Source organism: Serratia sp. BFP-2025 (genome assembly GCF_050880365.1).
In the GTDB taxonomy this organism is placed as follows: Bacteria; Pseudomonadota; Gammaproteobacteria; order Enterobacterales; family Enterobacteriaceae; genus Serratia; species Serratia surfactantfaciens.
Genome location: NZ_JBPAFV010000001.1, coordinates 1,326,540 through 1,383,333, shown reverse-complemented (window position 1 = coordinate 1,383,333; position 56,794 = coordinate 1,326,540). Strand labels below are relative to the sequence as shown.

The window sequence follows — 56,794 nt, the reverse complement described above, 5'->3', positions numbered from 1 at the left end:
CCAACCAAGTGGCGGGTGTTTGGGCCGTCCACCCGACCGTAGTCGGCGGCCAGATACAATTCATGCCCGCGAGAAAACACGTTCCAGGCGATTTCATTGCGCCACAGCAGGCCCTTTTCGCCGGACAGCATCTGTTCGCCGTCAAAGCCACGCACCGTGTAGCGCCCGGCAACGGCCTTTGGCATCGTTGGCGGCCGCAAGCGCCCACTGAAAGCGTTCGGCCGACTCGCCGACGAGCACCAACCGGTTGATGGTAAAACAGGGTTTTTCGTGAGGAGGATAATCGGGCAGCACCCGCTCAGGGGCAGCCACGCGCGCATCGGCCTGAGGGGTGTTTTGGTTCTGCAGGGCGCGTTCTCGCTCTTGCTGACGCAGCTGCTCACGGGCATCAATAGCCGCCGCGCCCTGGCTGAAAGCCTCAGCCGCAGAGGCGGAAAAAAACGGCACGGTGCCGAGCAACAATCCCGACAGACCATAGCGAATAAAACAAGGCACAGCACGAACGTAATTTGAGCGCATCCTTGGCTCCCCATCATTATTATTTCAATAAATTTATGAGTGAATATTATAAATAATTTAAATAATTGTAATGACACTGCTTTAGTGACGAATTATGAGCCGATAAGGGCAAAAATCAATCGATTTTTCCCGAAAGAGAGATCATGCGGAAAATAAACAGTTCAGCGACAATTAAGTGAAAGGAAAGCCGATAATGGATAATGGATAAAGGAGGATGGCGCGTAGCCGCCATCCTTTAGCGATAATAGCGTGAGCACCGAGGAATAGGCGCAGGCCATCAGTTCAGCAGGCTGCTGCCGAAAGCCCCCTGCCAATCCTGCTCGAACTTCTCGACCGCGGCCTGTACGGCCGGCGCATTCAGGAACTGCTCCGCCACGTCCACCGGCAGCGTGATGGCCTGGCAGCCCGCCAGCAGACATTCCAACGCCTGGCGCGGCGTCTTGAAGCTGGCGGCCAGCACCTGCGCCGACGGCGCGTGCAGGCTCAACAGCTGCTGCAGCTCGTGCACCATTTCGATACCGTCGCCGCCCTGCGCATCCACGCGGTTGACATAAGGCGCCACATATTCCGCCCCGGCCAATGCCGCCAACAGCCCCTGCCCGGCGCCGTATACCGCAGTGCCCAGCGTCGGGATGGACATCGTTTTGAGTTTCTTGATCGCCGCCAATCCTTCGGCGGTCGCCGGGATCTTCACCACCAGCCCCGGCACACGCTGGCTGAGCAGCGCCGCCTCAGCCACCATGCGCTCTGCATCGGTCGCCATCACCTGCGCAAACAGCTTGCCGGTGCCGCCGAGGGCGTCGCGCAGCGCGGGCAGCACTTCCCAGATCGGCTTGCCTTCTTTCGCCACGATGCTCGGGTTGGTGGTGACGCCGTGCAACGGCAGAATGCGCGCCAGGCGTTTTACCGCAGTCACATCGGCGGTATCGAGATAAAGCTCCATCACGGACTCCTGTGTCTTGTTCTGTGGGCGGATTCAAACTCTGATCATCATAGGGTAAAAACCCCGCCAACCTTTGACCAAAATCAATTCAACTTTCATTCGAAACACCTTTAATGGCGAAAGATTCAGCAACGCCAAACGGGTGACTCATGTTCTTTAATCTGCAGCGCTATTCGACCCATGACGGCCCCGGCATTCGCAGCGTGGTCTTTTTAAAAGGCTGCCCGCTGAGCTGCCGCTGGTGTCAGAACCCGGAAAGCCGCTCGCGCCATGCGGATCTGCTGTTTGACCAGCGCCTGTGCCTGAGCGGCTGTACGCTGTGCACCGAGCGCTGCCCGCAAGGCCTGCAGCCCACTTCGGACGGCGCGCTGACGCTGCAACGCGAGCGCATCAACGCCGACGATTATGCGGCCCTCGCCGCCGTCTGCCCGACCGGCGCACTCAGCCTGTGCGGCAGCGCGATCAATCCCGACGATATCATGGCCGAGGTGATGCGGGATAAGCCTTTCTATCTGCGTACCGGTGGCGGTTTAACGCTGTCCGGCGGCGAACCCTTTATGCAACCGGAGGTGGCGGCAGAGCTGCTGCGGCGCGGCCGCGAGGCCGGCATTCACACCGCCGTCGAGTCCTGTCTGCACGTGCCGTGGCGTTACATCACCCCTTCGCTGCCGTGGCTGGACCTGCTGTTGGCCGATCTCAAGCACACCGACGAAGCGCGCTTCAGAACCTGGACCGGCGGCTCCGCCCGCCGGGTACTGAACAACTTCCGCCGTCTGGCGGCGCATGGCGTGCAGATGACCGTGCGCGTGCCGCTGATCCCCGATTTCAACGCCGATCGCCGCTCAGTCCGCGCGCTCGTCGACTTCGCCGCCGACGAGATCGGCGTATCGGAGATCCACTTTCTGCCGTACCACACGCTGGGCATCAACAAGTATCACCTGCTCGGAGAGCCCTACCGCGCCGCCCGCACGCCGCTGGACGCGCCGGATTTGCTGGCCTTCGCCGAAGCCTATGCCGGCGCCAAAGGCCTGACCGCCATTTTGCGAGGATAACGCCATGACCACGTTGGATTTGACCACCCTAAGCGCCCGCATCCAGGCGCACAAGAACGCGCTGATTCACATCGTCAAACCGCCGGTGTGCACCGAGCGTGCGCAGCACTATACCGAAGCCTTTCAACAGCATCAGGATCGGCCACTGCCGGTGCGTCGCGCGCTGGCGCTGGCCAACCATCTGGCGAAGCGCACCATCTGGATCGCTAACGACGAGCTGATCGTCGGCAACCAGGCCAGCGAGCTGCGCGCCGCGCCGATCTTTCCCGAATACACCGTCGGCTGGATAGAAAACGAGATCGACCAGCTGGCCGACCGGCCGGGCGCCGGTTTTTCGGTCAGCGAAGAGAACAAGGCGATTTTGCATCGCCTGTGCCCCTGGTGGCGCGGCCAAACGGTGCAGGATCGCTGCTACGGTATGTTCACCGACGAGCAAAAGGCGCTGCTGGCCACCGGCATCATCAAGGCCGAAGGCAACATGACCTCCGGTGACGCTCACCTGGCGGTTAACTTCCCGCTGCTGCTGGAGAAAGGTCTCGACGGCCTGCGTGAAAAAGTGAACGCGCGCCGCAGCCGTCTGCACCTGACCGAGTGGGAAGATCTGCACAAAGCGCAGTTTCTCAACGCCATCGACATCGTGCTGGCGGCGCTGAGCGAGCACATCCTGCGCTTCGCCCGCCTCGCGCGCGACATGGCGCAAAACGAACCGCGCGACTGGCGGCGCACCGAACTGCTGGCCCTCGCGGATAACTGTGAACAGATCGCCCATCGCCCGCCGCAAACCTTCTGGCAGGCGCTGCAGCTGTGCTATTTCATCCAGCTGACGTTGCAGATCGAATCCAATGGCCATTCGGTTTCCTTCGGCCGCCTCGATCAATACCTCTATCCCTGGTATCGGCGTGACGTGGAGCTGGAGCAAAAGCTGGCGCGGGAAGACGCCATCGAGCTGTTGCACAGCTGCTGGCTGAAGCTGCTGGAGGTCAACAAGATCCGCTCCGGCTCGCATTCCAAGGCTTCCGCCGGCAGCCCGCTGTACCAGAACGTCACCATCGGCGGACAGAAGCTGATCGACGGGCGGCCGTGCGATGCGGTCAACCCGCTGTCCTATGCCATTCTCGAGTCCTGCGGCCGCCTGCGTTCCACCCAGCCCAACCTCAGCGTGCGTTACCATGCCGGGATGAGCGCCGACTTCCTCGACGCCTGCGTGCAGGTGATCCGCTGCGGTTTCGGCATGCCGGCGTTCAACAACGACGAAATCGTCATTCCCGAATTCATCAGGCTGGGGGTTGAGCCGCAAGACGCTTACGACTACGCCGCCATCGGCTGCATCGAGACCGCCGTCGGCGGCAAATGGGGCTATCGCTGCACCGGCATGAGCTTCATCAACTTCGCCCGCGTGCTGCTGGCGGCGCTGGAACAGGGCCGCGACGCGACCTCCGGGCAGATCTTCCTGCCGCAGGCACAGGCGCTATCCAAAGGAAACTTCGCCGATTTCGAGCAGGTCTTAGCCGCCTGGGACCGGCAAATCCGCTACTACACGCGCAAGTCGATCGAGATCGAATGCGTGGTGGACAGCGTGCTGGAAGAGAATGCCCACGATATCCTCTGTTCCGCGCTGGTGGATGACTGCATCGAACGCGGTAAAAGCATCAAGCAAGGTGGCGCCAAATACGATTGGGTTTCCGGCCTGCAGGTCGGCATCGCCAACCTGGGCAATAGCCTGGCGGCGGTGCGCAAACTGGTGTTTGACCAGGGGGCGATCGGCCAGCAACAGCTGGCGGCGGCGCTGGCCGACGACTTCGCCGGGCTGGATGGCGAACAGCTGCGCCAGCGGCTGCTCAACGCCGCGCCTAAATACGGCAACGACGTGGACGAGGTCGATCGGCTGCTGGTGCGCGCCTACCAAACCTATATCGAAGAACTGAAGCAGTATCGCAACACCCGCTTCGGCCGCGGGCCGATCGGCGGTGGTTACTACGCCGGCACTTCGTCGATCTCGGCCAACGTGCCCTTCGGCGCCGCCACTGCGGCCACGCCCGATGGACGCAAGGCGCACACGCCACTGGCGGAAGGCGCCAGCCCAGCGTCAGGTACCGATCACCTGGGGCCGACGGCGGTGTTCAATTCGCTCGCCAAGTTGCCGACCGAGGCGATCCTCGGCGGCGTGCTGCTCAATCAAAAGCTGAACCCGGCGACGCTGGACAACCCGCGCGATCGGGAAAAGCTGATGCTGATGTTGCGCACCTTCTTCGAGAACTACCGAGGCTGGCATGTGCAGTACAATATCGTGTCGCGCGAAACACTGCTGGCGGCGAAGCAACACCCTGACCAATATCGTGATTTAGTGGTTCGCGTAGCTGGCTATTCCGCCTTCTTTACCGCATTATCCCCTGAGGCGCAGGATGATATTATTGCGCGCACAGAACATACTCTTTAAACCTTTGACTCTTAGCGGCCGCGCCTTGGTGGCCGCATCATCAGGCCGATATGAATTTACGACAACAGACCATATTGCAGTTGGTTAACGATCGCCGGCGGATCAGCGTCAATGAACTGGCGCGCGCCTCGGGCGTCTCGGAAGTCACTATCCGGCAGGATCTCAACCTGCTGGAAAAGCGCAGTTATCTGAAGCGGGTGCACGGCTCTGCCGTGGCGTTAGAGAGCGACGACGTCGACGCCCGCATGATGTCCAATTTCACCCTCAAGCAGCGGTTGGCGCAGTACGCCGCCGCGCAGGTCAATGACGGCGAGACGATCTTTATCGAGAGCGGCAGCACCAATGCCCTGCTGGCCCGCTACATCGCCGAACGCAAGCGCATTACGCTTATCACCGTCAGCCATTACATCGCCAACCTGCTCAAAGAAACCGACTGCGACGTCATCGTGCTGGGCGGCATGTACCAGAAGAAAAGCGAGACCGTGGTCGGCCCGCTAACGCGGCTGTGCATTCAACAGGTGCATTTCAACAAGGCATTTATCGGCATTGACGGATTTCAGGCCGAAACCGGCTTTACCGGCCGCGACATGATGCGCGCCGATGTGGTCAGCGCAGTGCTGGCCAAGGGCGTGGAGAATATCGTGCTGACGGACTCCAGCAAATTCGGCCAGATCCAACCCAACCCGCTGGCGCAGCCGGGGCAGATCAGCCGGGTGATCACCGATTCACGTTTGGCGCTGGAGTATCAACATCAGCTGAAACGCCAGGGCGTGCAGCTTGAGTTGGTCAACGAGTAACGCGGCCGCCACCGCACCTATCGCGCCGCGCGGGCCACACCGCGCGCCTTTCCCCTTGCACAGCGGGTTTTTAAGACTATTTACCTGTTTATCCTTCCCGAGAAACCTATACTCAGCTTCGGTAACTTTTGGGCCGTAACCTGCTAATTATTCGGCCGTTAACAAAAGATGCCATTTTTTATATCGATACTGTATGGGAACCAACGGCAGGCCTGATCTATGGTTAACGCCTATACTTATAGGGCACTTCCATATAGCCAATGCTAAGGAGAAGTCATTATGATGATTATCAATAAACGTTTCGCCACTGCCGCTCTGGCTCTGACTCTGGCGTTTTCACTCAGCGCATGTTCCAACATGTCCAAACGCGATCGCAACACCGCTATCGGTGCCGGCGCCGGTGCAGTCGGCGGTGCGGTGCTGACCAACGGCAGCGCGTTGGGCACGCTGGGTGGGGCTGCGGTAGGGGGTATCATCGGTCACCAGGTTGGCAAATAAACCTGACCGATAGTCTTCCGCCGACAGGCTGGCAAAAGCGCATCTGCGCTTTGACGTATTAACCAGAATAACGATGATTTCAGGTCTGTTTTACTTTAAGTCTATGGTTCTTTTGCCGTTAACGGGCTAACCCCCGGCAGCAACAACCTCAAGCCATGCCGCGGCATTGCACTGCGGCATGGCGATTCGCCTCAGCCGCCCGCCAGCTTCACCTTCATGCCTTTGGCCTCCAGCAACTGTTTAAGCAGGTCGCGCTTATCGCCCTGGATCTCGATGACGCCTTCTTTCACCGAACCGCCGCAGCCGCATTTCTTTTTCAATTCCGCCGCCAGCTTGTCGAGCGCGGCATCATCCAGATCGACGCCGGCGATCAGGCACACGCCCTTCCCCTTGCGGCCGCTGGTCTGACGCTGGATGCGCACGATGCCGTCGCCCTTGGCGCGTTGCGGTTTAACCTCTTCCTGCTTGATGCGACCGGTGTCCGTGGAATACACCAGACGGCTGTTATCGTCATTCATCATCGCTTCCTCAGGCCAAAGAGGCGCGGATCGCGCGCAGCGTCGCGGCCGGATCGGCAGATTGGGTGATCGGACGTCCAATCACCATGTAGTCCACGCCGGTGGCCTGCGCCTGCACCGGCGTCATGATGCGGCGCTGATCGCCCGCCGCGCTGCCTTCAGGGCGGATCCCCGGCGTAACCAATTGGAAAGCCTGCCCACAAGCGGCCTTCAGACGCTGCGCTTCGTGCGCCGAACACACCACGCCGTCCAGCCCGCAGTCGTGGGTCAAGCGCGCCAGGCGCTCGGCGTGCTCCGCCGGGCTGGCCTCGATGCCGATGCCGCGCAGGTCTTCCGCTTCCATGCTGGTCAGCACCGTAACGGCGATCAGCAGCGGCGCATCCGCGCCGTAAGGCACCAGTGCTTCTTTAGCGGCGGTCATCATGCGCGCGCCGCCGCTGGCGTGCACATTAACCATCCAAACGCCCAGCTCGGCCGCTGCGGCAACCGCATGTGCAGTGGTATTGGGAATATCGTGGAATTTCAGGTCGAGAAACACGTCGAAGCCGCGCCCATGCAGATCGCGCACCAGCTGCGGCCCAAACAACGTGAACATTTCTTTGCCCACTTTCAAGCGGCAGTCTTGCGGATCGATACGGTCGGCGAACGCCAGCGCAGCGTTCTTATCGGCGTAATCTAACGCCACAACGATTGGAGATGATTTTAAGTCATTGTTATTAGTGTTATTTTCAGACTTCATTTCTTCTACCTTCTGTAAAATGGACATAATCAGGGACTCACCCGCGAAACTGACCGCCGCATTCTACATGCCGGGGACCAGAAATCCCAGCCGCTGCGCGCACCTACGCTCTGTCATGTTACCTCCCGTCTTTGTCATGGCGCGTCAACGAACGCCCGTCAGCAATAAACTACGCAGCGTAAAACGCCGTAAAGATGCGTAAATTGTTAATCAGATATTTTGAAAGACTTGCTCAGCATTATCAGATTTTCAATCGGCACGGATGCTTTATTATTCACCACATCGGAAGCGAACGGCTTCCTTCCTAAATAAACAGACTGGAGTCACCTATGAAAACCATCAAATATTTTGCAGCCGCTGCCGCTATTGCACTGACCTCTTTCGCCACCTTCGCCGCTGAACCGATCAGCAGCCAGCAGGCCGATAACCTGACCGCCACCGGCGTCGTTTCCGCAGGTCACGCAACGACCCTCAGCAGCCTGGAGAAAAAACTGGCCGCTAAAGCCGATGCCCAGGGCGCCAGCAGCTACCGTATCATCTCCGCCGGTGGTAACAACATGTTGAGCGGCACCGCGATCATCTACAAATAATGTTTCCGGTACAGGGCCCGAACGTTCGGGCCCTGCCTCTGTTTACCGCCTGAAAAAAACCGCATTTCCCCCGCCCCATTTTGTTACAGAAATATTAAATTTTTATTACACACTAGACACCCGATCGTCAGTGGCTTAGCTTGAAGGCATCTTCCTGCAGAAAGGCTTTCAAAATGAGCGAGATATCGACACTTACCATTAAAATTCCTCTGGAACTGAAGGAAAAAATCCGCGCCGCCGCCGCTGAAAACGAATTTTCGTTGAGCGTAGAAGTGTGCCAACGCCTGGAAAGCAGCTTCAGCGCGCCCGCCGCCAAGGCTGAAAAACCCACCAAGAAAGCGGATGAGCTGCACCACGGCGAGATCGACAATCAAAGCACCGAAGAAGAGATTGAACAGCCGCTGAGCCAGAAAGAGCTGAAGAAACTGCGTCAGCTGTTGAAAACCGGCGCCAAAGGCGGCAAGAAAAAGTAAGTGATGAACATAAAAAAACGGGGCGATTTATCGCCCCGTTTTGTTTTGTCTCGTCGCCGCGTTATTGCCCGTCCAGACCGCGGATCGGTTTAACCGACGACCAGGCGCGGCACGACGGGCAATGCCAATAGAGCGAGTGCGCGGTGAAGCCACATTTGTGGCAGCGGTAACGCGGTTTGGTGCGAATTTGCTCGCCGACCATATCGCGCAACAACAGCAGACTCTCTTTCGCCCGGCCGTCTTCTGCGTCCGCCAGGTGGTAATCCATCAGCCGATAGAACACCCGCATGGTGGGATGGCGCTGCAGCTGACGGTTGATATAGACCTGCACCACGTCGCGCCCTTCGTGCTGCTCGATGATTTCGGCCAGCATCAGATCGGCGGTGGCGCCGGTGTTCTCTTCCACACAGCGTTTCAGGAAATCCGCCCAGTTGTGCTGCTGTTCCGGCAGATGCCGGTAGCACTCCTGCAGCATCGGCAGCGTCTCGCTGACCAGCTCTTTATCCTGGCTCAATACGCGCTGCAGCGATTCCGCCGCTTTGGCGTAGTCGTTTTGCGCCATGTAGATGCGCCCGAACATGATGGACACGCGCGCACACTGTTTGTCGGCGGCGTCCGCACGCTTGAGCAGGCTCATCGCCCGATCGAGATCGTCGCTGCCCATCGCCTGCAGCGCCAACTCGCAATAGAAGTGCGCAATTTCGACGCGCTGTTTCTCTTTGCCCAGCTTGACCAGCTTTTCCGCCACGTCGATCGCTTTTTGCCAATCGCTGGTGGCCTGATGGATCACCAGCAGCTGCTGCAGCGCCGAGACGCGAAAATCCGCTTCGTCGGTCAACTGGCTGAACATATCCTCCGCACGATCGTACAGCCCGGCCGCCATATAATCGCGGCCCAGCTGCTGTACCGCCAACAGACGTTGTTCGAAGGTCAGGGAGGCGCTTTCCATCAATGCCTGATGGATACGGATAGCGCGGTCAACTTCGCCGCGCGAACGGAACAGGTTGCCCAGCGTCAGGTGAGCCTCAACGGTGTTGCTATCCTCTTTCAACATATCGAGGAACAGATCGACCGCCTTGTCCTGCTGGTTGGAAAGCAGAAAGTTCACCCCTGCCACGTATTCACGCGACAGGCGGTTGGCTTCTTGCTGTTTGTCCTGCTGAGCGCTTCTGCGCCCCATGTACCAACCGTACGCGGCAGCCACGGGCAGCAACAGAAACAGCAGTTCTAACATAGAGGATTATTCCTTGCTGACAACGGGCTGAGCCGCCGGTTCAGCGGGCTGCTCGAGCTGCAGCTCCAGCCTTTTGATCTTGCGCTCGGCGCGGCCCAGCGCAATGCGCGTGCGCAGATAAAACAGGCCGCAAATGATCCAGCCGAGCACGAAACCGGCGCCAAACAGCGTGGCCAACAGGGTCGATACGCGATAGTCGCCCTGCGCGACCAGATAGTTAAAATTGACCACCTGATCGTTATGCGCACCCAGAGTGACGGAAATCACGAAGATCACCAGAACCAACAAAAAAATCAGCAAATATTTCACATTCTTTCCCGCGATGCCGAGTGAATCGGATGAACGATGCCAAAACGTGGCGTCCCTAACCCTTAAGTTAGCATTTCCCGTTGCGGCAGGGAAACCCTGCGGCACGATAAAACCACATATCTGCTGGCATATTCGGCAGTCAACGGCTTTAGCGATCAAATTGATGAGAAAGCTTCTCAAAACGTCGAATTTATAAGGATATGGGGGCGGCGGCGCAGATTGCAATGGCGGGAAAATGTAAGCGGTTAATGCGGCGCCGATCGGGCGCCGCGTTGCATGTGACATGGTCACATAACCATCACGGCTCCGGCTTGCGCGCCGCGATTTCCTGCTGCTCTTGTGGCGGCGGCGTCAGCGGGCCGAACCAGCGCTGCGCCAGCCAGCAGGTGACCACCACCAGCAGCCAACTGATCAGCGTAGCCATCGCCAGATCGCGCGGCCAATGCATTCCCAGCAGCAGACGGCTGCCCATCACCCCCGTTGCCCACACCATCAGCAGCGCGACGGTTTTATAATGGCGACGCGGCCACAGCAGCCCTACGCCCAACAGCGCCCAGGTGGCGGCGAACATGGTGTGCCCCGACGGAAACGCGAAGCCGGTTTCAAACTGCCAGTGCTTGCGCAGCCAGTTCGGCACCACAGTTTGATCCTGCAGCTGCTCGCGCACCAGCGCGCTGCGCTCTTTGCGGTGCAGCGAATAGAAATATTTGCCGTCCACGCCGTGGGTTTGCTCCAGCCATACTACAAACGGCCGCGGTTCTTGCACCCGATCCTTGATTAACGACTTCACCCCCTGCCCGATCACCAGCGCGGCGAAAAGCAGGATCGCCAAACCGATGGCCGCCTTCAGCCGAAAGCGCAGACACCACAAAAACCAGCCGCAGAGGATAACACTGGTCAGAATGCCCCACGGCGAGGTTACGGTTTCGGTCACCCAGTACAGCGCTTTGAGCAGCGGCTCATTGCCGCCGGGTTGCCAGTGCCAGCCGGATACCCAGACCGCCAGCGGCATCAACAACAACAGCAGCGCGCCGCCCGCCGTGCGTTTTGCTATCTCATACATTGCCATTTTCCTCTGCGTGAATCAGGCAGCAGTGTAACAAGAGTGCAATATTGATAACACGCTAAAAATTAAACAGATAGGCAACCTATCGCAATAATAGGTGGCCAGAAAACGCCATCTGCTGGTTTGCTGAGCACCGCCCGGCAAGAAGTTGTGGCAAAATAGCCGATAATTAACGAAATAGAGATCGGCGTAGCACGTTTTAGTCTTGGTCAATGCACTGAACCGGACTTAGGATGCGCGACAATGATTGAATCGTACGCTTTTGTGGAGAGTGACATGCAGCTTAAACGGGTGGCAGAGGCAAAACTGCCGACACCTTGGGGCGATTTCCTGATGGTAGGATTCGAAGAACTGGCGACCGGGCATGACCATCTGGCGCTGGTATTCGGTGACATTTCCGGCGAAGCGCCGGTGCTCGCGCGCGTGCATTCCGAATGTCTGACCGGCGACGCTTTATTCAGCCTGCGCTGTGACTGCGGTTTTCAACTGGAAGCCGCGCTGGAGCAGATCGCTGAAGAAGGCCGCGGCATCCTGCTTTATCATCGCCAGGAGGGCCGCAACATCGGCCTGTTGAACAAGATCCGCGCCTACGCCCTACAGGATAAGGGCGCAGACACCGTGGAAGCCAACCACCAGCTCGGCTTCGCCGCCGACGAACGCGACTTCACCCTGTGCGCCGACATGTTCAAACTGCTGGGCGTCGACGCGGTGCGTTTGCTGACCAACAACCCGAAAAAGGTCGAGATCCTGACCGAAGCCGGTATCAACATCAGCGAACGCGTGCCGCTGATCGTCGGCCGCAACCCGAAGAACGAACACTATCTGGCGACCAAAGCCGCCAAAATGGGCCATTTGCTCGACCAGAAGTGATCGCCGCCACGGCGGAAACAATCAGGGCGCCTTGCGGCGCCCTTTTTATTGCTCGATTTACAGCATTTTCCTGATCACATAGTGCAGGATACCGTCGTTTTCGTAGTAGGTCAGCTCATTGCCGGTATCGATGCGGCAACGGGTGTCAATCACCTCCTTGCGCCCGTCGGCATAGGTGATGTGCACCGGCACCGTCTGGCCCGGCTGCAGCTGCTGTAGGCCGCCGACGCTGATCTGCTCGTCCCCGGTCAGCCCCAGCGTTTTGCGCGTCACCCCCTGTGGGAACTCCAGCGGCAAAATGCCCATGCCGATCAGGTTGGAGCGGTGAATGCGTTCGAAGGATTCGGCGATCACCACCCGCACGCCCAGCAGGCGCGGCCCTTTCGCCGCCCAGTCACGGCTGGAGCCGGAACCGTACTCTTTACCGGCAATCACCGCCAGTGGCACCTTCTCTTGCTGATACTGCATCGCGGCGTCGTAGATAGACAGCTGCTGCTGCGACGGAATATGACGGGTATAACCGCCCTCCACGCCCGGCACCATTTCGTTGCGGATACGGATATTGGCGAAAGTGCCGCGCATCATCACTTCATGGTTGCCGCGGCGCGAACCGTAGGAGTTGAAATCCTGCGGCGCCACGCCGTGCTCGCTCAGATAACGCCCCGCCGGGCTGTCGCGCTTGATATTCCCCGCCGGCGAAATGTGGTCGGTGGTCACCGAGTCGGCCAGTATCGCCAGAATGCGCGCATCCTTGATGTCTTGCACCGGATCCGGCTTCACCTTCATGGTGCTGAAGAACGGCGGATGGCGGATATAGGTCGAGTCTCCCTGCCACTGATAGGTCGCCGAACCGGTCACCTGGATCGCCTGCCAGTTGGCGTCGCCGTCGAACACTTCGCCGTATTCCTTGTGGAACATCTCGGTGCGCACCTCTTCCACCGCCTGAGCGATGTCCTGGCTGCTCGGCCAGATGTCCTTCAGGTAAACAGGTTGACCGTCGTTGCCCTCGCCGAGCGGCTCTTTGCTCAGATCAATCTTCATGCTGCCCGCCAGCGCATAGGCCACCACCAGCGGCGGCGAGGCCAGCCAGTTGGTTTTCACCAGCGGGTGGATACGCCCTTCGAAGTTACGGTTGCCTGACAGCACCGCGCCCACGGTCAGATCGCCCTCTTTGATCGCCTGTTCGATCGGATCCGGCAGCGGACCCGAGTTACCGATACAGGTGGTACAGCCATACCCCACCAGGTTGAAACCCAACTCTTCCAGATAGGTGGTGAGTTTGGCGCTGTCGAAATAGTCGGTCACCACTTTGGAGCCCGGCGCCAGCGAGGTTTTTACCCAGGGCTTGCTGCGCAGCCCCTTCTTGACGGCGTTTTTCGCCAGCAGGCCGGCCGCCATCATCACGCTCGGGTTGGAGGTGTTGGTGCAAGAGGTGATCGCCGCGATCACCACCGCGCCGTCGCGCAGTTCGTGCTGCTGCCCGTCCAGCGTAAAGGTTTTGCTGTCGGCCTTGGCCTTGTGCCCGCCGATATCCAGTTCGGTAGCGGCCTTGAACGCCTGCGGCACATTCGGCAGCGCGACGCGATCCTGCGGGCGTTTCGGCCCGGCGAGGCTGGCTTCCACCGTCGACATGTCCAGCGCCAGCGAGCTGGTGAAGACCGGTTCATCACCCGGATGGCGCCACATGCCCTGCGCCTTGGCGTAAGCCTCTACCAGCGCGATTTGTTCGGCGCTGCGGCCGCTGAGTTTCATATAGCCGAGCGTAACGTCATCCACCGGGAAGAAGCCGCAGGTGGCGCCGAATTCCGGCGACATGTTGGCGATGGTCGCACGGTCCGCCAGCGGCAGATCGGCCAGGCCGTCGCCGTAGAACTCGACGAACTTGCCGACCACGCCGTGCTTGCGCAACATTTGGGTGACGGTCAGCACCAGGTCAGTGGCGGTAATCCCCTCTCTGAGCTTACCGGTCAGCTTGAAGCCGACCACGTCGGGGATCAGCATCGACACCGGCTGGCCCAGCATCGCCGCTTCCGCTTCGATGCCGCCGACGCCCCAACCGAGGATGCCCAGGCCGTTGATCATGGTGGTGTGGGAGTCGGTGCCCACCAGCGTATCCGGATAGGCCACGCGGCGGCCGCTTTCGTCGCTGTGCCAGACCGTTTGGCCAAGGTATTCGAGGTTAACCTGGTGACAGATGCCGGTGCCCGGCGGCACCACGCGGAAGCGGTTGAAGGCTTTCTGCCCCCAACGCAAGAAGGTGTAGCGCTCGTGGTTACGCTGCATCTCGATACGCACGTTGTCTTCAAAGGCGTTGTCATCGCCGAATTCATCGACGGTGACCGAGTGGTCAATCACCAGATCCACCGGCGACAGCGGGTTCACCTGGTCGACGTTGCCGCCCAGCCGCCGCACCGCTTCGCGCATCGCCGCCAGATCGACCACCGCCGGGACGCCGGTAAAATCCTGCATCAGCACGCGCGCCGGACGGTAGGCGATCTCACGGTCAGCATGGCCGGTTTGCAGCCAGGCGACGATGGCCTTGAGGTCGTCAACCTGCACGGTGTCACCATCCACATGGCGCAGCAGGTTCTCCAACAGCACTTTCATCGATTTTGGCAACCGGTCGATATCACCCAGCTGCTTCGCTGCCAGCGGCAGACTGTAATAGTAATACTCGCTATTCAGCGCAACCAGCTTATCCATACTTGTTTCACGAAGATCGGACGACATAGCTCCTCCATTTCTTATTGTGAGTAAAACAGGGTAATTACTGAGGTCTTGTTTAAAGATACCACAAAGATAAGTTAACGATTTGATAACAACACGTTTTGCACACAACGATAGGCGGGAACAATCAACGGGAAGAAAGGTTCAACACGGCCAAGGGGTTAGACTGCGCGCCAACAAAAACGCCGCAACGATGCGGCGCTTTAGCACGAAAAGGCAGGTTTACAATGGTGCAGCGGGGAAATCCATGCCCACCACCGCCAGCTGATTCTTACGGCCCTTCTTCACCTGGATGCCCATCCCTTTGTGCAGCAGATGCATCTGGCCAGGTTGAACCAGGGCTTTGGCGGTGTGAAGGCGGGTGTCGCCCGGCAGATAAAAATCGACGTCAAAGAAAAAATCATTACCGTATCGGGTGTTGGTTTGCCGACAGGACTCGAGGCGCGAGGCGATAATCTCGCCTTGCCAGCTGTCCTTGCTGAGATAGTTTTTAACCGCGGACATCTCGCTCGAGTTACCGCCGTTATTTTTAAAAATACAGTAAAAGAAAATACCCATCACGACAGGGGTGGCGATCCCCGCATACAGGAAGTACTTCGACATATCAGCCAGAGACATAAGTGTGCTGCTCCATTTTATGTAATTATAAACAACGAGTTATTCGTTACATTCAGCGTTCTGTTGCTGATATTGGTCACCTCGATATTCACCACCACACCGTTCGTTTCCGTTTTAAACGCCGTCTTTGAAAACTCTTTCAGCTTATAAGAATTTGACAAACCTGTCAGGCTGTTGGACACGCCAACGATGCTGCTGGTTATCGCCGATGCCGATACGCTGTTGCCGGTGATACTTTCGCTGAAGGCGGTCACGGTCAGGCTGTGCAACTTGGGATTGAACACGGACTCCGGCGCTTCCAGGGTGATCTTTTCACCGCTGACAATCTTGATTTGATGCGGGCTGTAAATCGTAATGGTTCCCGCGTTGACGTTTTGCGTCCAGTCGCCGCTATTGATGTTGGTGGTAACGCCGTCTTTGATCGATTCATTGACGCCGCCTTTGATCTCGCGTGTGACGCCGCCGGTGACGTCCTCTTTATGGCCGCCGGCACCGATCTTAACCTCCCGCCCTTTATCCAGAGTCTCGGTCAGTTTGCCGGTGACATGGTGGCTTTCATTCCCGTCGATATCGCTGGTGCGGTCGCCTTTGATCGTAACCTTGTCGCCGCCGTCTTTAATGTCGAACGTCCGCCCCGCCTTGATCTCCGCTGCGACGCCGCCATTAAAATAGCCGGTTTCTTTTTGATCCACCGTGGTGGTGCGCTGGCCTTTGTAGTGGAAGGTGGCGTTGCCCGTCACTTCGTCTTGCTGTTGCTTGAGGATAGTTGTCGTCCGGTTGCCGTCGATATTGACCTGCTGGTCATTTTCCACCGAAACCTTCATATCCTTTTCGGAATGCAGCTCCACAGCCTCGCTGCCCGCCTTATCTTCGAAAAACAGATAGCTGGCATTGTCCCGGCTGCCGTCCTTACTGCGGGTCATAAAGCCCATTTGCGTCGCCGCCGCCGGCAACACCCACGGCGGCATGCTCGCTTCATTGTAGACGCGCCCGGTGACAATCGGCCGGTCCGGATCGCCGTTGATAAAGTCCACCACCACTTCATCACCAACGCGCGGTATTTGTACCGAACCGAACCCTTGCCCCGCCCAAGCGCTCGAGACCCTTACCCAGCACGAACTGGTGTCATCCCCTTTGGCGCGGCGATCCCAGTGAAACTTCACTTTTATCCGGCCGTATTTGTCCGTCCAGATATTTTCGCCGGCGGGCCCTACCACCCTGGCCGTTTGCGGGCCATAGGTGCGCGGCCACGGCGTCACCGTCAGCGGGCGAAAAACGGTGGCGGCCGGGATAACCGTAAAGTCGATGCGATGTACCGTTTCGCCTTCTTCGCCGCTGGCGTAGCGGTTCTCGGAGAACGTGTAATCGGCGGCCGTCGTCAGGTATTCGCCGTTATCGCTGAAAAATGGGGCGTTGACCAGGGTAAAGGTGTAGCCCGGCGCCACTCCGATCGCCGTTGCGGTGCCGTGTATCTGTTGATGTTCCACCTGCCAGCGCTCCTGGCGCACGCGTGCGTAGAACTCCCCGTCAGCGTGTTCGACATAGCGGCCCGGCCAATCGTAGACGTCGATGCTGCCCGGCATCGGCGAGGCCGGGTTTTGGCGTGCCTGGAACAGCCAGGCGTTCGGCTTGCGGAAATCATAGTCGTCCAGGCCGTAAATGCCCGGCGTCACGCTGTCTTCCGGTGCCCATTGCCCGATGCCCTGTTCGAGGGTGCTGCCGCCAGACGGAGTCTGATGGTAGGGAATCGTCTCGTAGCCGCTAAACGGCTGATACTGCCCTGCCGCATCCGTCAGCACCAACGTGTGACGGCCCGCCTCATGGCGAAAGTGGTAAACGATCCCCTCCAGCTCCATGAGGCGGCTGATGAAGTCGAGACTGCTCTCCTGATACTGAACGCAGTAATCCCACACCCGATAGTGACCGGTGAGTTTATCCTCTACGTTCACCTGATATTCGCTGAGCAAAGCACGCACCGTTTGCGGCACCGTCTGGCCCTGGAAGATGCGCAGATTGCGATCGCGCTTCATCGGCCATAGATCCGATTCCACCGTCAGCGTATACACGGCATAACGCGTGCCACTTAATTCGACGGCGCTGACGGCCACGCGAGTCACCTTGCCATTGATATGGCGATCCGCTGACAGCAGCCCCGTCGGCAGAGTTACCGTGACCGGTTGCCCCAACAGTTCGCTGCGATTAATACGGGCATCGCGGCCCAGCAAGGTCAGCGTCAGCGCAAACGGCTCGGACAAGGCTTCACGGCCCGCCAGCTTCCAAAAAAGCAGGCCCTCAACGGGCAATTGGACAGAGATACGGCTGGTCATGAGATAAGCGGCTCCGGTGACAATTGGTTAGCATCACTTTAACTTCCGAGAGAAAAAAAACTCTTTGCCAGAACAAAAACGCCTCATTTTCGGAGGATTCCTAACCAGCAAGACACAGGCCGCCTCAACGCAGAATGAGGGGTATTCAGAAACTTAATGGAAATGGCAGAGGGAGTTTGGTCTGGCGCAAGAGCACCGCAGCGCGTTCCCCTGGCCAAGATTGGATTAGCGCAATTTGCGAATGGGGCGGTTTATGCCGCAGGCGCTTGCTCATAAAAAACCCGGAAAGGCGCTGGCCTGTCCGGGTGTGGTTTGATGTCGTCAACGCGGGGGATTATTTGATCGGCAGCTTGATGTCCTTGAACATGGCTTCGATCTCTTCGTTGGAGCGCAGCGCCACCGCGCTGTCGACCACGTCGCGCGTCAGGTGCGGCGCGAAGCGCTGAATGAAGTCGTACATGTAGCTGCGCAGGAAGGTGCTGCGGCGGAAGCCAATCTTGGTAGTGCTGTAAGTGAAGATATCGCGCGCATCCACCGTCACCAGGTCCGGATCCTGCACCGGATCCACCGCCATGCTGGCGATAACCCCTACCCCCAATCCCAGGCGCACGTAGGTTTTGATCACGTCGGCGTCGGTGGCGGTAAAGACGATGCGCGGCGTCAGGCCGGCGCGGTTGAAGGCGGTATCCAGCTCCGAACGGCCGGTGAAACCGAAGGTGTAAGTGACGATCGGATAAGCCGCCAACTCTTCAATGCTGATGCTGCTTTTGCCCGCCAAAGGATGATCGGGTTTCACCACTACCGCACGGTTCCAGTGATAGCACGGCAACATAATGAGATCGTCGTACAGGTGCAGCGCTTCGGTGGCGATGGCGAAATCGGCGGTGCCCTTGGAGACCGCTTCGGCGATCTGCGTCGGCGAGCCCTGATGCATGTGCAGCGAGACGCGCGGGTAACGCTCGATAAAGCCCTTGATCACGTTAGGCAAAGCATAGCGTGCCTGAGTATGCGTGGTGGCGACGTACAGCGAGCCTTTGTCCGGGTAGGTGTGTTCACCGGCCACGGCTTTAATGGCGTCCACCTTGGACAGCACTTCACGCGCGATGCGAATGATTTCCTGGCCTGCCGGGGTGACCTGGGTCAGGTGTTTGCCGCTGCGGGCGAAAATCTGGATGCCCAGCTCGTCTTCGAGCATGCGCACTTGTTTACTGATGCCGGGTTGCGAGGTATAGAGCCCTTCTGCCGTTGAGGAGACATTCAGGTTGTGGTTAACCACTTCCACAATGTAACGAAGCTGCTGCAATTTCATATCTTATACCATCCTAGGTTAAACACTGCGGCTTACCCGCAGCCAGGTATATCGGTGTCGCCCCGGTATGCTGAAACTCACAAGCCATAAACACCGTGTTTTACCCTGATGGTGAAGAAAACGCCGTTGTTAATAAGCTTTAATAATAAAAAAACTTTTTATATAACCACTATACCACGTTGCAGCTTCAAGTATAGATCCGCGTCACACTATGATAACGATTATTTTGCATTGGTATCAACGTGAAACGGCGGCGGTGGAGGGATAAAAGCAGCAAAGCATAGATCCGTTCTCCTCTTTTCACCAATAAAAAAACCAGCCGCCAGGGCTGGTTTTTCTTCTTGCAGGCGGAATGCGGCCTTACTTCTTGCCTTCAACCCACTTGCCGTCCACGTAAAACGCGGACCAGCCGGTCGCCTTGCCGTCTTTCTCGGAAGAGACATACTGCTGCTTGGTTTTGCGGCTGAAACGCACCAGCGTTTTATTGCCTTCGGCATCCGCCACCGGCGCATCGGCCAGGTAGCGCAGCTTCTCCGGCAGGCGATCCTTGAAGCGAGCCAGCTCTTCCACCAGCGGCGCGCGGGTTTCACGCGATTTAGGGAAGGTGTTGGCCGCCAGGAACACGCCGGCCGCGCCGTCACGCAGCACGAAATAGGCGTCGGACTTCTCGCACGGCAGCTCCGGCAACGGCACCGGATCTTCCTTCGGCGGCGCAACATCGCCGTTACGCAGGATCTTGCGGGTGTTTTTGCAGTTCTCGTTGGTGCAGCCCATGTACTTGCCGAAACGCCCCATTTTCAGGTGCATTTCGGAACCGCACTTGTCGCACTCAACGACCGGACCGTCGTAACCTTTGAGGCGGAACTCGCCCTCTTCGATCTCATAGCCGTCGCACGCCGGGTTGTTACCGCACACGTGCAGCTTACGCTGGTTATCGATCAGATAGCTGTCCATCGCGGTACCGCATTTCTTGCAGCGGCGACGGGCGCGCAGCGCGTTGGTTTCCGCGTCGTCGCCTTCAAGGATGTTGAGCACTTCCGCTTCCGGCACCAGGTTGATGGTGGTTTTGCAGCGCTCTTTCGGCGGCAGCGCATAGCCGGAACAGCCGAGGAACACGCCGGTGCTGGCGGTGCGAATGCCCATCTTGCGGCCGCAGGTCGGGCAGTCGATGCTGGTCATTACCATCTGGTTAGGCCGCATGCCGCCTTCTTCCGGATCCTTCTCCGCCGTTTCCAGCTGTTCGCTGAAGTCGACGAAGAACTCGTCCAGCACCGCTTTCCACTCGGCCTGGTTGTTGGCGACCTCATCGAGGCCGTCTTCCATGCGGGCGGTGAAGTCATAGTTCATCAGCTCGCGGAAGTTCTCTTCCAGACGATCGGTGACGATCTCACCCATTTTTTCGGCATAGAAGCGGCGGCTTTCCACCCGCACATAACCACGATCCTGAATGGTCGAGATGATGGAGGCGTAGGTGGACGGGCGGCCGATACCGCGTTTTTCCAGCTCTTTCACCAGCGAAGCTTCGCTGTAACGCGCCGGTGGCTTGGTGAAGTGCTGGCTCGGGATCAGTTTCTGCAGATCCAGTTCGCTGCCGATTTCGACGTAAGGCAGCGTGCGATCTTCATCGCCCTTGCGCAGCGCCGGCATCACCTTGGTCCAACCGTCAAAGCGCAGCGTGCGGCCCTTGGCGCGCAGCTGATAATCGCCGGCTTTCACCGTCAGCGTGGTGGAATCGTATTGCGCCGGCGTCATCTGACAGGCGACGAACTGGCGCCAAATCAGCTGATACAGCTTCTGCGCGTCCGCTTCCATGTCTTTCAGCTGCTCGGCGAGCACGTTCACGTCCGAAGGACGGATCGCTTCGTGCGCTTCCTGAGAATTCTCTTTGCTGCTGTACTGGTTTGGCGCCTTCGGCAGGTATTTGTCGCCGAAGTTGTCGCCGATATAGCCACGCACCATGTTGAGCGCGTCCTGGCTCAGGTTGGTGGAGTCGGTACGCATATAGGTGATGTGGCCGGCTTCATACAGCCGTTGCGCCATCATCATGGTTTTCTTCACGCCGAAGCTCAGGCGGGTACTGGCGGCCTGTTGCAGCGTGGAGGTAATGAAAGGCGCGCCCGGCTTGCTGCTGGTCGGTTTATCTTCGCGATCCAGCACCGTGTAGCGGGCTTTTTCCAGCAGTTTGACCGCGGCGTGAGTCTGCTCGCGGTTGACCGGTTTGAACGGTTTGTCGTGCGCGTGGGTCACTTCCATCTGCAGCGCGGTTTCACCCTTCGCCAGCAGATCGGCATGCAGCTCCCAGTACTCTTCCGGCACGAAAGCCTTGATGTCGCGCTCACGCTCAACCACCAGGCGCACCGCCACCGACTGCACGCGGCCGGCGGACAGGCCGCGGGCGATTTTTTTCCACAGCAGCGGCGAGACCATATAGCCCACCACGCGGTCCATAAACCGGCGCGCCTGCTGCGCGTTGACGCGATCAATGTTCAGCTCGCCCGGCTGTTTGAACGCCTGTTGGATCGCGTTTTTGGTGATTTCGTTAAACACCACGCGGCTAAAACGTTTGTCATCCCCACCGATCACTTCCCGCAGGTGCCAGGCGATGGCTTCCCCTTCGCGGTCAAGGTCGGTTGCGAGATAAATGTGGTCGGCGTTTTCCGCCAACGATTTTAACTCGGCGACCACTTTTTCTTTACCCGGCAGGATTTCGTAATGCGCTTTCCAACCGTGGTAAGGGTCGACGCCCATGCGATTTACCAGCGCCGCCTTCTCATCTTTTTTAACTTTTTTCTTGGCTTTGTCTTCGGTTGAGTCAGCGCTCTTTTTGCTGGCTGAGCCACTGGTCGGCAAATCACGGATATGACCGACGCTGGACTTCACCACGTAGTCATTTCCTAAATATTTATTAATAGTTTTGGCTTTTGCCGGGGACTCAACTATTACGAGAGCTTTACCCATATTTACCTTTACCTAAATTTATTTCTTCTAAAAAGAAGTCTTTTATCTCGCCGTGCCGCGGCAATTCGTGTCTCTTTTTTATATTGCGGCAGTCTGGCAAGAGATCAACAGATTTTTTTCTTTTGGCTGCCCAACTGCTCAACCTGAACGCAAGTTGTTGATCCTGCCTGCTATTCACTCATGCCCCAGAAGTATGGCTGTGCGAGTTTTATTCATAGCGTAAACAAAACCTTCCACCCGACGCCGCAAAATCCCACACTGTACCTGATAAAAAGCGTCACGCAACCTAATTAGCACGGAAAGACCGATTTCGCCAACCGGCGGCCACCCATGGCCATCCAGACGGCAAATAAACCTTAGTCGGTTTGCGGATAAAAGCGAACCGGCGTTAGAATATGCGCAGCGTTTTTTGTTTGGAGTCTAATAAATGTACACAAATACTGCACCTATCGGCCGCGAGGCCCTGCTGGCGGAAGCAAATAACATCATCCGCCAACACGAAGATTATCTGCACGGCATGATCGCCACCGACGTTGAACAAAAAAACGGCGTTTTAGTTTTCCGCGGCGAATACTTTTTAGATGCCGACGGGCTGCCCACCGCCAAAACCACCGCCATATTTAATATGTTTAAACATTTGGCGCATCTGCTTTCGGAAAAATACCATCTGGTCGATTGAGAAATGAAAACGGGGGCGCCAGGCCCCCGTTGATCCATACACTCACGCCGTTACAGCAGCGGTTTTTCCCCACGCTGCCACCAACGCAACAGCAAGCGATCGACGCTCTCCGCCGCGCTGCCGGTGAAACGATCCATCAGACGTTTGCGGCGCGCATAGCGCACGGCGACCACCTCGTGATTATCCAGTTCGGCGATCAGCAAATCGTCGCTGGTGCCGATGGCGTCGATCAATCCCTTCTCTTTAGCCTGCGAACCGAACCAGTGCTCACCGGTGGCGACGCTATCGATGTCCAGCGACGGGCGCTGCTCATGCACGAAGCGCTTGAACAGCTCATGCGTTTCGTTCAGATCTTCGCGGAACTTCTCGCGCCCCTGCTCGGTGTTTTCACCGAACAGCGTCAGCGTGCGTTTGAACTGCCCGGCGGTGTGCAGCTCCACATCGATGTCGTTCTTCTTCAACAGGCGATGGAAGTTAGGGATCTGCGCCACCACGCCGATGGAACCGATGATGGCGAACGGCGCTGCCACGATGCGATCCGCGACACAGGCCATCATGTAGCCGCCGCTGGCCGCCACTTTATCCACCGCCACCGTCAGGCGAATGCCGCCCTTGCGCAGGCGCTCCAGCTGCGAGGCCGCCAGACCGTAGCCGTGCACCACCCCGCCCGGGCTTTCCAGACGCAGCAGCACCTCATCCTGCGCCGTGGCTACCGCCAGCACCGCCGAAATCTCTTCCCGCAGCGACGTCACCTCGTGCGCGTCCATGCTGCCCTTGAAGTCCAGCACATACAGGCACGGCTTGCTCACTTCAACCGCGCCGGACTTGGCGCGCTGCTTTTTCAGCTTGTCGTCGGCCTTGGTCTGCTTCTTGAACTGTTTCAGCCACACCTTCTGCTCGGCGGCATCCATGCGCGCCAGACGCATATCGCGTTGCATCTCGCGATACTGTTCGCCGAGATCGGTCAGCTGCAGCTCCCCTTTTTGGCGGCTCTTGCGTTGCCCCAAACTGACCGCCAGTATGGCCAACGCGGCGATGGCCAGCACCACCGTGGCGACCTTGGCCAGAAACAGGCCATAAACAGATATAAACTCCACAGATTCCGCCTTTATTTACAGGTTGTTAGTATGCTTCTTTCCATTTTAGCCAACCACGGCGGCTGCTGTCGCGGCTAAATGAAAATTCGTTGCGTCCTGCACGTCACTATGGGGACGATTGGCCACCGAACCAAGCCACCGCCGCACCGCTTTTGTTACAAAAGAATGCCATTTCAGCCAGCTACGCATTGAAAATGCGCACGGATTAAGGCATATAACACCCATTATTCATCAATACGATGAGACAGATTCGCTGCGCGGCCCGCAGGCGGTCGAGCCTTCGCTCCCGCCCCGGCCGCGCGTTTCACCCTTGCTCCCCATTATCAGCGGGAGAACAGCCACCCAGGCGAGGATTTATCGTGCATTACCAACCCAAACAAGATCTGCTCGAACAACGTATCATTTTGGTTACCGGCGCCGGCGACGGCATCGGCCGCGAAGCGGCGCTGACCTACGCACGTTTTGGCGCCCAGCTGGTTCTGCTGGGGCGCACCGAAAGCAAACTGCAGGCGGTTCAACAAGAGATCGCGGCCCAGGGCGGCGCCCCGGCGCTGGTAGTGACGCTGGACTTGCTGCACGCCACGCCGGAGCAATGCCGGCAAATCGCCGACGATCTGGCGCGCCAGCTCCCACGGCTGGACGGCGTGCTGCACAACGCCGGCCTGCTCGGCGACATCGCACCGATGGCCGATCTGTCGATGACCATGTGGCAAGAGGTGATGCAGGTTAACGTCAACGCCACCTTTATGCTGACTCAGGCGCTGCTGCCGCTGCTGCTGAAATCCCACGCCGGTTCACTGGTGTTCACCAGCTCCAGCGTCGGGCGCACCGGCCGCGCCGACTGGGGCGCCTATGCGGTATCGAAGTTCGCCACCGAAGGTATGATGCAGGTGTTGGCCGATGAATACAAAAATCGCAATCTGCGGGTAAACTGCATCAATCCGGGGGGAACTCGCACCAAAATGCGCGCATCCGCCTTCCCGCACGAAGACAAGAACAAGCTGAAAACCCCGGCCGACATCATGCCGCTGTATCTGTATCTGATGGGCGAAGACAGCCGCCGCAAAACCGGCATGAGCTTCGACGCTCAGCCGAATCGTAAACCCGGCGCGGCCGAATAATAAGGAGGGTTTTCATGGCGGAAGATCGTCATCAACAGCGCCAGCAACGCCTGAAAGAACAGGTCGATGCGCGCATCGCCGCCGCGCAGGAAACGCGCGGCCTGCTGCTGGTGTTTACCGGCAACGGTAAGGGCAAGAGCACCGCCGCTTTCGGCACCGTCACCCGCGCGGTGGGTCACGGCATGCGCGCCGGTGTGATTCAGTTCATCAAGGGCGAATGGCCCAATGGCGAAAAGAATCTGCTGCAGCAACACGGCGTTGAGTTTCAGGTGATGGCCACCGGCTTCACCTGGGAAACGCAGAACAAGGCCGACGATACTGCCGCCTGCCAGGCGGTGTGGCAACACGGCAAGCGCATGCTGGCCGACAGCAGCCTGGATCTGGTGTTGCTGGACGAAGTGACCTACATGCTGACCTACGGCTATCTGGAACTGGAGGAGCTGAAGGCAGCGCTGCTGGGGCGTCCTGCGCACCAAACGGTGATCCTGACCGGGCGCGGATGCCATCGCGATCTGCTGGAACTGGCGGATACGGTCACGGAGATGCGGCCGGTGAAACACGCGTTCGACGCGGGTGTGAAGGCGCAACAGGGGATCGATTGGTAACACAAAGTTCTGGCCCCGAACGGGGCCAGAATGAGGGATTAACTGCGTTTGCTCGGCTTGCTCGGTTTACCCGGCTTGCTGCCCGGCGCACTGCGGCGGCCGCTGCCGGCTACCTGCGAGTGACGCTTGACCGCGCGACGGATCTGGTTAGCCTTCACGCGGCGGCGCTCGCGCTCGACCGGCATCTTGCTGACCGTTTCCGGTTTCAATTCAACCAGCTCACGCAGGTAGTTGATCGCCGCCAGGTCCAGCTCAGCCCAACCGCCGCGCGGCAGGCCTTTCGGCAGGTCGATGTCGCCGTAGCGCACGCGGATCAGACGGCTGACCTGCACGCCCACAGCTTCCCACAGGCGGCGCACTTCACGGTTACGGCCTTCGGTCAGGGTCACGTTGTACCACTGGTTGAGACCTTCACCACCCTGGAAGCTGATGGTGCGGAAGGCGGCCGGGCCGTCTTCCAGCTGCACGCCCTTGCTCAGCTGTTTCACTTTCGCATCGTCGACCTGGCCGAACACGCGCACTGCGTACTCGCGTTCCACTTCGCGGCTCGGGTGCATCAGACGGTTGGCCAGTTCACCATCGGTGGTGAACAACAGCAGACCGGAGGTGTTGACGTCCAGACGCCCTACCGCTACCCAGCGCGAACCGCGCAGCTTCGGCAGGCGATCGAACACCGTCGGGCGGCCTTCAGGATCGCTGCGGGTACACAGCTCGCCTTCCGGTTTGTAGTAAGCCAGCACGCGGCAAACCACCTCTTCGGATTCTTTGATCGACAGGACATGACCGTCCAGACGAATTTTCATCGCCGGCGTCACTTCAACGCGATCGCCCAGCTTGGCGACCTTGCCGTCGACGCTGACGCGCCCGGCTTCAATCATGGTTTCGATTTCACGACGCGAGCCATGCCCGGCGCGCGCTAAAACTTTCTGTAACTTTTCGCTCATTGAGCAACCTCTAATGTCGCCTTCACAGGCGTCGGGGGGATAACCGCCGCGGCTGACCGCCACAGCGGTAATAATACGTTTATCAGGATCGAACCGCGTATTATACAGGCTTTCTAAGGTGTTGAAACCCACTTTATCGGCGGGGGCACCCTCAGGCGGCGTTCAATACACCAAAAAATCCTCCACCGCCCACAGCACCGCGTCAGGCCGTTCCAGAATGCCGAGATGGGTGCGCGCTTCGCCTAAACGCACCACGGAGAAAAACGGCTGCTCGGCGGCAAACATCTGCTGCCGCCGCAGGTAGTCATCGCGGCGATCCAACGAGTAAATATGGCGGCACGGCGGCGGCGCGCTCATCCCCGCCAGGCGTTGCAGCGGCGAACCGAATTGCCGATAGGCCTGTTCGATGGCCACGCCGGCGGCGCCCCAAAGCCGGTAATCCTCCTGCGCCATCTCGACCTCCAGGTGGCGTTTGACCTCAACATGGTTGATTCCCCCCTGCCAGAAGTCAAACAAGGCGTCTCGCGCCGCCTGCCATTGTTGCGGCTGCTGCATGCGGCTTACCGCCGTAAAGAAAGCCGGCTCCGGCGGCGTCATGATCCAGTCGAGAAACACCATGCCGCGCACGCGCTGCGGCAACGCCTCGGCCAACGCCACCGCCAGCCAGCTGGCGTGCGCCACCGACAGAGTGACCACGTTGTCCAAATGCAGCGCCGTCAACAACTGACGCGCATCTTCCAGCAGATCGTCCGCCGTCAACGACATCTCCGCCGCTTTTGACGACAGGCCGTGGCCGCGCCAGTCGATGCTGATCACCCGGTAACGCTCGGCCGCCAGAGCGATAAACGGCTCGAACACGGTTTTCGGTTCACACCAGCCGGGCAGCAACACCAGCGTTAACGGCCCTGAGCCGATATCCTGATAGTCGAGCGTCACGTTGGCGCTGTGAAATACGGTCATGTTACCTCCTGCGCGTCTCTCCCCGACCCGTTCGGGGACTCTCGGGATAATAAGGTGACAGCGCAGCAGGCATTGATCTATTGAAGTTCGTGCGGAAAAGAACTCGAGCGCACCTTATGAAAAAATGCGCACCAATTGGAATAAGAAATTAATGACGCACGCAGGGATAGGCGGCTGTCAGCGCCAGCATAATCACCGACGGCGCGGAATAATGCAGCTGCTCAGGATGTTCGTTTAAATATTGCATTACCGCGTCGGCAGCTACGCCAATGCTCATCCCGGCCGCCGGGCAGATATTGCGATTGCCCTGCATGGAATAGGTATCGAATACGCCGGCGACGTATCCCATAAACATGCCGCCATTCAACGCTTCGGCCACGGTGGCTTCGCCGCTTTTATTTTTTACGTAACCGCCGGATTCCGACAGCAAGGCGCTGCCTGAATAAAAACCCGCATTTGCCATTGAGGAAAATAATAAGGCCGCTAAAAAAGAAACCTGTTTAATCATTGTTGCGCATCCTGCCCATTATCAATTCTGAAGTATTCAAGAATAGCGGCTTTCACGCGAAGTCGCGTCGTTTCGGCCGATTTTCAGATAATGGGCAAGGTGGCAACAATTTACATCAGCGGAAAGGCGCCGCGTCGCCCGCCCCTTCGCGCACCACTTCTGGCGAGGATTCGGTCAGATCGATAACCGTAGTCGGCTGTTGGCCGAGGAAGCCGCCGTGGATCACCAGATCGACCACCTTGCCCAAGTGATCGTTGATCTCTTCCGGATCCGACTCGGCAAAATCATTGCCCGGCAGCATCAGGGTGGTGGACATCATCGGCTCGTTCAACGCCTCCAGCAGCGCCAGTGCGATCGGGTTCGACGGCACACGCAGACCGATGGTTTTGCGTTTTTCATTCATCAGGCGGCGCGGCACTTCTTTGGTCGCTTTCAGAATGAAGGTGTAGTTGCCTGGCGTATTGTTTTTGATCAGGCGGAACGCCGTATTGTCAACGTGCGCATAGGTCGACAACTCGGACAGATCGCGGCACATCAAGGTAAAGTTGTGGTTGCCGTCCAATTGGCGGATGCGGCAAATGCGCTCCATCGCCGCCTTTTCTTCCAGCATGCAGCCCAGCGCATAGCCGGAATCGGTGGGATAGACGATCACCCCACCCTTGCGCAGCGCCTCTACCGCCTGGTTGATCAAGCGCGGCTGCGGGTTGTCTGGGTGAATATAAAAAAGCTGACTCATGACTTGCTCCTAAAATGATGCCCGCGCGCGTCGCCACGCGCGTAAAATCAGACCGCCTCGCCCGACTGCGGCCAATCGCGCCACACCGGCTCGACGCCACCCGGCAACCATAGCTTGCGCCCCAGCTCGATCCACGAACAAGGCTGATGAAAATCAGAACCTTGCGAGGCCAACAGGCGGTAATCCTGCGCGTATTTGGCCAGCTGCGTGCGCTCGTGCGGCGCCTGCTGACACTGCGCCACTTCCATGGCGTCACCGCCGTGTTCGGCGAAATGCGCCAACAGACGCTTCAACCACTTCGCGGTCAGATCGTAACGGCCCGGATGCGCCATCACCGCCTGGCCGCCCGATTGATGAATCGCATCAATGGCTTGTTCTATTGTACACCACTGCGGCGGCACATAGCCGGTTTTGCCCTTGGCCAGGTATTTCTTGAACACCTGCGCCATATTGTCCGCCACGCCGATCTCCACCAGGTAACGGGCGAAATGGCCACGGGTTACCGCGCCGTCGCCCGCCAGCCGCTGGGCGCCGGCATAGGCGTCGGGAATGCGCGCTTTACCCAGCCGCACACCGATCTCTTGCGCCCGTTGGTTGCGGCGTTCGGTTTGTGCCGCCAACAGCGACACCAGCGCCGGGTGCGCGACGTCCATACCCAGCCCAACGATATGGATCTCATGATTTTCCCACAGCGTCGAGATCTCCACCCCGTTGACCAAGCGTAACGGCAACGCCTGTGCCGCAATGGCGGCGGCGGCCTCGGCCAGCCCGGCGGTGGTATCGTGATCGGTGATCGCCAGCACGCCCACGCGCATCTCAACCGCGCGCTGCACCAGCTGCGTCGGCGTCAGGTAGCCATCGGAGGCGGTCGTGTGGCTGTGGAGATCGTACAGAGTAAAAGCGGTGGATTGAGGGTTACTGTCTGTCAAAACGGCTATCCGGCAATGGCTTGGCTTTCTATCATACCCGCGATCGGCGGCCGGACGGAAATCTATTCTTCCCCCAGCCGCAGGCGTCAGGCGGAGGATGAATAGAATTCACGCTGACCGCTAAAACATTGTGCAAAAAGAGGGTTGACTTTGCCTCGCCGAACCAGTTAACTAGTACACAAGTTCACGGCAACGGCCGTGTCGGATGAGAGTTAACAGAGAGAGTCTGCAAATGAACAAATACATTTCTCTTCACGGTTGGTGGCGTACCTCCCTCTTGCGGGCGGTGTAATCGCGCATAGCTGTCATCTGACAATGCAGATTTCCTGAGCCCGCACCTGATGCGGGCTTTTTTATGGACAGAATTCACTGGAACCACCGATGATGAACACCAAACCACAACTGACACTGCTGAAGGCGCAAGCCAGCTACCGGGGCGACCCCACCACCATTTTCCACCAGCTGTGCGGCGCGCGGCCGGCCACCCTGCTACTGGAGTCGGCGGAAATCAACAGCAAACAGAATCTGCAGAGCCTGTTGGTGATCGACAGCGCGCTGCGCATCACCGCGCTGGGCCACACCGTCAGCGTGCAGGCGCTGACCGCCAACGGCGCGGCGCTGCTGCCGCTGCTGGACGAAGCGCTGCCGCCCGAGGTGCGCAATCAGGCACGCCCTAACGGCCGCGAGCTGACCTTCCCGACGATCGACGCGGTGCAGGACGAAGACGCCCGCCTGCGTTCACTGTCGGTGTTCGACGCGCTGCGCACGCTGCTGACGCTGGTCGACTCTCCGGCGGACGAGCGCGAAGCCGTGATGCTGGGCGGCCTGTTCGCCTATGACCTGGTCGCCGGTTTCGAAAACCTGCCGGCGCTGCGCCAGGATCAGCGTTGCCCGGACTTCTGCTTCTATCTGGCGGAAACTCTGCTGGTGCTGGATCACCAGCGCGGCTCGGCCCGCCTGCAGGCCAGCGTTTTCAGCGAACAAGCGAGCGAGACACAGCGCCTGCAGCAGCGTCTGGAACAGCTGCAGGCCGAGTTGCAACAAACCCCGCAGCCGATCCCGCACCAAAAGCTGGAGAACATGCAGCTGAGCTGTAACCAGAGCGACGAAGAGTACGGCGCGGTGGTCAGCGAGCTGCAGGAAGCGATCCGTCACGGCGAGATTTTCCAGGTGGTGCCGTCGCGCCGCTTCTCCCTGCCGTGCCCGGCGCCGCTGGCGGCCTACCAGACCTTAAAAGACAACAACCCCAGCCCGTACATGTTCTTCATGCAGGATGATGACTTCACCCTGTTCGGCGCTTCGCCGGAGAGCGCGCTGAAATACGATGCGGGCAATCGCCAAATTGAAATCTACCCGATCGCCGGCACCCGCCCGCGCGGTCGCCGTGCCGACGGTTCGTTGGATCTGGATCTCGACAGCCGCATCGAGCTGGAAATGCGCACCGACCACAAAGAGCTGGCCGAGCACCTGATGCTGGTCGATCTGGCGCGCAACGATCTGGCGCGCATCTGCCAGGCCGGCAGCCGCTACGTGGCCGACCTGACCAAAGTAGACCGCTATTCGTTCGTCATGCATCTGGTTTCCCGCGTGGTGGGCACCCTGCGCGCCGATCTCGACGTGCTGCACGCCTACCAGGCCTGCATGAACATGGGCACCCTCAGCGGCGCGCCGAAAGTACGGGCGATGCAGCTGATCGCCGCCTCCGAAGGCACGCGCCGCGGCAGCTACGGTGGCGCGGTGGGCTACTTCACCGCCACCGGCGATCTGGATACCTGCATCGTCATTCGCTCCGCCTACGTTGAAGACGGCATCGCCACCGTGCAGGCCGGCGCCGGCGTAGTGCTGGATTCCATCCCGCAGGCGGAAGCCGACGAAACCCGTAATAAAGCCCGTGCCGTGCTGCGCGCCATCGCCACTGCGCACCATGCCAAGGAGGTGTTCTGATGGCCGATATCCTGCTGCTCGACAACGTCGATTCCTTTACCTACAACCTGGTCGATCAGCTGCGCGCCAGTGGCCACCAGGTAGTGATTTACCGTAATCAGATCGCCGCCGAGGTGATCATCGAGCGTCTGCAACAGATGGAACAGCCAGTGCTGATGCTGTCGCCCGGCCCCGGCGCCCCTTCCGAAGCGGGCTGCATGCCGGAACTGCTGCAGCGTCTGCGCGGCCAACTGCCGATCATCGGCATCTGTCTCGGCCACCAGGCGATCGTCGAAGCCTACGGCGGCCAGGTCGGCCAGGCGGGTGAAATTCTGCACGGCAAAGCCTCGGCGATCGTTCACGACGGTGAAGGCATGTTCGCCGGCATGGTCAATCCGCTGCCGGTGGCGCGCTACCACTCGCTGGTCGGCAGCAACATCCCGGCCGACCTCACCGTCAACGCCCGTTTCGGCGAGATGGTGATGGCGGTGCGCGACGACCGCCGCCGCGTGTGCGGCTTCCAGTTCCACCCGGAATCGATTCTGACCACCCACGGCGCGCGCCTGCTTGAGCAGACCCTGGCCTGGGCGCTGGCGAAGTAATATAAGGAACACGACGATGCAACCTATTCTTGAGAAACTGTACCGCGCCGAGTCGATGAGCCAGCAGGAAAGCCAACAGCTGTTCAGTGCCATCGTGCGCGGCGAACTGGAGCCGAGCCAACTGGCGGCGGCGTTGATCAGCATGAAGGTCCGCGGCGAACGCCCGGAAGAGATCGCCGGCGCCGCCAAAGCGCTGCTGGACGACGCTCAGCCGTTCCCGCGCCCTGACTATCTGTTCGCCGATATCGTCGGCACCGGCGGCGACGGCACCAACAGCATCAATATTTCCACCGCCAGCGCCTTCGTCGCGGCGGCGTGCGGCGCGAAGATCGCCAAGCACGGCAACCGCAGCGTCTCCAGCCGCTCCGGCTCCTCGGATCTGCTGGCAGCGTTCGGCATCCGCCTGGATCTGCCGGCGGAAGAAGCGCGCAAGGCGCTGGACGATCTCGGCGTGTGCTTCCTGTTCGCGCCGCAGTACCACACCGGCTTTCGTCACGCCATGCCGGTGCGCCAGCAGCTGAAGACCCGCACGCTGTTCAACGTGCTGGGCCCGCTGATCAACCCGGCGCGTCCGCCGCTGGCGCTGATCGGCGTTTACAGCCCGGAACTGGTGCTGCCGATCGCCGAAACCCTGCGCGTGCTGGGCTATCAGCGCGCGGCGGTGGTCCACGGCGGCGGCATGGACGAGGTGGCGATCCACGCCCCGACGCACGTGGCGGAATTGAACAACGGCGAAATCAGCAGCTACCAGCTCACGCCGCAGTCCTTCGGATTGGAAACCTATCCGCTGGAAGCCTTGCTGGGCGGCACGCCGGAAGAAAACCGTGACATTTTGGCGCGGCTGTTACAAGGTAAAGGCGAGCCGGCGCACGCCGCGGCGGTCGCGGCCAACGTCGCGTTGCTTCTGAAGTTATTCGGACATGAAGACCTGCGCCAAAATGCGCGGCAGGCACTGGATATGATCAACAGCGGGCAGGCCTATGAGCGTGTCATCGCACTGGCGGCAAGAGGATAAATGATGCAGGAAACCGTGCTACACAAGATTGTCCGCGACAAAGCGCAATGGATCGCGGCGCGACAACAGCAACAGCCCCTGGCCGGCTTTCAGAATGACATCGTACCGAGCGAACGCAGCTTCTACCACGCGCTGCAGGGCACCCGGACGGCTTTCATTCTCGAATGCAAGAAGGCCTCGCCTTCCAAGGGACTGATTCGCGAGAACTTTGATCCGGTGGAGATCGCCTCAGTCTATAAAGATTTCGCCTCGGCGATCTCGGTGTTGACCGACGAGAAATACTTCCAGGGCAGCTTCGACTTCCTGCCGCTGGTCAGTCAAACCGTCAGCCAGCCGGTGTTGTGCAAAGACTTTATCATCGATCCGTATCAGATTTACCTGGCGCGCTACTATCAGGCCGACGCCATCCTGCTGATGCTGTCGGTGTTGACCGACGAACAGTACCGCCAACTGGCGGCGGTGGCCCACAGCCTCAATATGGGCGTGCTGACCGAAGTGATCAGTGAAGAAGAGCTGCAGCGTGCGATCGCGCTGGAAGCGCGGGTGGTTGGCATCAATAACCGCGATCTGCGCGATCTGAGCATCGACCTGAACCGCACCCGTCAGTTGGCGCCGCGCGTGCCGCACGGCGTGACGGTGATCAGCGAATCGGGCATCAACAACTACGGGCAGATTCGCGAGCTGAGCCACTACGCCAACGGCTTCCTGATCGGCAGCGCGTTGATGTCGGAACCCGATCTGCGCGCCGCCGTGCGCCGCGTGATCCTCGGTGACAACAAAGTGTGCGGACTGACTCGCCCGCAGGACGCCGCCGCCGCTTATCAGGCCGGCGCCATCTACGGCGGGCTGATTTTCGTCGGCCGTTCACCGCGCTATGTGGATATCACCCGCGCCCGTGAAGTGATCTCCGGCGCGCCGCTGAAGTACGTCGGCGTATTCTGCGACGCCCAGCTCGATACCGTGGCGTTGACCGTTGAGCGTCTCGGCTTGCAGGCGGTTCAGCTGCACGGTGCGGAAGACCAGGCCTATATCAGCGCCCTGCGCGCCCGTTTGCCGGCCGATTGCCGCATCTGGAAAGCGCTGAGCGTGAAAGATCGGGTGCCGGCGCGCGATCTGCAGCATGTCGATCGCTATCTGCTGGACAACGGCGCAGGCGGCACCGGCCAACGCTTCGACTGGTCGGTATTGCAAGGCGAAGACCTGACTAACGTCATGCTGGCGGGCGGCCTGCGCGCAGACAACTGCGTTGAAGCGGCCAAGCTCGGCTGCGCCGGTCTGGACTTCAACTCCGGCGTGGAAAGCGAACCGGGCATCAAAGATCCCGCGCGCCTGGCATCGGTTTTCCAAACCCTGCGCGCCTACTGAATATGGCTCTACATTAATAACGGATAATAACGGGAACTCTCATGACGCTGCTTAACCCCTACTTCGGCGAATTTGGTGGCCAATACGTGCCGCAAATTCTGATGCCGGCCTTGAAACAACTGGAAGAAGCCTTTGTCAGCGCTCAGCGCGATCCGGCGTTTCAGGCAGAATTTATCGATCTGTTGAAGAACTACGCGGGCCGCCCAACGGCGTTGACGCTGTGCAAAAACCTCACCGCCGGCAGCAACACCAAGCTCTATCTGAAGCGTGAAGATCTGCTGCACGGCGGCGCGCACAAAACCAACCAGGTGCTGGGCCAGGCCCTGCTGGCCAAACGCATGGGCAAAACCGAGATCATCGCGGAAACCGGCGCCGGTCAACACGGGGTCGCCTCCGCGCTGGCCTGCGCGTTGCTCGGCCTGAAATGCCGCATCTATATGGGTGCCAAAGACGTCGAGCGCCAGTCGCCGAACGTGTTCCGCATGCGGCTGATGGGTGCGGAAGTGATCCCGGTGCACAGCGGCTCCGCCACGCTGAAAGACGCCTGCAACGAAGCGTTGCGCGACTGGTCCGGCAGCTATGAAACCGCGCACTATATGCTCGGCACCGCCGCCGGCCCGCACCCGTATCCCACCATCGTGCGTGAATTCCAGCGCATGATCGGCGAAGAGACCAAAGCGCAGGTGCTGGAGCGCGAAGGCCGTCTGCCGGATGCGGTCATCGCCTGCGTCGGCGGCGGCTCCAACGCCATCGGCATGTTCGCCGATTTTATCGATGACGCCGAAGTGGGCCTGATCGGCGTGGAACCCGCCGGTCTGGGCATCGAAACCGGTCAGCACGGCGCGCCGCTCAAGCATGGCCACGTCGGCATCTACTTCGGCATGAAAGCGCCGATGATGCAAACCGACGAAGGCCAGATTGAAGAGTCCTATTCGATCTCCGCCGGGCTGGACTTCCCGTCCGTCGGGCCACAGCACGCCTACCTGAACAGCATCGGCCGCGCAGAATACGTGTCAATCACCGACGACGAAGCGCTGGAAGCGTTCAAGGCGCTGTCGCGCCATGAAGGCATCATCCCGGCGCTGGAATCTTCGCACGCCCTGGCGCACGCGCTGAAAATGATCCGTGAAACGCCGCAGAAAGAGCAGATCCTGGTGGTCAACCTGTCCGGCCGCGGCGACAAAGACATATTTACCGTTCACGACATTTTGAAAGCACGGGGAGAAATCTGATGGAACGTTATCAGCAACTGTTCACGCGTCTGGAAAGCAGCAAGGAAGGCGCATTCGTCCCGTTCGTCACGCTGGGCGATCCCAACCCGGCGCTGTCACTGCAGATTATCGACACCCTGATTGAAGCCGGCGCAGACGCGCTGGAGCTGGGCATCCCCTTCTCCGATCCCCTGGCGGACGGGCCGACGATCCAGAACGCGACGCTGCGCGCCTTCGCCGCCGGCGTCACCCCGACCCAGTGCTTCGAGATGCTGGCGGCCATCCGCCAAAAGCACCCGACCATTCCTATCGGCCTGCTGATGTATGCCAATCTGGTGTTCCATAAAGGCATCGATGCGTTTTACCAACGCTGCGCCGAAGTGGGCGTGGATTCGGTGCTGGTCGCCGATGTGCCGTTTGAAGAGTCTGCGCCGTTCCGCGCCGCCGCCGCGCGCCACGGTATTGCGCCGATCTTCATCTGCCCACCGAACGCCGATGACGAACTGCTGCGTGAAATCGCTTCGCACGGCCGCGGCTATACCTACCTGCTGTCGCGCGCCGGCGTAACCGGCACCGAAAGTCGAGCGCAGCTGCCGCTGCATCATCTGGTGAACAAGCTGCGCGAGTACCACGCCGCGCCGCCGCTGCAGGGCTTTGGCATCTCCGAACCGGAGCAGGTAAAGGCCGCGCTGCAGGCCGGCGCCGCCGGCGCGATCTCCGGCTCGGCCATCGTCAAAATCATCGAACAGCACCATGCCAACCCGGCGGAGATGCTGGCTAAACTGGCGACCTTCGTCAGCGCGATGAAGCACGCCACCCGGGCATGATCGTCTTTGGCGAGCGCCCTGCCGGCGCTCGCTTTAACAGCTTGTTTCCCTTCAAAGTTTGTTCCATTTATTTATCGCAAAAATTTGAACAAACCGCCGTCTTGTCTCACAATGAACTTTGTTCGCTATGCATTTCTTCGTTTGATTTGGGGAATGCGCTCGCTGCGGCTAAAAACCGTAGCGAATTTCAACCATAACATTGCATGGAGAGTAATTTATGAAGCTGTTTAAAACCCTTTCAGCCTTGTGCATGGCAGCCGTTGTGGCGGTCGCGGTGAGCGCTTGCGCGCCGACGGCAAAATCAGAGGGAACGGGCGGTTATATCGATGACACCGTAGTCACCACCAAAGTGAAATCGGCGTTGCTGGCGGATAAAAACATCAAGTCGCGCGAGATCAGCGTGGAAACCTTTAAAGGGCGTGTACAGCTTAGCGGCTTCGTGACATCCAGCGATGACGCCAACCGTGCGGTGCAGGTCACACGCGGCGTGGCCGGCGTGAAATCGGTTGAAAACGTGATGCAGGTTAAATAATACCGACAGGGAGGCCTTGCGCCTCCCTGCTTGCGGCTTTGATCAGAAGCGGTAACCCGCCCCGAACATGAACACCCACGGATCCAGACGCGTATCGAAGCTGTGGTGACCGCCATTCGCATCGTTGAAGCGAGTTTTGGTTTCGATATTCATCCACCACACCGACATGTTCAGCATCCAGTGTTCATCCAGGTTGTAATCCAGACCGGCCTGCGCCGCCACACCCCAAGAGTCTTTCAGATCGAGGTTGCTCAACCCGGCACTTTTACCGTAGTCGTTGAACTTCTCGTCGAAGAAGGTGGTGTAGTTAACGCCGACGCCCAGGTAAGGACGCAGTTTGTCCTGCTTGTCGCCGAAGTAGTATTGCGCCATCAGCGTTGGCGGCAGTTGGTGAACGGTCGCCAGATCGGTTCCGCCTAGCGTCACCTTGTGGCGGAACGGGGTTGCGGCCAACAGCTCAACGCCAATGTTGTCCGTCACCATATACCCGAAGGTCAGGCCGAGCTGGGTGTTGTTTTTCGCATCCAGCGAACCTAAGCCCAGCACGTTGTCCGACCCCGCATTCGGGCGTACCGTCGCGGTACCCGCGCGGAACAGGAAATCACCAGCCTGATGCGCACTTGCCAACATAGGCGCCATCATCGTCGCCAATACCACCAGAGTTGTCTTTTTCATTATCCATTCCATTTGTGTGGTTAATCTCTCGGGGAGGAATATACCTACTTTCGGGTATTTGTGATCCCATCGAGATCACATCTTATGTGTAAAAATTTAAAATCCTACTAAAAACAAGGTTACCTAACCGCTTAATAAATCAAGGATTGATCTGCATCAAAAAATCGATTTTGTTGCAAATTATCTACATGTTCAAATTTCAGTTGCGGAGAAAAATGCGGCTGAGGTAATTTCATTTTCCGTGTTGGTTTTGGTTGGTGCCGTAAGGAGTCGGCGGGCAATCAAGATGAGCGAAATCCTTAATCCCTGTGTCAGCTGCGGCGCATGCTGCGGTTATTTTCGAGTGTCATTCTATTGGGCCGAAGCCGAAGACGGCGGCGGCACCGTCCCTCTTTCCCTAACGGAGCCTTTGACCCCGTTCCTGCGCTGCATGCAGGGGACCAACAGCAAGTCCCCACGCTGTACCGCACTGGACGGCGAGATCGGCACCGCCGTGTCCTGCTCGATCTACCTCAATCGGCCCAGCCCGTGCAGAGAGTTCGATCAGTCCGGTGAAAACGGCCTGCGCAACGAAGCCTGCGATCGCGCTCGCGAACGTTACGGCCTGCCGCCGTTGCCGGTGCCCTTGCCGCTTTCGCTGCCTGAGACGACGATCGTTGAAGAAATAGGCGTAGTGCAATTCGCGGGGTGCCACAGCGGCGTGGAACAGGGTACAATCACCCACTGATTTATCTCTGTTTTCCCGACGCCAAGGAGTCTGCATGCCTATCACGGCCAACGCTTTGTACCGTGACAGTTTTAACTTTTTACGCAACCAACTGGCCAGCATCCTGATGCTGGCGCTGTTGACGGCGTTTATCTCCGTGCTGCTGAATCAGGCCTTCAGCCCCGATGCCGAACAGTTGGCGACGCTCGCGGCCACCACCAGCGATTTCGCCTCGTCTACCGGCATGGGCATTCAGGAAGTGATCCAGCAGATGACGCCGGAACAGCAGATGGTGCTGCTGAAAGTGTCGGCCGCCGCCACCTTCTCCGCCCTGGTCGGCAACGTGCTGCTGGTCGGCGGGATGCTGACGCTGATCCGTCTGGTGTCGCAAGGGCAACGCACCAGCGCCCTGCGCGCGCTCGGCGCTTCGGCGCCCGATCTGCCTCGCCTGTTGCTGCTGCTGTTTATCTGCACCCTGCTGATCCAGCTCGGTCTGACGCTGTTTGTGGTGCCGGGCGTGATCATGGCGATCGCCTTCGCGCTGGCGCCGGTGATCGCCTCCGTCGACAAAAAAGGCGTGTTCGCTTCGCTCAAGTTGAGCAGCAAACTGGCCTTCGCCAATGCGCGCGTGATTGTGCCGGCGATGATGCTGTGGCTGGCGGCCAAGCTGCTGGTGCTGTTCCTGGTGAGCCATCTGTCGGTGCTGACGCCGAACGTCGCCAGCGTAGTGTTGACCGCGTTGAGCAACCTGGTGTCCGCCCTGCTGCTGATCTATCTGTTCCGTCTGTATATGCTGCTGCGCGGCTAAGGCCGGCGCCACCAAAACCCAAGGGGCACGCTTCGGCGCGCCCCTTTTTTGTTTACCCCGCCGTGGCGGCTTCCGCCTGCTCCTTACTCTGAATCAGCTTCAGCGCCAGATACAGGTCCGGCACCAAAATCAGCTCTTTGTCACGCCCCAATCGGTTGATGCGGAACCAGCGCGTCAGCTCGGTGCGGCGCCCCGCCAGTACCAGCTTAACGTTACGCTGCAATAGGTCGCGTTTCAGTTCGTCGATGGCCGCCAGTACGCTGATGTCGGCATGGGTAAAGCTGGCCACCGCGTCCACCACCACCCAGCGCGGCTGGAACGGCGTGCCGTCGACCAAATTGAGGATGCGGCGTTTAAAATACGCCACGTTGAAATAGGTTAGCGGCGAATTGAAGCGGTACATCATGACGCCAGGCACCGCCTTCACGCCATTGTTGTTGCCCATGGAATGGATCATGCCTTCGTCGTTGACCCCCAGCAGCTGTTCCGTCGGCCGGAAGACGGTGCGCAGAAACTGCATCAATCCGAGCAAGACCGCCAAGCCGATACCGCTGATCACCCCCACCAGCAGCACGCTGAGGAAGGTAAACAGCGCCAGGCGGAAAGCCTGAGCGTTGCGACGGCGCAAGACCCAGATGCCGCGAATGTCCAGCAGCGACCAGGCCGCATACATCAGCACCACGCCCAATCCCGCCACCGGAATAAACTGCAGCGGCGCCATCAGGAACAGCAAGACGAAGGCGATTACCGCCGCGGCGATGATCGACACCAGTTGGCTCTTGCCACCGTTGGCGTCATTCACCGCGGTACGCGAGTCCGCACCGCTGATGGCGAAACCTTGCGACAGCGCCGAAACGATATTCACCAGCCCCAACGCGCGAAACTCGGCGTCGGCGTTGACCTCATAACCGTTCTTGGCGGCGAAGCTGCGGGCAGTAAGCATCATGCTGACAAAGCTCACCACCGCCAGGTTGAGCGCCGGGATCACCATGTCGCGCAGCAAACCAGGCTGAAAGTCCGGCCACTGGACGATCGGCAACACGCCGCTGAAGCCACCCACCGTCACCACGCCATGCTGCTGCAAGCCGCCGGCCCAGGTAACGAACGCCGCCAGCACGATGGCGAACAGCGGCGCCGGCCAGTTAGGCCGCCATTTTTTGAATCCAAGCAGCGTCACCAACGTCAGCAGCGACACCGCCATCGTCAGCCAATCGCTGTGCAGCAGGTTACCCGGCAGCGCGTAGATGCGTTCGATCAGCTGCGCCTGATGCACCGTGAACCCCAACACCTTGCCGATTTGATCGACGATAATGGTCAGCGCCACGCCGTTCAGCAGCCCGCTGAGGATCGGCCGCGACAGCAGATCCGCCAACGCCCCCAGCTTGAACCGGCTGGCCAGCAGGCACCATCCCCCCATCATGGCGGTCATCATGATGGTCAGTTGCCAATGGCGTTCCATATTGCCCGCCGCCAGCGGCGTCACCACCGCGGCGATCACCGCACAGGTGGCGGCGTCGGGCCCGACGATCAGCTGGCGTGACGAACCGAACAGCGCATAGGCCACCATCGGCAAGATACAGGAATAGAGCCCGACTACCGGGCTGACGCCGGCCAGCTCGGCGTAGGCGATGGCCACCGGCAAGGCGACGGCGGCAACGGAAAGACCGGCGCGAATATCCGGCTTGAGCCAACCGCGTTGATACCCCAATAAATGCGTCAAACCAGGCGTCAGGGCCTGGAGAGATTTCCACTGCATGCTGTTTTCCGCGGTAAATTATCTGGTTATTATGACACTTACTATGCGACCTGCGGCCGACTCTGGCAATGCAACCGTGCTTTCTTGCGTAAGTTTATGCAAATTCCTGCTTTCGCGGCAGAAATCCGCCGGCCAAACGCCGATAATCGGCAACGTCCGGCGGTACACAGAGCCCGCCGAATCCGGTATAGTCGGCCGATGAACAGATGATGGATTGATTTATGAAGCAGTTTCTTGATTTTCTCCCGTTGATTGTCTTTTTCGCTTTTTACAAGCTGTACGACATTTACGTCGCCTCTGGCGCGTTGATCGTCGCCACCGCACTGGCGCTGGTGTTCACCTGGGTGAAATACCGCAAGGTTGAGAAGATGACGCTGATCACCTTCCTGATGGTGTTGGTGTTCGGCACTCTGACGCTGGTGTTCCACAACGATTTGTTCATCAAGTGGAAAGTGACGGTGATTTACGCGCTGTTCGCGCTGGCGCTGCTGATCAGCCAGTGGGTGCTCAAAAAGCCGCTGGTTCAACGCATGCTGGGCAAAGAGCTGACGCTGCCGGACAAAGTGTGGAGCAACCTCAACCTGGCCTGGGCGGTCTTCTTCCTGGCCTGCGGCCTGGCGAATATCTATGTCGCTTTCTGGCTGCCGCAAAGCGTCTGGGTCAATTTCAAAGTCTTTGGCCTGACGGTGTTGACGCTGGTATTCACCCTGCTTAGCGGTATCTATATTTACCGGCACATGCCGGCAGAACAGAAAAAATAGTTACAAATTTGTTAATGCCTGCGGCGCTTGCCGCGGGCAGTATGAAGTGATTCCCTCCTTTTAAAAGCAGACTGCTATGACACAACAACGACCTTTACCCAGCGGCGAGCTGGTGCTGCGCACGCTGGCGATGCCGGCTGATACCAATGCCAACGGCGATATCTTCGGCGGCTGGCTGATGTCGCAAATGGATATCGGCGGCGCCATCCAGGCAAAAGAGATCGCCGAAGGGCGCGTGGTGACCGTACGCGTAGACGGCATGACCTTCCTGAAACCGGTGGCGGTAGGCGACGTGGTTTGCTGCTATGCGCACTGCATCCGCACCGGGCGCAGCTCGATCACCATCAATATCGAAGTGTGGGTAAAGAAAGTCTCTTCCGCTCCGATCGGCCAGCGCTATCGCGCGACAGAAGCGGTGTTCACCTATGTGGCAGTCGATGCGGAAGGCAACTCGCGCGCGTTGCCAGAGGGTAAAATGAATTTCCGCGTCGGCTTCGAAGAGTAAGCCGGCGGAGATACCGCAAATGCAAAAAGGGTCGCCGAGGCGACCCTTTTTTTCTTTGGTGGTGACCGAACTCAGTTCAATTCGGTCGTGCCGTTCAGCTTGAAGCGGATAGTCACGGTGCGATCTTTCGCTTCCTTGGCTTCATACCGCCATTTGCGCATCGCCTGCTTCACTTCACGCTCAAACATATTGCGCGGTTCCGCCGACAGGATGCGCACGTTGCTCACCCGGCCGTCGCTGTCGATATCGAACTGCACTCGCACATTACCTTCGATCTGCAAAGCCTGGGCTCGCGGCGGATAGAGCGGGTTAGCGCGGCTGATCGGCCTTGGCCCAACCTCGCGCGAGTTGCCCTGCACCGGCGCGGCAGGCGCCTGTTTCACCGGCGCTTTGTCGATCGGCTTGGCCGGCGAATCGTTGTTGAACGGCGACGGCTCGCGCGGCTCGACTTTCTTCGGCTCCGATTTAACCGGTTTTTCTACCTTCGGCTTTGGCTTAGGCTTCGGTTTCGGCTTGACCGGCTCCGGCTTCACGATCGCCTTTGGCGGCGGCTCCACAATGGGTTCCGGTTCTGGCTCCGGCTCAGGTTCAACCTGCGGCGGTTCCGGCTCGGCCGGCGCCGGTGGCGGCGGTTCGGCCATCGCGGCGGTGTTGACCATCATGACGCTGATCGGCGCGTCCTCTGGCTTCGGCAGCTCCACCACTTCCTTTACCGAAGCGTAAAGCAACCCCGCCACCAGGGCGCTGTGCAAGCCTACGGACAAAACAAAAGGCACGGATATACGGCGATTAAGGAACATCTTTTTTAGCGGCATAATGATTCTGTTTCCTCTGGTTCGCCAAGTTTAAATGCAAATAGCAATCATATTCAATAACGAAAGGCAAACTATCGCTTTAATCGTCAGTATCCGCAGCGAAAACCAGCAAACTCATAAGGATATTAACCTGGCCGTTGCTTTTTAACCGCCGAATCAACACGCTTCATTAACGTTTGGCCGAGCGCTAAAAATAAAAAACCCGCCGTAGCGGGTCGATTGCGGTGATTAAGCGTTATTCTTCATCGCCATAGTAGAGCACGCCCAGCTTAATCAGCGGCCGCCCCTGCGCTTTGCGATGCAGGTTGGTGTCGCGCAGCGAATAGACGCAGCCGCAGTATTCCTGCTGATAGAAGCGTTCGCGTTTGCTGATCTCTATCATGCGCGACGAACCGCCCTTCTTGCGCCAGTTGTAATCCCAATACACCAGATCGGGATACTTTTCCGCCGCCCGGACGCCGCAGTCGGTGATCTGCTGCATGTTCTTCCAGCGCGAGATACCCAGCGAGCTGGAGATGGTGTCGTAACCATGCTCATGCGCATACAGCGCCGTGCGCTCGAAACGCATATCGAAGCACATGGTGCAGCGAATGCCGCGCTCCGGCTCATGCTCCATCCCTTTGGCGCGAGCGAACCAGTTGTCGGTGTCGTAATCGGCATCGATAATCGGCACCCCGTGCTGCTCGGCGAAACGGATATTCTCTTCTTTGCGCAACAGATACTCTTTTTGCGGGTGAATGTTGGGGTTATAGAAGAAAATGGCGTATTCGATCCCGGACGCCTGGATCGCTTCCATCACCTCGCCGGAACAGGGCGCGCAGCACGAATGCAGCAGCAGTTTGCTTTTGCCCGCAGGCAAATCGAGTTTTTCCCTTACCAGTTCCGTCATATCCTCACCTCAATGGCATATCAGTTTAAGCGCGCCGCACTATACGAATAAAAAGTAGCGGCTTCAAGGCATAAGCGCCAATCCGCCGGGAAATTCGCCGCGCGCCGTTCCCCTGCCGCGTCTTTTGCGCTACCTTGATAGCACCGTTTTATAGCCATGATTTTAAAGGTGAAACATGCTTTATCTGATCTACGCGCAAGACGTCCCCAACTCGCTGGAAAACCGCCTGGCGGTGCGCCCGGCGCATCTGGCGCGCCTGCAGGCGCTGCGCGACGCCGGCCGCCTGGTGGTCGCCGGCCCTAACCCGGCTATCGACAGCAACGATCCCGGCGCCGCCGGCTTTACCGGTTCAACGGTGATCGCCGAGTTCGCTTCGCTGGCGGAAGCCCAGACCTGGGCGCAGCAGGATCCCTATATCGCCGCCGGCGTCTACGCCGACGTGACGGTGAAACCGTTCAAGCAGGTGTTCTAAATTTTAATTTAAACCAATAAAAACAAAAATATAAATACAAAACATCATCAAAAATTAAAAATAAACACGCTTTTATGTACACTTTATAAAAGCGTGTTTCCCGTTAAATAGCAGTCAGCCGGGGTCCATCCCGGCGTAATTTTTAAAGATGCCAGGCCGAGATAACACCTCCAACTAAAGCATCAGCCCACTGTGCGGCACCGAGATCGGTCGGGTGAATGTCATCGTTGAGCGCCACTTGCACCACTCCACCGGGTAGCGTTCCAACTGCTGTTTCACGCCAGCCATATTTCGCAGACATGAAGGCCCACGCCGGTGCTTGCAGGATGTTCTGTGTCTCACGGCCATCAAATTTGATGATTTTTTGCATGATGTACGGCGTGTACGTGCTCCAATCCCGCTCACTCGTCCAGCCGATTGAGTGACTCGATACAACAAAACGGCATTGCGGCAACACAGCTTTAAACTTCGTGATCATGAAATCCTGCGCCGCTGCTACATCCGCCGCAGCGTAGCCACGCCACCGGTCGTTTACGCCAAGTTGCAGAACCACGACCAATTTATCCGCAGCAGTCAATCCACGCGCCGCAGCCCACGCTGCCACATCGAAAATGTGGTACGACGGTAGGTTTGGGTTATCTGCGTATGACTGGCCGCTGTATGCCGTGTCATAGCACCATTGCGGCCAACTGGACTTGTCGTTTGCATCAGCAATTTTCAGGAATGGGTTTGTGAACTGTTCCTCGGCTCTGCGCCCCATATATGAGAACGTAGCCCAGCCGGCACGCCCCTCGAACGGAATACCCTCAATCGAGTACATCCCCACGCCCTGGTAAACGGATCCGGTGCTGTTCACTGCGCGGTAGAGCCACGGCACGCAAATAGAACCATGACTATCCATCAGCGCACAGACTTTAATGGTTTCAGCTACTACCGGAGTCGCAACTCGAACAGCTGCCGATTTGCGGAAAACGTTAGCTGTATCGTCAGCACGCGCGTTAACTTCAATCGTTGTTCCGCCGATCTCTTCCGGCTTGAACGTCACATCAGGCAACGCGCTTCGCAATACGGATGGTTTACCAGCTGCAGGCGTGCTGCTGATCGCCATGTTCGCACCACTCAGCCACTCTCTCACCCCGCTGATAAAGTTCTCGCCATATAGTGTTACCGGCCGCGCTGCCAGCAGGCACAGTGAACTCGGGAACATCACCCCGGTGCTCTGCTGCACGCCGCTATCGCTGCTGGCAGCCAGCTCATTATATGCAGCAGTGGACGAGATGAACTTACCGTTCACCGCCAGCAGCGATACAAACGCTGTTCCGCTATATGCTGGCTGGGTTCGTGAGTAGATGACAATGCGATCTGCCTGCATCCCCGCGGTTGTCGCTAAATCTACCGAACGAGCCTCACCATCGGTCACGATTGGGGTTTCAACGCCGGCCCAGTTGGCGCCGTCGCCAGAGCGAAGACGAATGAAGGTGTTAGTGCCGTTAGATTTAACACTGTAGCGAACACGCAGAGTTGCGCTCGCAGGCTGCTTAGGCATCGGCACGGAAACTTCTGCGTACGCGGTGCCAGGCGATGAGAATGTCCATGAGTTATTTGATGTTGCACTGAATGCACTCATACCAGCATTTGCAACTGGCTTACCATTTTCAGCGAAAGCTGCAGAGCCAATGATGGAGTCAGCCAAGTTGCTAATAGCCAACATTTGCGAGTCGATCGCACCGCCCTTCACGATCATCCAGATAACACCGGAACTGGCCGCAGTAGCTTTGGTATACATGACGATAGACGTTGCATTCGCTGTAGCCGTTAGAGTAACAGCCGATACAGCAGCGTTTTGAGTTAGCGATACTTCATCGCTGGCCCAATCCGTAGCACTGCGCAACCGAATAAACGGCAGACCGCCAACGGTCGATTTAATGCGGAAGTACACAGTGACACTCTGACCTGCGCTAACAGTAATCGCCGATCGCGCTTCGCCATATTTGACTGTGTTCGTTGCATACGTCAGCTCATTTTTACCGGCTACAGCAAGAACATCGAAGACATTATTTTTCCATGAGTTGACATACCCCACGCCAAAGTCTTCGCGAGGCATCCCCTCCACAGCAGACATCCCGGAGAAATAAACACCGCCAACAGACATCAGCCCCAAAAACCCACTCCCGTCGAACGCGGTGGCTTGTGCGCGGGTGTAGACCACAACTGTGTCTACAAGGTAGCCAGCAGTGCTGGGGACATTCAGCGTGCTGCTTACTCCATCAGTAGACAGGATGGTCTCAGCGCTAGCCCAGGCCGCTTTACTCGAGTCATAAAGCCGGATATATGTCCAGGCCGAGTTTGAAGAAAGCCGGGACTTGAATGAGAAAACTCCGCCCGAGGCGATCGGCATCATTGAGATGCGAATCTCAGCATAACCAGTGCCGGTCGCTGAATACGAGAATGTGTTGGGTGATGATGCAAAAAACGATGAAAATCCGCTGGAAGTTAAATCCTTTTCTGCAAATACACGCGCTCGCTGCGATTCGTTAACAGAACTTACCATGGCCGACGTGAACGAGTTCTCCTCGCCGTAGTTCAAGAACATGAATAGGTTGCAGTCTGTCGTGCTGCCGTTAGCGTTATAGATGCGTATTTGATTCGCGTCTGCGGTTGCCGTTAGCGTGGCTTTCAGGAGCCCTTTGCTAGGAATTAACTTCACTGCATTGCTTGCCCAATCTGCGCCACGCAGTTGAATGAACGGGGCCGTTCCACCATTCAAATCAAGCTGATAATAAACATCTACAGTATTGCCGGTAGCAACCGTTGAAATAGTACCAACCGCCTCTTGATAAGTGGCTGATGTCGCTGCGAAACTCATCCGGTTTTGGTTAGCAGCGTAGAACGTATTGAAGCCGGAGTTTACCCAGCCAACAGGCCTGCCGACGTATACGTCAGTTTTGAAGTTCTCACCCGTGAAAGTTGCAACACCAGACACGTTTTGATATTTGGCTGCCACCACCCCTGGCTGATTGGAGTACACAAGGAAGAATGCGCCCGCGGGTATTTTCCCGTCGTTAATGTCTTGTTGTGCGGCGGCAACCGACTGGTACATCCCCGGAGCCATAGATGCAATATCAGCATAGTGTTTTGCGTCGTTCTTCGCTGAGATCGCCTCGTTTTTGGCGGCAATAGCCGCATCTCTCGCGGCCAGAGTGGGAGCGTTAGCAGTGGTGTCGATGCGGGTTATAGTTTTTGTTAGCGTGCCATCTTTTGTGCCAATGAAGTCACTACCGTCAGGGGAAGCCAAAAGCCCCAAAATCTGACTAGAATTTGCCTCGATTAGGTCTGAAAAATAGAACTGCTGAGCACCATCTGCATCCAGCACCGCCATGCTGTAGTTGCTGTTCGTGGTGAACTTTGAAACCTGACCGTTATAAACCGGATAACCACCGGAGTTGGTCAGAATTGGCTGAGATACTGGCGTATCGCCGGTGGGTCCAGCCACGTAGACCTGAACCTGGTTTTCAATGATTGTCGGATCTGTACCAGGGCGACCCACAAAAATCTGACCGTTGGAAATACCCTTGAACGCCCGAGCCTCACTGAATGCTGCTGTTGGCATGGAAATCACTACGCCGTGCTTGTCGGCCATATTTTTACTCCGCCTGGATTTTGGTCAATAAAAAACCCGGCGCGCAGGCCGGGTTGTTGGTGTAATATCTTGTTACTTTGTCGTTACCGAAAATGTACGGGGGGATTTATGGAAATTGTAGCTATCGCGCTGCTTATAGCTTTCTTGGTGCTCGTTGCCCAGTTGGGGCAGATAATTTCCTTACAGAAGAAAAGCATCAGTGAGACAAAAACAGTGGCTGCATGTCTAGACGAAGTAAACCGCAATTTAGGACGGCATACTGAATCTGTATTCGACGCTGCAGATCAGTTGAAAAACAGCGTAGAGTCCATAGAGTTAAAAATCAGCGACATAAAATACGTTATGGACGTAATTGAAAAATACAGCCTGCCAGATAGAGAGCAGAGAAAAGTATTAGACCAAGTAAAGATCGACAACGAAATTTATCGGTAGGCCATCCTTGGCTGGTGGTTAATATTCCTTGCCGTCGGCCTCTCCTGAAAGCCAGCCGATAATACCAACTCTCGCGATCGCCTGCTTCTCCTCGCGTGTAAGCGTTCGGAAGAACGATTTCCACGCAGGGGAATTGGCGATACGCGCTTCCATTTTCCGGTTGATTACCTGCTGCCCTTCCTCCGGTAACTTGCCCCCTTTCGCCTGTTTAACGACCGACCTGAATTCAGGCGATGCCAACAGACGATCCGCAGCAACGCTACGCGCCGGACGGGCGGCCTCCTTGGCTGCCATGCCCGCTACGGCGCCATAGCTCAACGTCGGACCGACGACAGGAATGTGGCCTAACACCGTGGTGGCTAACGCACCTTTGCCATGACGGTAAATTTTGTCCAGCGTGCCGCCTTTTGCATCAAACTGCTTGATGAAAGCGTTAAGCCTACCAGTTTGGATACTGCTCTCTCGCGCCTGGCGCACTGCCTGGGATACGGTGAAAAGATTCCGTAGTTGATTGGCAGTACGTGCTCCGAGCTCACGCTCGACCATTGGCAGAGTTCCGGAAGACTTCATCCCCTGATACCAGTCCACAAACCCCGGTAGATGGAATTCGTTCTCCTTGCGACTGCCCTGGCTGAATGCATCGCGCAAAGATGTAGCCACAACCTCCCGCCGGATCCGTGGCGAAGGGATATCCTGCTGCAGTGCCCGAAAGCCTTTCGCGTCACCCTTTGATAGATTGCGGATGGCCAACGCTGCTTTTGTGCCAATATCTCCGCGCAGGTCTTTGCCGAGCAGCCCAGTTAGCGCGTCTTCCATCGTTGTGCGAACCCCGATCAGCTTCTTGGCAGCCTGCCATTTGTCACCCATACCCGCAGCGACGACCGCCTGCTCCTGATCCGCTGTCAGGTTCGCGTAAAGCTGTTTCAGCGCCCCCGTCTCTTCGTCGCGGAATGGACCCGAGTTCTTACCGATCGCCTGTCCGATCTGCTTGCGGATGTTGTCCAACCGCGCATAAGTCGGCGCAGTAGCTTCAGTGCCAACAGGAGCAACAGCGTTATAGACCCGTTTTTCCATCGTTGATAGGTGCTCAGCGCCTCCCAGCTCGTCCGCTTTGCCGTCCAGATAGCGAATAATGTTGTTGGCTTCTACGGTCTGCCCCTTGGGGATGGCGGCGGAGATCTGGTTATAGAGCTGGTCAGATTTGTTTTGAACAGTGGCAATGCCGCGCTGGAACGAAGACAAAAACTTGTCATTCATCGCAGCTTTATCCGGCAGCGCGCCGGCGGCGTCCGTAAGATCAGTGGCCTGTTTCGCGATCTTGGTGAGCGCCTGGTTTTCCTGCGCCGCCAGCTGCGAACCAGGAACGGATTTCAGCGCCTGTTCGAAATCGCGATAGGCCTGATTACCGGATACATGCGACAGCAGCAAGTCGTCTTCGCGCAGCCCCAACTGCTTGGCGGCGTCGATAACATCTTGCCGCGGGGCGACATCGCGCGCAGCGTCTGCCATCCGCGGCGCAGTCTCTCTATCAGCGGCAGCGCCAACACGCGCGGCCACATCCTGCACACCTTGCTCGGGTGGCATTACGGATGCCTGTGCTCCTGGAGGAGCAGATACGGCCTGTTCTGGCGTTGCCGTGGCGGTCACCCTCGCGGCCCCTTCGCGCTGCGCAGCGTTGCGAATAGCGCCTGCAGCGCGCCCACCGGCGGCCAGCAATCCGCGCCCAATCACGCTGCCTGCCAGACCTGTGGCAAGGTTGCCCGACAGAGCGTTATTCTGGGTGGACTGCGCAATCGCACCGGGTAGGTTTTCCGCCAGCATATTCGCCGCTTGCGTTGCGATACGCTCAGCGCGGCCTGCGCCAGCTGTAGAGGCCAGCGCCGCTGCGGTCCGCTCAGCGCCGAGGCCAGGAATCAGATACGGGCCGACCTCCGCCCCTAACTGCGCATAGGGGTCTGTAGGCCGCATGCCCCCTGGCAGGCGTAACTGCATAACCTGGTCTTCGGCCGGTACGCCAGCAGCGCCGAGCGCAGTGTTAACCACCTGCCCAGGGATATTGGCGACGTTCACAGCGCTTTGCGCCAAGCCCCGCCCGGCCTGCTCAAGGTTCTCTGCAAAAGTCGGCTCTGGCGCCGCCTGTGCCCACGGTTGCGCCGCCTGCTGTGATAGCTGGGCCAGCTCACCTTCTCCACCCGGCTGAGCGGCGGCTTGCGTCCACTGCGCGAAACGCGGGTCGGTGACATAGTTAACCGTCTCCGCTGGAATTTGCGTTTTCTCACCACGCATAAATTTCCGCACATTGCCGGGGCCCCAGTTATAGGCGGCCAGAGCGTCGGTAACGTTGCCGTGCGCGTCGAGCATTTGTTTCAGATACCGGCCGGCGGCCTCAACCTGCAGCGCCGGGTTGCGTTTCAGCTCGTCAGGATCGTACCCCATGTCGCGCGCCGTATCAGGCATCACTTGCCCCAGACCGATGGCCCCTTTCGGACTGATAGCCTTCGAGTTACCGCTGCTCTCCTTGCTGATCACCGCGCTGAGCAGGCCCGCCGGGAGCCCGAAACGCTGCTCAGCCGCAGAAACAATATCGCCACCGGTTTGCGGTGGCGACTGTTCGGCCTGCGGCTGCTGGTATTTTGCCCACGGCCCCTCAGAGGGTGGCGTGTCCGCCGGCGTGCTTTGATATTTCTCCCAAGGGCCTGCCATTAGTTCTTTCTCCAGCTGTTAGGATTACTCGGGTCACCGCCGATGAACGTATAGCCGCCCTCGGTATACCCGGCTCGTGGTGCCGCAGTGCTGCCGCCAGTTTGCCCTGCATTGAACGTGTCGATTTTCTGCTGGTACGTATCGACTATTGGCTGTTGTTTTTGCAAATAGTCGGCTTGACGTTGCAGTATCTTCTGCCAGTTATCGACCGCGGCGCGCGCAGCATTGGGCGACATGTTCTGGTTGATGGCCAGAAATGCCCGTGCGGCCGCCTGCCCTTCGGAATCCGAAACCGGGCCGGTGCCTTTCATCCCGATAACCCCCATCAAACGTGCCTGCCCCTGCATCTGCTCTATTTTTGCCCACGCATCTGCGGACGGAGAGCCAGGGATTAGGGAGTTAACTTTGCCGCCAAAACCGAATACTCGATCAAAATCTTCGGGTTTGATGTTGGAGTCAGGTTGTCCGTCGCCCCCGGCAGGGGCAATGCCTTTAACCTGGTTTACAGTCTCTAGCATACTGGCAACATTATTAACGTTGCTTTTATGTGAGCCGACGTAATCCTGCATTTTCTGCACGGCCGCCTGCTGCGTAGCCTGAGATTTCGCGCTGTTCTCGCCAGCCTTCAAACTCAGTTCCAGCTGCTTATTAGCATTATCCGCCTGGTTCTTCTGAGCGGTCAGGTTCAGCTGCTGTTGGCCTTGGTTTAACTGCCCCTGCTGATAGGCTGCCTGCTGCTGCAGCCGCTGCTGCCCCAGATTCAGGTTTGCCTGTGCGATTTGGCCAGTCTGCTGAAGCTTGGCGTTGTTCGCCTGGAGGTCGAAATATTTGTCTGGGCCGAGCGAGGCGATCCCCAAATGGTCCACGAACTGGCCAAAGCCCCCCGGATTTTGCTGGTACATCTGCGCCACATCGGAAGGATTTACGCCGACACGCGTCAGATCACCAGCGTTTTTTTGCAGCCACTGCCCCATTGCTTCAGGACTTTGCGACGCCAGACGCGCTGACGCCGCCAGACTGCCGACGGTATTACGCTGATCTTCATCGACGAAGCCCATGCCGTTGCGCACGGCCTCAAACTGTTCGGGGTATTTGGCGACCAGCCCACGCATGGCGCCACGATCGCCCGACGCATAAGCGTTCGCGTAATCCTGCTGGAACGCCTTCTGGCGCTGTACCTGCTCACCCTGCTTGTAGCTGTTGAAAATGGAGCCAGCCGCGCCAGCCAACTGCATGCCGAGGTTGTTCTCCCCTGCTCGCTCGCGGTCGTTGTTATCGCGGATCAGACTCAGCGCGGTGTTAGCATCGCTGGCCTGCGGAGCATTATCATTATTGGTGCCGATGCCAGCCAATAGACCGCCGGCGTTACCCTGTTGCCACGTTGCCATGATCACCCCTTAAAACAGTGAGCCAAGTGCGCCAACCCCCGCGCCAATCGCAGTACCCCACCCTGGCATAATCGCAGTACCGGCGGCTGCCCCCGCAGCAGCGCCTTGGAGGGCACCGCCGAATTTTGACGGTCTGTTAGCATTGGCAGCCGACAGCGCCGCTTGCTGCTGGAGCAACTGGCCTGTGTTGTTCGCGTAGGATTGGCCTGCGTTGGCCTGCCCCTGCAGCGCGCCTAGGCCGATATTGGCAAGGTTCTGGTAATTGTTCATCTGCCCGGTGAGCCAGTTCTGCCCCAGCATAGGGGCGATCGCCGCCAAGCCGTTACTTGTAGCAGTCGAGCCTAACACGCCGGTTGCTTCAGCGGACGCCAATTGCTGATAGCGAGCCTGATCAGCAAGGTCTTTAAACTGCCCTGAGTTGTAGTAACTGTCGAGCGCCTGCTGTTGCCCGCCGAGCGAGGACAGATTCTGCAACTGGGTAACATACTGCTGTGCCAATGGCGTGAACGGCGCCAGGTTCTGCATGTTGGTCTGCCACATTTCGCGCTGCAGCGCAGTAGCCTCCCGATTAGCATCGGCCGCCGCGCCGGCGCCGTTATCGCCGCCTTTGCAGTACACTGCGCGATCACGGACTTTGTTCATGAGCTGGAAAATTAGCATTTTTGCATGTCCTCATACTGCGAGCGTTTGAGCTGATACAGTGTTACACCAACTGGTTTTCCACCGCTGAGATAGGCATCTTCCAGGCGCCCCACACGCGTGGCACCCAACAGGCGGATGATCGCGCGCCCGTATTTTGTGGTGTCTGGAACCATCGTGATGCTGTTCGTGAATGGCGAATTTGCCAGGAGCCAGCGGCAGAATAGCCGGTGACCGTCTAACGCATACTTACCGCGAAACCCCGGGTCGTAGATTGCATGACATTCGACAACGCTTTGCCAGAACGCGCGCACCTCGTGCACCCCGACCAACATTACCCCCTCATAAACGCCGAGGTAAACTGCATCAGGCTTGATGAAATAGCGATCGCCGTCGTCAACGATATTGCCGGTATTGGCCTGGTCGTTTAGAAACGCCTGCAACCGCACCGGGTTATCAATTAATTTAATTTCCATCAGTCAATCATCCCGTGAGCGCGCGCCATATCCTCCAGCGCCTTTACGCGCTGACGGGTCTCTTTCAGCGCATCGGCCAATGCCTTAATTTCAGCTTGCGAGTACGTGACCCCAGCAGAGAATGCCGCGTCCGCGTCAAACCCACCGAGAAACGCGGTACCCGTCGCCGCAGTCCAGCCGGTTTGGCGTGGGCCGACGACTTGAACTCCACCCACGCTGTAGGACAAAGCGACATTTAAGGGGCTGGACAGCGTCTGAGGAGCAGTGACCGACTTAGATATGTAATCAGCCGAGATCAACTCAATGGCATCGCCTTGGGCGGCGATATCATTTTCCGCCGCCGTCAGGCGTTGCCCCTGACTCGTGATTTCACTCTCAGCCCGGGAAAGGCGTTGCCCGTGGTCGGCAAGGGTACGCTCTGCAGCTCCAATCCTCTGAGCATGCTGGTTCAGCACCTTGTCCTGATCGTCATTCTTTTGCTGAGCGTCATAAGCACCGCCAGCGGCTTGGTTTGCTTTTGCAGCGGTGTTTCCTAGGTCAAAGCCGGATTGAATAACGTAGAGTTTGTACGCCTGCGAAAACCCGAGAGGGAGAATAGACGCATCGACACGCACCTGCTGGATTTCAACAGGCGTCTTTAATTTGTCATCTGCCATAAGTTATTCCGCTCGTATACTGCACGCCGATAAGGACACAGGAGCGCCGGTTACTATCCGAATCCTGAAGCCGATGTTTTTCCTTACCCTTCCGCATCGCTGCCATACGACACGCCTGTTGAAATCGAAAGGCGCATTCCAAGGGATGGTTTTTTCCTGCCCGTAACCCACCCCGTCAACACTGGCAGAAATAAATAACTTCTCTGCGTATTGAGAAACTCCTGATGAAGATTCGACTTCAAAGTCAAAAATGCGCGCATTATCTGCTTTGAATAGCGGGGTATAAAGAATGTGTTCAGTTTTAGTACCGTACTGCGCTGAGCTATCGAAACGTAGCCGGCCTGTGCGAGGTTCCGACTTATCAGCTACGGTTATCGTGTCGCTATCGAATATGTAATCGATGGCAGTGTGCGGACCGCCCATTGATTCACCTGTCGTAAGCACGGCCCATTGCTGGCCATTCCGGGAGGCGGTTGCGTCGTAGCAAAGCACATGCTTCGGTAAGTGGATAAGCAGGAGTTCATGCGAATCGAATCGAACAGCTTCCATAACTGCTTTAGCAAGCTCCCCTCCAGGATATTCTCGGATGATCTTTTCGATTGTTGCAGTGGCAATCGGCACTGCTTGGCCTGAGTTAACCGTGTAGACCGAAGGGGCCCCGCACGCAGGGTGGCTGAGTATTGCGAATGTTTCGCCAAAAGCACACTTGCAAAATACACCTGCAATTCCCTTGTTAACCATAAGCGACGGCTGAGCGACATAGATAGGAGAAGATGAATCTGATGCGCCGGTAAGGCTAAAAAATTCGGTTGTAGTTGTTCCAAAGGTCACAACAAAATCGCGCCATGCCGCCACTCCTTGAATCCCGTCAGGCTGTGATTCTGCACTATAGAATGGTCGGTATTGGTCAGGGTGAGACTCGTCTTCAAGGTCGGTAACCCCGAACGTATTTGTTCCATCCTTCACCCAAATATACCTGCCACGATTTCGACAGATATCGCGCGTATAGCCTATTTCATACTGCGCATACACCCTAACCACTTCAGGAACTATTTGCACCGCCTTGAAAGTTGTAGCATCAACAATGCTTTCAGCTGGCGCCCCTTCAGGCTGATTAGGGTTGAAGGTGTAGGTGATTTTTACCGTTTCACCATCAGCCTTTGTCCCTGTCACTAAAAGGTCTGTTAGATATGGGGTGCCTTCAACTGGCTTTGCTTGTGACTGAGTGACGTTCCACATGAACTCAGGAACGTCAATTGTTGTGCCTACACTGCCGCCAGCAGTTTTCGGGGTAATAGTGATGGTGGTCTCACCATCGATATCGTCGACAGTAAAATGGATAAAGTCGTCGTTGCCTGCGGTATGAGTCCATTCTTTAACTGTGCGGGTATACCCTTCTTTCTCGACGATGCGCTCTGGCCAGTTGTCCAAAACCTTATCGGTACCATCATACCGATATAGAGTCATCACACCCTCAGCCGATACTGCGTGGCTAGTTGTGCTGTGCGCTAAACCGACCCGTTCAGAACCTTCTACGTCACCTCTGATTTCCTCACCTTTGTATAGCTTCCCGCCGGCGACTCTGTATGGCAGATTTTGCACTGTGTTAAATTGAGCGCCACGAGACGCCCCAGCAACATCAGCAGCTTTTTCAATGCCGGGGTACGAGCGGAGATAACCGGCGGCGTTCAGGACTTCTTTCGGCGTCGCCAACATGTTGACAGGCAGTTGGTCGACATAATCCGCATTGCGGTAGTCTTTACCCAGCCCTTTAGCTAACGGTAGTTGGATCGTCGGCATCGTCATCACCTTTACGATGGAAATAGTGGTGGCCGTTATAGGTCGGGATCCGGTTACCGGAGCCGATAGGCATCCGGTTCGGGTAGCCAGCTTCGCGATAGACTTTTTTCGCGCGCTTTAGCGCCGAGGACTTGACCAGCAGCTCCTTGCCGTAGCGCGCAGTAGTTACTACTTTAGCCCGTGGCTCGATCTCGTAATCGGGCGCGATGCGCAGCGCCAGGTTGTGGTACACCGCGCTGAGATGTGCCGTTTTCAGTCCGTGGTCTTCACCATCCATCGCCTGCTTGCCGTCGGCAGCAAACTGATAGCCGATATCAATGCCCACCGCCGGATCCTCGCGCCACTCGGCCATCATCATTTCGAGGTCATTCACGCCATCTTCAACAGACTGCGGTTCGACGTCGGTCAGCGTGGCGTTGGAGGCGATGCCAATTTTCCGCAACGCAGCAAGCACCAGATCGCCTTTTGTGGTCAGGTTCATGGTCACCGCCTACCCGTGATTAAACGAATTCGTCTGCGTCTTCAGACGGGGTTTTGCTTTTGCGCTGCTTCTTAACCGGCTCTGGCTCTGGCTCTGGCTCTGGCTCTGGCTCTGGCTCTGGCTCTGGCTCTGGCTCTGGCTCTGGCTCTGGCTC

General features: G+C 58.1%; 53 protein-coding genes, 1 pseudogene and 1 other annotated feature (1 of these 55 running past the window's edge). Of the genes and pseudogenes, 23 read left to right on the top strand and 31 right to left on the bottom strand.

Features of this window, described 5'->3' with window-relative positions:
- The 3 genes and pseudogenes from ACRAWE_RS06525 to fsa all read right to left on the bottom strand — a co-directional run.
- Positions 1-176 (bottom strand): annotated as a pseudogene (locus tag ACRAWE_RS06525) (ShlB/FhaC/HecB family hemolysin secretion/activation protein); its annotated part reaches 151 nt to the left of the window's first position; the annotation flags it as partial.
- On the bottom strand, positions 142-519 hold the full coding sequence (locus tag ACRAWE_RS06520; RefSeq protein ID WP_432525137.1) for a hypothetical protein: 378 nt from the start codon (positions 517-519) through the stop codon (positions 142-144). The pseudogene ACRAWE_RS06525 and the gene ACRAWE_RS06520, both read right to left, overlap by 35 nt.
- A 277-nt stretch (positions 520-796) precedes the next feature.
- Positions 797-1,462 carry a fructose-6-phosphate aldolase gene (gene fsa / locus ACRAWE_RS06515; protein ID WP_432525136.1) on the bottom strand — a complete coding sequence of 222 codons (666 nt, stop codon included), beginning with the start codon at positions 1,460-1,462 and terminating at the stop codon, positions 797-799.
- Positions 1,463-1,611: 149 nt separating this feature from the next.
- Here fsa and ACRAWE_RS06510 point away from each other — a divergent pair, with 149 nt between their 5' ends.
- The 4 genes from ACRAWE_RS06510 to osmB all read left to right on the top strand — a co-directional run bounded on the left by ACRAWE_RS06510 (position 1,612) and on the right by osmB (position 6,246).
- Positions 1,612-2,514: a glycyl-radical enzyme activating protein gene (locus ACRAWE_RS06510; RefSeq protein ID WP_432525135.1), complete on the top strand. Its 903-nt coding sequence runs from the start codon at positions 1,612-1,614 to the stop codon at positions 2,512-2,514.
- A gap of 4 nt (positions 2,515-2,518) precedes the next feature.
- Positions 2,519-4,951 carry a formate C-acetyltransferase/glycerol dehydratase family glycyl radical enzyme gene (locus ACRAWE_RS06505; protein ID WP_432525134.1) on the top strand — a complete coding sequence of 811 codons (2,433 nt, stop codon included), beginning with the start codon at positions 2,519-2,521 and terminating at the stop codon, positions 4,949-4,951.
- A 50-nt stretch (positions 4,952-5,001) separates the two neighbouring features.
- Positions 5,002-5,748, top strand: a complete 747-nt coding sequence (locus ACRAWE_RS06500) for a DNA-binding transcriptional regulator YciT (RefSeq protein WP_019452688.1) — start codon at positions 5,002-5,004, stop codon at positions 5,746-5,748.
- A 279-nt stretch (positions 5,749-6,027) separates the two neighbouring features.
- Positions 6,028-6,246, top strand: coding sequence for an osmotically-inducible lipoprotein OsmB (gene osmB / locus ACRAWE_RS06495; protein WP_004930634.1), 219 nt, complete (start codon positions 6,028-6,030; stop codon positions 6,244-6,246).
- 191 nt (positions 6,247-6,437) lie between these two features.
- Here the strand turns inward: osmB and yciH are convergent, their stop codons facing one another.
- Together yciH and pyrF are read right to left on the bottom strand one after the other, a co-directional pair.
- Positions 6,438-6,764, bottom strand: coding sequence for a stress response translation initiation inhibitor YciH (yciH, locus tag ACRAWE_RS06490; protein ID WP_019452689.1), 327 nt, complete (start codon positions 6,762-6,764; stop codon positions 6,438-6,440).
- 10 nt (positions 6,765-6,774) lie between these two features.
- Entirely contained in the window at positions 6,775-7,503 is a 729-nt protein-coding gene (gene pyrF / locus ACRAWE_RS06485; protein WP_432525133.1) for an orotidine-5'-phosphate decarboxylase, read from the bottom strand.
- Positions 7,504-7,832: 329 nt separating this feature from the next.
- Between pyrF and bhsA the strand changes: the two genes are divergently transcribed.
- A complete protein-coding gene (bhsA, locus tag ACRAWE_RS06480) occupies positions 7,833-8,093 on the top strand; it encodes a multiple stress resistance protein BhsA (RefSeq protein WP_019452691.1) in 261 nt (86 codons plus the stop codon).
- 173 nt (positions 8,094-8,266) lie between these two features.
- A complete protein-coding gene (locus ACRAWE_RS06475) occupies positions 8,267-8,566 on the top strand; it encodes an Arc family DNA-binding protein (protein WP_063918434.1) in 300 nt (99 codons plus the stop codon).
- A 61-nt stretch (positions 8,567-8,627) separates the two neighbouring features.
- On the opposite strand, the gene lapB is transcribed toward ACRAWE_RS06475, so the two are convergent.
- From lapB to pgpB, 3 genes are all read right to left on the bottom strand, one after another.
- On the bottom strand, positions 8,628-9,800 hold the full coding sequence (gene lapB, locus ACRAWE_RS06470; RefSeq protein WP_019452693.1) for a lipopolysaccharide assembly protein LapB: 1,173 nt from the start codon (positions 9,798-9,800) through the stop codon (positions 8,628-8,630).
- Positions 9,801-9,806: 6 nt separating this feature from the next.
- Complete coding sequence (locus ACRAWE_RS06465) at positions 9,807-10,109, bottom strand: LapA family protein (protein ID WP_004930650.1); 303 nt, start codon at positions 10,107-10,109, stop codon at positions 9,807-9,809.
- Positions 10,110-10,407: 298 nt separating this feature from the next.
- On the bottom strand, positions 10,408-11,172 hold the full coding sequence (pgpB, locus tag ACRAWE_RS06460; RefSeq protein ID WP_019452694.1) for a phosphatidylglycerophosphatase B: 765 nt from the start codon (positions 11,170-11,172) through the stop codon (positions 10,408-10,410).
- A gap of 279 nt (positions 11,173-11,451) precedes the next feature.
- On the opposite strand from pgpB, the gene ribA reads away from it, so the two are divergent.
- A complete protein-coding gene (ribA, locus tag ACRAWE_RS06455; protein ID WP_019452695.1) occupies positions 11,452-12,045 on the top strand; it encodes a GTP cyclohydrolase II in 594 nt (197 codons plus the stop codon).
- A 57-nt stretch (positions 12,046-12,102) separates the two neighbouring features.
- Here ribA and acnA read toward each other — a convergent pair whose 3' ends face one another.
- The 5 genes from acnA to topA all read right to left on the bottom strand — a co-directional run bounded on the left by acnA (position 12,103) and on the right by topA (position 21,984).
- Complete coding sequence (gene acnA / locus ACRAWE_RS06450; RefSeq protein ID WP_432525132.1) at positions 12,103-14,775, bottom strand: aconitate hydratase AcnA; 2,673 nt, start codon at positions 14,773-14,775, stop codon at positions 12,103-12,105.
- 219 nt (positions 14,776-14,994) lie between these two features.
- Positions 14,995-15,390 (bottom strand): hypothetical protein, encoded by a 396-nt coding sequence (locus ACRAWE_RS06445; protein WP_019452697.1) that lies wholly within the window; start codon positions 15,388-15,390, stop codon positions 14,995-14,997.
- A 17-nt stretch (positions 15,391-15,407) separates the two neighbouring features.
- Entirely contained in the window at positions 15,408-17,717 is a 2,310-nt protein-coding gene (locus ACRAWE_RS06440) for a type VI secretion system Vgr family protein (RefSeq protein WP_063918436.1), read from the bottom strand.
- 334 nt (positions 17,718-18,051) lie between these two features.
- On the bottom strand, positions 18,052-19,026 hold the full coding sequence (gene cysB / locus ACRAWE_RS06435; RefSeq protein ID WP_004930690.1) for an HTH-type transcriptional regulator CysB: 975 nt from the start codon (positions 19,024-19,026) through the stop codon (positions 18,052-18,054).
- A 360-nt stretch (positions 19,027-19,386) separates the two neighbouring features.
- Positions 19,387-21,984, bottom strand: a complete 2,598-nt coding sequence (topA, locus tag ACRAWE_RS06430) for a type I DNA topoisomerase (RefSeq protein WP_025159788.1) — start codon at positions 21,982-21,984, stop codon at positions 19,387-19,389.
- Between the two features lie 427 nt (positions 21,985-22,411).
- On the opposite strand from topA, the gene ACRAWE_RS06425 reads away from it, so the two are divergent.
- Complete coding sequence (locus ACRAWE_RS06425; RefSeq protein ID WP_432525131.1) at positions 22,412-22,663, top strand: YciN family protein; 252 nt, start codon at positions 22,412-22,414, stop codon at positions 22,661-22,663.
- A gap of 50 nt (positions 22,664-22,713) precedes the next feature.
- On the opposite strand, the gene sohB is transcribed toward ACRAWE_RS06425, so the two are convergent.
- Positions 22,714-23,760 carry a protease SohB gene (sohB, locus tag ACRAWE_RS06420; protein ID WP_019452701.1) on the bottom strand — a complete coding sequence of 349 codons (1,047 nt, stop codon included), beginning with the start codon at positions 23,758-23,760 and terminating at the stop codon, positions 22,714-22,716.
- A 359-nt stretch (positions 23,761-24,119) separates the two neighbouring features.
- On the opposite strand from sohB, the gene ACRAWE_RS06415 reads away from it, so the two are divergent.
- The gene (locus ACRAWE_RS06415; protein WP_019452702.1) at positions 24,120-24,881 is read left to right on the top strand and encodes a YciK family oxidoreductase; all 762 of its coding nucleotides are present in this window, start codon (positions 24,120-24,122) and stop codon (positions 24,879-24,881) included.
- 14 nt (positions 24,882-24,895) lie between these two features.
- Positions 24,896-25,486 (top strand): cob(I)yrinic acid a,c-diamide adenosyltransferase, encoded by a 591-nt coding sequence (gene cobO / locus ACRAWE_RS06410; protein WP_019452703.1) that lies wholly within the window; start codon positions 24,896-24,898, stop codon positions 25,484-25,486.
- A gap of 38 nt (positions 25,487-25,524) precedes the next feature.
- Here the strand turns inward: cobO and rluB are convergent, their stop codons facing one another.
- From rluB to rnm, 5 genes are all read right to left on the bottom strand, one after another.
- Positions 25,525-26,430: a 23S rRNA pseudouridine(2605) synthase RluB gene (rluB, locus tag ACRAWE_RS06405; RefSeq protein WP_063918438.1), complete on the bottom strand. Its 906-nt coding sequence runs from the start codon at positions 26,428-26,430 to the stop codon at positions 25,525-25,527.
- A gap of 162 nt (positions 26,431-26,592) precedes the next feature.
- Positions 26,593-27,390, bottom strand: a complete 798-nt coding sequence (locus ACRAWE_RS06400) for an alpha/beta fold hydrolase (RefSeq protein WP_432525130.1) — start codon at positions 27,388-27,390, stop codon at positions 26,593-26,595.
- 148 nt (positions 27,391-27,538) lie between these two features.
- Positions 27,539-27,898 carry a Rap1a/Tai family immunity protein gene (locus ACRAWE_RS06395; RefSeq protein WP_019452706.1) on the bottom strand — a complete coding sequence of 120 codons (360 nt, stop codon included), beginning with the start codon at positions 27,896-27,898 and terminating at the stop codon, positions 27,539-27,541.
- A gap of 115 nt (positions 27,899-28,013) precedes the next feature.
- A complete protein-coding gene (locus ACRAWE_RS06390; protein ID WP_063918440.1) occupies positions 28,014-28,634 on the bottom strand; it encodes an L-threonylcarbamoyladenylate synthase in 621 nt (206 codons plus the stop codon).
- Between the two features lie 47 nt (positions 28,635-28,681).
- A complete protein-coding gene (gene rnm, locus ACRAWE_RS06385) occupies positions 28,682-29,563 on the bottom strand; it encodes an RNase RNM (RefSeq protein ID WP_063918441.1) in 882 nt (293 codons plus the stop codon).
- A gap of 253 nt (positions 29,564-29,816) precedes the next feature.
- Positions 29,817-29,920 (top strand) — a sequence feature (Trp leader region).
- Positions 29,921-29,944: 24 nt separating this feature from the next.
- Here rnm and ACRAWE_RS06380 point away from each other — a divergent pair.
- The 7 genes from ACRAWE_RS06380 (at position 29,945) to ACRAWE_RS06350 (ending at position 37,038) form a co-directional block, all read left to right on the top strand.
- Positions 29,945-31,507, top strand: coding sequence for an anthranilate synthase component 1 (locus ACRAWE_RS06380; protein WP_019452709.1), 1,563 nt, complete (start codon positions 29,945-29,947; stop codon positions 31,505-31,507).
- On the top strand, positions 31,507-32,088 hold the full coding sequence (locus ACRAWE_RS06375; RefSeq protein ID WP_063918442.1) for a glutamine amidotransferase-related protein: 582 nt from the start codon (positions 31,507-31,509) through the stop codon (positions 32,086-32,088). The genes ACRAWE_RS06380 and ACRAWE_RS06375 overlap by 1 nt, the downstream gene beginning before the upstream one ends.
- A gap of 16 nt (positions 32,089-32,104) precedes the next feature.
- Entirely contained in the window at positions 32,105-33,103 is a 999-nt protein-coding gene (gene trpD, locus ACRAWE_RS06370) for an anthranilate phosphoribosyltransferase (protein WP_015378066.1), read from the top strand.
- Between the two features lie 3 nt (positions 33,104-33,106).
- Positions 33,107-34,468 carry a bifunctional indole-3-glycerol-phosphate synthase TrpC/phosphoribosylanthranilate isomerase TrpF gene (trpCF, locus tag ACRAWE_RS06365; protein ID WP_432525571.1) on the top strand — a complete coding sequence of 454 codons (1,362 nt, stop codon included), beginning with the start codon at positions 33,107-33,109 and terminating at the stop codon, positions 34,466-34,468.
- A 41-nt stretch (positions 34,469-34,509) separates the two neighbouring features.
- Positions 34,510-35,700 carry a tryptophan synthase subunit beta gene (gene trpB, locus ACRAWE_RS06360; RefSeq protein WP_049242960.1) on the top strand — a complete coding sequence of 397 codons (1,191 nt, stop codon included), beginning with the start codon at positions 34,510-34,512 and terminating at the stop codon, positions 35,698-35,700.
- The gene (gene trpA, locus ACRAWE_RS06355; protein ID WP_063918443.1) at positions 35,700-36,506 is read left to right on the top strand and encodes a tryptophan synthase subunit alpha; all 807 of its coding nucleotides are present in this window, start codon (positions 35,700-35,702) and stop codon (positions 36,504-36,506) included. Before trpB ends, trpA begins: the two co-directional genes overlap by 1 nt.
- A gap of 217 nt (positions 36,507-36,723) precedes the next feature.
- Positions 36,724-37,038, top strand: coding sequence for a BON domain-containing protein (locus ACRAWE_RS06350; protein ID WP_016927515.1), 315 nt, complete (start codon positions 36,724-36,726; stop codon positions 37,036-37,038).
- Between the two features lie 42 nt (positions 37,039-37,080).
- On the opposite strand, the gene ompW is transcribed toward ACRAWE_RS06350, so the two are convergent.
- Positions 37,081-37,713, bottom strand: a complete 633-nt coding sequence (ompW, locus tag ACRAWE_RS06345) for an outer membrane protein OmpW (protein ID WP_019452715.1) — start codon at positions 37,711-37,713, stop codon at positions 37,081-37,083.
- A gap of 286 nt (positions 37,714-37,999) precedes the next feature.
- Between ompW and ACRAWE_RS06340 the strand changes: the two genes are divergently transcribed.
- Both ACRAWE_RS06340 and ACRAWE_RS06335 read left to right on the top strand, forming a co-directional pair.
- Entirely contained in the window at positions 38,000-38,440 is a 441-nt protein-coding gene (locus tag ACRAWE_RS06340; RefSeq protein ID WP_025159790.1) for a YkgJ family cysteine cluster protein, read from the top strand.
- A gap of 34 nt (positions 38,441-38,474) precedes the next feature.
- Positions 38,475-39,227 (top strand): YciC family protein, encoded by a 753-nt coding sequence (locus ACRAWE_RS06335; RefSeq protein WP_019452717.1) that lies wholly within the window; start codon positions 38,475-38,477, stop codon positions 39,225-39,227.
- A 52-nt stretch (positions 39,228-39,279) separates the two neighbouring features.
- On the opposite strand, the gene ACRAWE_RS06330 is transcribed toward ACRAWE_RS06335, so the two are convergent.
- The gene (locus ACRAWE_RS06330) at positions 39,280-40,983 is read right to left on the bottom strand and encodes a SulP family inorganic anion transporter (RefSeq protein ID WP_063918444.1); all 1,704 of its coding nucleotides are present in this window, start codon (positions 40,981-40,983) and stop codon (positions 39,280-39,282) included.
- A gap of 221 nt (positions 40,984-41,204) precedes the next feature.
- Here ACRAWE_RS06330 and ACRAWE_RS06325 point away from each other — a divergent pair, with 221 nt between their 5' ends.
- Both ACRAWE_RS06325 and yciA read left to right on the top strand, forming a co-directional pair.
- Positions 41,205-41,744 (top strand): septation protein A, encoded by a 540-nt coding sequence (locus ACRAWE_RS06325; RefSeq protein ID WP_019452719.1) that lies wholly within the window; start codon positions 41,205-41,207, stop codon positions 41,742-41,744.
- A 76-nt stretch (positions 41,745-41,820) separates the two neighbouring features.
- Positions 41,821-42,249 (top strand): acyl-CoA thioester hydrolase YciA, encoded by a 429-nt coding sequence (yciA, locus tag ACRAWE_RS06320; protein ID WP_004932085.1) that lies wholly within the window; start codon positions 41,821-41,823, stop codon positions 42,247-42,249.
- Positions 42,250-42,320: 71 nt separating this feature from the next.
- On the opposite strand, the gene tonB is transcribed toward yciA, so the two are convergent.
- Positions 42,321-43,064: a TonB system transport protein TonB gene (gene tonB / locus ACRAWE_RS06315; RefSeq protein ID WP_063918445.1), complete on the bottom strand. Its 744-nt coding sequence runs from the start codon at positions 43,062-43,064 to the stop codon at positions 42,321-42,323.
- Between the two features lie 235 nt (positions 43,065-43,299).
- Complete coding sequence (locus tag ACRAWE_RS06310) at positions 43,300-43,953, bottom strand: epoxyqueuosine reductase QueH (protein ID WP_019452723.1); 654 nt, start codon at positions 43,951-43,953, stop codon at positions 43,300-43,302.
- Positions 43,954-44,128: 175 nt separating this feature from the next.
- Between ACRAWE_RS06310 and ACRAWE_RS06305 the strand changes: the two genes are divergently transcribed.
- Entirely contained in the window at positions 44,129-44,425 is a 297-nt protein-coding gene (locus tag ACRAWE_RS06305; RefSeq protein ID WP_063918446.1) for a YciI family protein, read from the top strand.
- 142 nt (positions 44,426-44,567) lie between these two features.
- On the opposite strand, the gene ACRAWE_RS06300 is transcribed toward ACRAWE_RS06305, so the two are convergent.
- Complete coding sequence (locus ACRAWE_RS06300; RefSeq protein WP_432525129.1) at positions 44,568-48,065, bottom strand: phage tailspike protein; 3,498 nt, start codon at positions 48,063-48,065, stop codon at positions 44,568-44,570.
- Between the two features lie 108 nt (positions 48,066-48,173).
- Between ACRAWE_RS06300 and ACRAWE_RS06295 the strand changes: the two genes are divergently transcribed.
- On the top strand, positions 48,174-48,497 hold the full coding sequence (locus ACRAWE_RS06295; RefSeq protein WP_432525128.1) for a hypothetical protein: 324 nt from the start codon (positions 48,174-48,176) through the stop codon (positions 48,495-48,497).
- Between the two features lie 18 nt (positions 48,498-48,515).
- Here ACRAWE_RS06295 and ACRAWE_RS06290 read toward each other — a convergent pair whose 3' ends face one another.
- Genes ACRAWE_RS06290 through ACRAWE_RS06260 form a run of 7 tightly spaced genes read right to left on the bottom strand, consistent with a single transcriptional unit; the run spans position 48,516 to position 56,640 of the window.
- Complete coding sequence (locus ACRAWE_RS06290) at positions 48,516-51,200, bottom strand: lytic transglycosylase domain-containing protein (RefSeq protein ID WP_432525127.1); 2,685 nt, start codon at positions 51,198-51,200, stop codon at positions 48,516-48,518.
- Positions 51,200-52,588: a phage DNA ejection protein gene (locus ACRAWE_RS06285; protein WP_432525126.1), complete on the bottom strand. Its 1,389-nt coding sequence runs from the start codon at positions 52,586-52,588 to the stop codon at positions 51,200-51,202. The genes ACRAWE_RS06290 and ACRAWE_RS06285 overlap by 1 nt, the downstream gene beginning before the upstream one ends.
- 9 nt (positions 52,589-52,597) lie before the next feature.
- Positions 52,598-53,248 carry a DNA transfer protein gene (locus ACRAWE_RS06280; protein ID WP_432525125.1) on the bottom strand — a complete coding sequence of 217 codons (651 nt, stop codon included), beginning with the start codon at positions 53,246-53,248 and terminating at the stop codon, positions 52,598-52,600.
- Entirely contained in the window at positions 53,242-53,703 is a 462-nt protein-coding gene (locus ACRAWE_RS06275) for a DUF2824 family protein (protein ID WP_432525124.1), read from the bottom strand. Before ACRAWE_RS06275 ends, ACRAWE_RS06280 begins: the two co-directional genes overlap by 7 nt.
- On the bottom strand, positions 53,703-54,359 hold the full coding sequence (locus ACRAWE_RS06270) for a phage tail protein (RefSeq protein WP_432525123.1): 657 nt from the start codon (positions 54,357-54,359) through the stop codon (positions 53,703-53,705). Before ACRAWE_RS06270 ends, ACRAWE_RS06275 begins: the two co-directional genes overlap by 1 nt.
- 3 nt (positions 54,360-54,362) lie before the next feature.
- On the bottom strand, positions 54,363-56,159 hold the full coding sequence (locus ACRAWE_RS06265) for a packaged DNA stabilization protein (RefSeq protein ID WP_432525122.1): 1,797 nt from the start codon (positions 56,157-56,159) through the stop codon (positions 54,363-54,365).
- Positions 56,131-56,640, bottom strand: a complete 510-nt coding sequence (locus ACRAWE_RS06260; protein ID WP_432525121.1) for a packaged DNA stabilization gp4 family protein — start codon at positions 56,638-56,640, stop codon at positions 56,131-56,133. Before ACRAWE_RS06260 ends, ACRAWE_RS06265 begins: the two co-directional genes overlap by 29 nt.
- Between the last annotated feature and the right edge of the window lie 154 nt (positions 56,641-56,794).

Bases quoted from the DNA above. Each gene is read 5' to 3' on its own strand.
- trpD (WP_015378066.1), top strand. From the start codon at position 32,105: ATGCAACCTATTCTTGAGAAACTGTACCGCGCCGAGTCGATGAGCCAG.
- osmB (WP_004930634.1), top strand. From the start codon at position 6,028: ATGATGATTATCAATAAACGTTTCGCCACTGCCGCTCTGGCTCTGACT.
- ACRAWE_RS06330 (WP_063918444.1), bottom strand. From the start codon at position 40,983: ATGCAGTGGAAATCTCTCCAGGCCCTGACGCCTGGTTTGACGCATTTA.
- bhsA (WP_019452691.1), top strand. From the start codon at position 7,833: ATGAAAACCATCAAATATTTTGCAGCCGCTGCCGCTATTGCACTGACC.
- rluB (WP_063918438.1), bottom strand. From the start codon at position 26,430: ATGAGCGAAAAGTTACAGAAAGTTTTAGCGCGCGCCGGGCATGGCTCG.
- yciA (WP_004932085.1), top strand. From the start codon at position 41,821: ATGACACAACAACGACCTTTACCCAGCGGCGAGCTGGTGCTGCGCACG.
- ompW (WP_019452715.1), bottom strand. From the start codon at position 37,713: ATGAAAAAGACAACTCTGGTGGTATTGGCGACGATGATGGCGCCTATG.
- ACRAWE_RS06260 (WP_432525121.1), bottom strand. From the start codon at position 56,640: ATGAACCTGACCACAAAAGGCGATCTGGTGCTTGCTGCGTTGCGGAAA.
- ACRAWE_RS06270 (WP_432525123.1), bottom strand. From the start codon at position 54,359: ATGGCAGATGACAAATTAAAGACGCCTGTTGAAATCCAGCAGGTGCGT.
- ACRAWE_RS06445 (WP_019452697.1), bottom strand. From the start codon at position 15,390: ATGTCTCTGGCTGATATGTCGAAGTACTTCCTGTATGCGGGGATCGCC.
- trpCF (WP_432525571.1), top strand. From the start codon at position 33,107: ATGCAGGAAACCGTGCTACACAAGATTGTCCGCGACAAAGCGCAATGG.
- ACRAWE_RS06310 (WP_019452723.1), bottom strand. From the start codon at position 43,953: ATGACGGAACTGGTAAGGGAAAAACTCGATTTGCCTGCGGGCAAAAGC.
- yciH (WP_019452689.1), bottom strand. From the start codon at position 6,764: ATGAATGACGATAACAGCCGTCTGGTGTATTCCACGGACACCGGTCGC.
- ACRAWE_RS06275 (WP_432525124.1), bottom strand. From the start codon at position 53,703: ATGGAAATTAAATTAATTGATAACCCGGTGCGGTTGCAGGCGTTTCTA.
- ACRAWE_RS06295 (WP_432525128.1), top strand. From the start codon at position 48,174: ATGGAAATTGTAGCTATCGCGCTGCTTATAGCTTTCTTGGTGCTCGTT.
- ACRAWE_RS06520 (WP_432525137.1), bottom strand. From the start codon at position 519: ATGCGCTCAAATTACGTTCGTGCTGTGCCTTGTTTTATTCGCTATGGT.
- cobO (WP_019452703.1), top strand. From the start codon at position 24,896: ATGGCGGAAGATCGTCATCAACAGCGCCAGCAACGCCTGAAAGAACAG.
- ACRAWE_RS06440 (WP_063918436.1), bottom strand. From the start codon at position 17,717: ATGACCAGCCGTATCTCTGTCCAATTGCCCGTTGAGGGCCTGCTTTTT.
- ACRAWE_RS06350 (WP_016927515.1), top strand. From the start codon at position 36,724: ATGAAGCTGTTTAAAACCCTTTCAGCCTTGTGCATGGCAGCCGTTGTG.
- tonB (WP_063918445.1), bottom strand. From the start codon at position 43,064: ATGCCGCTAAAAAAGATGTTCCTTAATCGCCGTATATCCGTGCCTTTT.
- ACRAWE_RS06395 (WP_019452706.1), bottom strand. From the start codon at position 27,898: ATGATTAAACAGGTTTCTTTTTTAGCGGCCTTATTATTTTCCTCAATG.
- ACRAWE_RS06280 (WP_432525125.1), bottom strand. From the start codon at position 53,248: ATGCTAATTTTCCAGCTCATGAACAAAGTCCGTGATCGCGCAGTGTAC.
- trpB (WP_049242960.1), top strand. From the start codon at position 34,510: ATGACGCTGCTTAACCCCTACTTCGGCGAATTTGGTGGCCAATACGTG.
- ACRAWE_RS06505 (WP_432525134.1), top strand. From the start codon at position 2,519: ATGACCACGTTGGATTTGACCACCCTAAGCGCCCGCATCCAGGCGCAC.
- ACRAWE_RS06265 (WP_432525122.1), bottom strand. From the start codon at position 56,159: ATGCCGACGATCCAACTACCGTTAGCTAAAGGGCTGGGTAAAGACTAC.
- ACRAWE_RS06335 (WP_019452717.1), top strand. From the start codon at position 38,475: ATGCCTATCACGGCCAACGCTTTGTACCGTGACAGTTTTAACTTTTTA.
- ACRAWE_RS06290 (WP_432525127.1), bottom strand. From the start codon at position 51,200: ATGGCAGGCCCTTGGGAGAAATATCAAAGCACGCCGGCGGACACGCCA.
- ACRAWE_RS06380 (WP_019452709.1), top strand. From the start codon at position 29,945: ATGATGAACACCAAACCACAACTGACACTGCTGAAGGCGCAAGCCAGC.
- fsa (WP_432525136.1), bottom strand. From the start codon at position 1,462: ATGGAGCTTTATCTCGATACCGCCGATGTGACTGCGGTAAAACGCCTG.
- ACRAWE_RS06285 (WP_432525126.1), bottom strand. From the start codon at position 52,588: ATGGCAACGTGGCAACAGGGTAACGCCGGCGGTCTATTGGCTGGCATC.
- ACRAWE_RS06425 (WP_432525131.1), top strand. From the start codon at position 22,412: ATGTACACAAATACTGCACCTATCGGCCGCGAGGCCCTGCTGGCGGAA.
- pgpB (WP_019452694.1), bottom strand. From the start codon at position 11,172: ATGTATGAGATAGCAAAACGCACGGCGGGCGGCGCGCTGCTGTTGTTG.
- ribA (WP_019452695.1), top strand. From the start codon at position 11,452: ATGCAGCTTAAACGGGTGGCAGAGGCAAAACTGCCGACACCTTGGGGC.
- ACRAWE_RS06375 (WP_063918442.1), top strand. From the start codon at position 31,507: ATGGCCGATATCCTGCTGCTCGACAACGTCGATTCCTTTACCTACAAC.
- lapB (WP_019452693.1), bottom strand. From the start codon at position 9,800: ATGTTAGAACTGCTGTTTCTGTTGCTGCCCGTGGCTGCCGCGTACGGT.
- pyrF (WP_432525133.1), bottom strand. From the start codon at position 7,503: ATGAAGTCTGAAAATAACACTAATAACAATGACTTAAAATCATCTCCA.
- cysB (WP_004930690.1), bottom strand. From the start codon at position 19,026: ATGAAATTGCAGCAGCTTCGTTACATTGTGGAAGTGGTTAACCACAAC.
- ACRAWE_RS06325 (WP_019452719.1), top strand. From the start codon at position 41,205: ATGAAGCAGTTTCTTGATTTTCTCCCGTTGATTGTCTTTTTCGCTTTT.
- ACRAWE_RS06500 (WP_019452688.1), top strand. From the start codon at position 5,002: ATGAATTTACGACAACAGACCATATTGCAGTTGGTTAACGATCGCCGG.
- ACRAWE_RS06340 (WP_025159790.1), top strand. From the start codon at position 38,000: ATGAGCGAAATCCTTAATCCCTGTGTCAGCTGCGGCGCATGCTGCGGT.
- ACRAWE_RS06390 (WP_063918440.1), bottom strand. From the start codon at position 28,634: ATGAGTCAGCTTTTTTATATTCACCCAGACAACCCGCAGCCGCGCTTG.
- ACRAWE_RS06475 (WP_063918434.1), top strand. From the start codon at position 8,267: ATGAGCGAGATATCGACACTTACCATTAAAATTCCTCTGGAACTGAAG.
- ACRAWE_RS06510 (WP_432525135.1), top strand. From the start codon at position 1,612: ATGTTCTTTAATCTGCAGCGCTATTCGACCCATGACGGCCCCGGCATT.
- ACRAWE_RS06300 (WP_432525129.1), bottom strand. From the start codon at position 48,065: ATGGCCGACAAGCACGGCGTAGTGATTTCCATGCCAACAGCAGCATTC.
- topA (WP_025159788.1), bottom strand. From the start codon at position 21,984: ATGGGTAAAGCTCTCGTAATAGTTGAGTCCCCGGCAAAAGCCAAAACT.
- ACRAWE_RS06305 (WP_063918446.1), top strand. From the start codon at position 44,129: ATGCTTTATCTGATCTACGCGCAAGACGTCCCCAACTCGCTGGAAAAC.
- ACRAWE_RS06400 (WP_432525130.1), bottom strand. From the start codon at position 27,390: ATGACCGTATTTCACAGCGCCAACGTGACGCTCGACTATCAGGATATC.
- trpA (WP_063918443.1), top strand. From the start codon at position 35,700: ATGGAACGTTATCAGCAACTGTTCACGCGTCTGGAAAGCAGCAAGGAA.
- acnA (WP_432525132.1), bottom strand. From the start codon at position 14,775: ATGTCGTCCGATCTTCGTGAAACAAGTATGGATAAGCTGGTTGCGCTG.